A 45,607-nucleotide genomic window follows, 5' to 3' on the forward strand; every position below is an offset into this window, starting at 1 on the left:
AAGGACGACACTTGATGACTTCCGGGAGGAAGACACATGAGCGACCCAATTCTGGATAAACTCCCTCCAGAGCGGTTGCTGGACGCCGACCACCTCCAGCCAATCGTCGCCGGCATCAACTGTATGCACTCAATCGAAACGATCCAGCAATATCTCGCCTACGAGAACCAGCACGAGAGCCGGACGCCAGTCCAGTCTCGGCTTCGACTGCGGGCACGCGAAGTCCGTCGCGATGAATCGGATGCCGAGTGACAAGCCGCCATGTGATTTCTGTACCCCAGTGGGGTGAGGGGCGTCCCACTGAGGGCGCTCCGCCGACCGATTATGAGTAAGAACAAGACAGACGAGACAACTGCACAGCAATGCGACAGCCTCGACATCGACCCCGAGGCCGTGGATATCGGCGATGGACTGAAAACGGCTGAGGGAACGTCTGCAGTCGCTGTCGTCGGTGTTGACGCTGAGAAGGAGCAGGTGAAGGTGTACTCCCCGTCCGGCGAGCAGACGGTCAATCGCTGGGTCAGCATGGACCTGTTCAGCGTCCATTCTCCGAACGAGGACATCCAAACCGACGCCGACCGTGAAGAGTGGTTGAACGAGACGCTCCCGAAGAAGGCCCGGCATGTCGACGGTAATGTGTACCCACTCAGGTACACCATCGACGAAGATGGGAACGTCATCGCGACTTAATCGAAGAGTCGTACCAGCCTCTCTTTCGCTTCCTCTCACGCTCACGGTTCCCGAGCGCAAGCGCTCGGGGAACACGCTCCACCTTGGACCGGCAGGCCGGTCCGGCGGTCCCGCTTATAGAGGCAGGCAAGGTCCGTCGCGATGAACCGGCATCCGAAGAGCGCGCCATCGGGCAATTTCTGTGCCCAGTGGGGTGAGGGGCGTCCCACTGAGGGCGCTCTACATACCGATTATGAGTAAGAACAAGACAGACGAGACAACTGCACAGAAATACGACAGTTACCCCGATCCCGACGCCATCGTCCACTTTGGCGATGCCTCGGAGGCACTGGTCGAGTTGGTCGAGGAAACGTTGGAGACTTCTGAGAACCTGTCAACCTCCCGTGATCCATTGCCCGAAACGACGCTACTCGTCGAGGAGGTCGACAATGAGTGACGACCACCTGTTCATCGTTGTCGAGGGTGTCGGGCCAGCTGATTTCCCGGAGAACGAAGCGAGTGCCACCAAGCAAGACGAGGCTGTTGCCCTCGCGAACGATATCCACGATCTGATTCGTGAAGAGTACGGCAAGGAAGAGATTGAAGGCGTTATTCCGGTGGTCAATCCTGACGCCCACAAGCAGATGCAGGCGACCGAGCTCTGACCGGGCGGTGAGAAGGCAGGTTCTTTAGCCACAGTGCTGGCTGCAACGTTTTCTCAGTAAACAGTGTGCCTCACCGTCATCGTTACATACTCCCTCTTCGGGAGTTTATTTCCGAATACCTCCGCTGTGAGGCGAGGTTGCAGGAGTCTTTGTGTAGAGATACCGGCCAGCGTGCAAATCACAGGACAACCATTGATGACACCACCATCTGATTCACAGGACGACGAATACGTCGCAATCATCGATCAAAAAGAGGTAACGGACGAGGTCCGGGACATTGCTATCAAATATGATCCATTGAACCAATCTGGTCATGAAGGATTCCATATCACTGCTGACGATGAGCTTCATATTGACGATGCACTGGTGATGAAGGAACACGGATTAATCGAAAAAAAGATCCCAAACGATTCGATTCAGATCGTCCCACTTCCATCTGAGACGGGACAGCTAGTCAATCAATATGGCAACAATGGATTTCGACTATACAATCTTCCTGCTCCAGAAGACGGGTCCGTCATTGGATTACTTGGGCGCAATGGAATCGGAAAAAGTACTGCACTCCGTTGCTTATCTGGGCAACTTAAGCCGAACCTAGGACATCCAAATGAGGAGATAGACTGGGATCAAACAATTGAGCGGTTCCGTGGGACAACACTCCAACAACATCTCGAGCGACTTCGAGACGGGTCTGTGACGGCTGCGTACAAAGAACAGCGTGTGGAAACTGTATCTGAATCCGACGATGAAACCGTCCGTGAACGGCTATCCAACCAGCCAAATGATGCTGGTCGGTTTATCGAAGACTTCCAGTTAGAATCGATTCTGGACCGGCCGATCGCCGACCTCTCTGGAGGGGAACGGCAACGCGTTTCGATTGCGTTCACACTGCTGAGTGATGCGGATCTCTATCTTATTGATGAGCCTTCGTCGTTCTTGGATATCAAACAGCGCCTCACGGTAGCTAACACAATCCGTGACCACGTCAGAGAAACGGACTCAGCGGCTGTCGTCGTTGAACACGACTTGGCAATGCTGGATTTGCTTTCTGATGCAATCCATGTTCTCTATGGCAAACCGGGTGGGTTTGGGGTTGTTTCTCAACGGCTCCCTGTCCGGACAGGTGTCAACCAATTTTTGGACGGACGGTTGAAGGATGAGAACGTCCAGATTCGGCGGAATTCAATTGATTTCCCATCTGCAAACGAGCGGCGAAATCAATCTAATGAAGCACTACTTGAATATCCAAATCTTAAGAAACATTTCGACGAATTTTCACTCTCTGTTGAACCAGGCGAGATTCGGTACGGTGAATCAATTGGAATCCTCGGAGAAAACGCTCTTGGAAAAACTACATTCGTGAAACTCCTTTCAGGCAGTCTCAGTCCTGATGAAGGGACGATTCCGGACGCCACGACAGTCTCATATAAGCCACAATATATCACACCGAACACGGCAGAATCTGTTCGAGAACGTTTCATGGAGGTCACAGATATTTATTCACAGTCCTTCCAAACTCGGATACGTGACCCATTCGATTTAGAAGAACTCTATGATAAGTCTCTAAACTCGCTCTCTGGCGGGGAATTACAGCGTGTTGGGATTGCTCTCTGTTTCGCGCGTGATGCAGATGTCTATCTTCTTGATGAACCGTCTGCCTTCTTAGACGTTGACAGACGGGTGGCTATTGCTGATCATATCCGGCAACTCAGTGAGCGCATAGACCAACCAGTACTCGTTGTTGACCACGATCTGTTTGTAATAGACCGAGTAGCTGACCGACTAACTGTCTTTGACGGGATCCCAGGCGAACAGGGTCATGCAATGCCACCTCAGTCGATGCGAAAAGGAATGAATACGTTCTTGTCCTCTGTTGGAATCACGTTCCGGCGGGATAATCGAACTGGTAGACCACGGGTCAATAAACCAGGAAGTCAGCTGGATAGAGAGCAGAAATCCGATGACGACTATTATTACACAGGTTGAGAAACGCAGAATCACTTCTCAGTGACCGCCTCTGTGTCGTAAACGTCAGGGATTTTTGAACCGCATCGCCGCGTTATGAAGTCGTTGTTCCATATTTTGTGGATATCTGAAACATTCGCAATCAATCATTACTAGTGGCGGACTGACGAGCGAATATGAGTACGTCAGTCGACCCATTTAAGAAGTCCGTGACGTGGGTCGCAGATACAGGAGTTTTCATCGCTTGTGATCATCAGCAAAATAATAAATATGCTGCTCTTGAGCGCCCCACCACTCGGAATGACTCCACGTTCATGATTCCTTAGTACGCCTACGAGGGGCAGACTGTCGCGTAATTTTTGCGCCCCCGTGGGTTGAGGGGCGTCCCACAGAGGGCGTTCCGCCTGTCATTCATGGCTACCACAGAATCCAGTAGCGACGCCGCCAGCACCGACGAGAGTGAGATTGCAGAGGCCAGCCCGAACAGCCGTACTGTTCGAGCGCTGACCGAAGTGATGACCGTGATGGACTCGATTGATCGGGCACGAAACGCCGACGACCTCTTCTTGGTCAACTCTGGCTCTGGTTCAGAGTACCTTGTCGACGCTCGAACAGGGAGTTGCGAGTGCCCGTGGAAGCAGTACAATCCCGGAAAGGAGTGCAAGCACGAGAAACGAGTCGCCTTCGCGACCGGCGAGCGACCCATCCCACAGTGGGTGGACGACGACGCTCTCGACGACCAGTTCGGCTTGCACGTCGACGGCGAACCTCGAAAAGCGGTCGCTGACGGTGGAGTCATGCAGGTGCGGTTCAACGACGGCGGCGTCACAGACCCCAAAGAAGACCCATTGGCCGTTACCTCCGACGATGAACCGCGTACGAAGCGAGCGAAACGGGAAGATATGGATGTCTCCTTTCTCGCAAAGCCCGGTCGCTACGAGGTCCACTCAGCATCGGATAGTCGGTACGAGGTTGACGTGCTTGAGGAGACGTGCTCTTGTCCTGATGAGGCAGAGCGATGTAAGCACCGTCGCCGGGTCGAGATCGAGATCGAAGCCAAGCGAGTCCCCCGCCCGGATGGAAAACTGCCCGACGCCTGACCGGGCGCCGCAGCGTGTTTTCTGAGCCTCCAGTCGGGTGAGAGGTATCTTCTCAATGTCTTCACAAACTGTCCAGACAGAGCTGTTTGCAGCTGCACAGGGCTGTCCCAAATGTGGCGGCACGCTCGATAGCAGCGGGCGGGAAACGCACTGTGAGAACTGTGGCCTGGTAACCGAAGCAGACCAGATCGACCATGGGCCGGAGTGGCGAACGTACAATCGAGAGAAACAGAAGCGGACGGGTGCGCCCCGAACAGCCACTCGCCACGACCGGGGCCTGTCGACGAACATTGGGAGCGTCGATAGTGCAGACATCCCTTCGAGACGGCGTCGACGGCTTGCTCGCCAGCGTCGGCTCCATGGGCGGTCGAAGTACACCAGCAAGCGCGACCGGAACCTTGCCCACGGGCTCGGTGAAGTCCGACGCATTGCGAGTGCGTTGTCTGAGAGTCGGTCGGTGAAAGAGCAGGCATCCACATTCTTCCGGGAGGCACAGGATGCAGACCTGCTAATCGGACGGTCGATTGAAGGCGGTGCAGCGGCCGCTGTTTACGCTGCCTGCCGATGCAACGGGCTCGTGACGATGGAGACGGTCGCTGACGTTGCTCGATGTTCTGCGTCGCACGCCTGGAACTGCTACCGGACGTTCCTCGTGGAACTCGAACTTCCGATTCCAGTATCGCTCCCGGTGGACTGGGTGGCACGGATTTGCTCGGATCTCCCGCTTGATGTTGCGCCGGAGGTTCGACAGCGGGCACTCGAACTGGCAGAGCAGGCGACCGAGTCCGCCGAGGTCAACGGACGACCGGATGGGGTTGCAGCCGGTGCTCTGTATCTCGCCGGTCAGGAGTTAGACATCCGGCTCACGCAAGCGACGATAAGCGAGCCGCTGGATGTGCACCCAGAGACGATCCGCCAGTGGTTCCAGCAGATCGAGGAACACATCGTTGACTGAAGCGTCGTGACGGGCTGTTTTGTGTGCCCCGATGGGGTGCAGGGCGGGCAGAAAGCGCGTCCTGAGAGAGAACGTATGTCTGTAACTGATACTCCCGAATCGGCGGCACAGCACGACTCCGAGACTGCTCTTGGGTCGGTCCCAGCGCTGCGGTCGCCAACGAAGGTCGTATCGTTTGTCGAACGAGTTCTCGTCGAGCTTCACCACGAAGCGCTGGCTGCTCGATATGTGACCGACATAGGGCAGGAAGGGGAGAAGACAATCTGGTGTCGGGTCAAGCACACGGAACTGGACGTCGACGCGGAGTATGTTCAGATTCGGGATGATCCACGATTAGGTGTTGCTGTGGAACCGTGTTCGCGAGCGACAGTCCGAAAGCGACTGTGCCAGTGTCTTGACCACGATCGGACTGGGCGCATCGACGTTCGACCACTGGCCGGTGTCTCGATGGGCGACGATTGAGCTGTGCTTCAGGTCTGGTCTCGCATCGGCAGGCAGAGATCGCCGAGGGCAGCGTACTGACGAAGAACACAGAGATGCGGGCAGACGGTCGTCGCCTGGAAGACTTCGCAGCTGCACCAGCCGGCGTGGGTCCCGTTGGGATGCTCGGCCAGAGAGCAATTAACCGGACAGTCGTCGTCGACGGAGACAAGGAACAGGTCCGGACGACCGCCCTCCGTTACATCGACATCGGCATCGAGCGCAGCGTTCCACGTTGCTGACCGGTCGTCACGAATCTGCCGGAAATCAAGATGGCGGGTCCCGCTGGGCTGGCGGGATATCCATTGGTCTGGGGGCGAACACTCGCTAGTCGTGGTGGGGGACTCGGCTGTTTTCATGATGAGTCCTCGTACTAACCATTAGATTCTCAAACAGCAAAAAAGTTGTCTTAGAGACAATAGGAAGCGAATTTTGTGTTTCTCTAGTGGCTGAGAGAATCCAATAATGAGCAGTAAATACCGACGTGGTAATCGCGGTCAGAAAAAGCTAAAATGGCGCTGGAAAGACGAGTCTGACAACCGGTCGTTGCCCCAATCGTGGGCCGACAAGGGTCGCACAGAACCTCCCGAAGAAGACGAGGTGCAACTGTACGCGATCCAGTGCCGGGCAGGGCTCCGGCTTGAGTGGTTGGTCAATACACGAACGGGGAAGTTACTCAGAGGACCACTGAGCGAGAAGCCGGGGCTTCGTGTGCTGTACGTCACCGCTGACGGTGAACACGCGCTGATGAAAGAGCTGGATGCCCGGGAAACAGACGACAGTTGGAAGCCGCCCAAGCAGTTCGCCAGTGTCATCGCGAAGGACAGAGAAGAGGTCGATCCGGTTCCAGACTCCAGTCAAGACTGCTACCGACGCTTGGCCGAAAACCTGTATAGCGTGGATTGAAAACGGCGATTTCATACCAATATGCTCATGTATATAATATTGTAACCGCGAATATGCATGACCTGACAGGATTCCAACGAGACTTATTGTTCGTAGTCGCTGGGAAATCCAAACCGGCTGGTGTCGCGATCAAAGACGAAATGGAAGAGTACTACGAGAAGACGGTTCATTACGGCCGACTTTATCCAAATCTGGATACGCTCATCGACAAAGGTCTCGTCGAGAAAGGGAAGAAGGATCAGCGGACGAATGCCTACCGTATCACCAATCGTGGGCGTCGAGAGATTCAAGCCCGGCGTGACTGGAAGAATAAGTACTACAACTGACCAGATTCACGACTGTCGGCAGGCCAGATTTTGTGACTCTCTCTGGGCTGAGAGAGCATGGCTTCGCCACAGATCGACGTCGACGAGATTGTTGAAACGCTTGAGCAGATCCGTCAACGAGGGCACAGCGCCCACACGGTCTTCCAAGACTGGGTCAACCTCATGCTGTTTGCGCTGCAGCGCCGGGACGACCCATATCTGGAGATCGTCGACGACTACCGCGAGCGCGGCGATATGGACCATCCCGAGGGGCAACGGTCAGTCGACCTCTTCTCGAAAGCCTTCGGTCAGTTGCAAGAACGAATGGCATCCACCGATGCGGACGTTCTGGGTGCTGTTTACGAGGAATACGGGATGTCGAGCGATGCCTTCGGCCAGCACTTCACGCCGCATACGGTCTGCGAGATGATGGCTGAAATCGCCGGCATTGCAGACGAGAGTGATACCGACGACCGGCAGACGGTTCTTGACCCGGCCTGTGGGAGCGGTCGGATGCTACTGGTTGCCGGTCGAAAGCAGCCAGACGCGCTACTTTTCGGGCAGGATAAGGACCCGCTGTGTGCCCGAATGACAGCTCTGAACTGCTGTTTCCTGAATCTCGATGCTTACGTTATCCAGGGCGACTCACTGACTGTCGAGTTTCAGCAAGCGTGGCAAACCTCGTACTCTGCGTTGGGCGGCAGCATTCGCGAGCTAGACGACGAGGAAATCTCTGAACTTCGTGAGTGGGTGACCGACGCCTTCGAGAACACGGTCGAGGACAGCAACGACCCCAGTCCAGAGCAACAGACAGACACGGGCTCGGAAGGTCGAACACCTCCAGTTACGGCGTCTGTTCCGAGCGAGCAGGCCGGTCTGGATGCGTTCAAGAGCAGCGATTAGCGGCTGTTTTGTGTCCCCCAGTCGGGTGAGGGGCGTTCCAGTGAGAGCGTCCTGAAAAGAACCATGTCAAACGAAACAGACGAAGATCAAGACACGGCTCCAGACTCAGTTGAGAAGGTAGAACGAACAGACATCGGCTGTAGTATGGAGGCTCGGCTGAAACGAGGAACCGGAACACGAGACGAAGACGCTGTGACGATCAAGGCGAAGGGTGAAACTGCCGAGGAGACGATTGCAGAGTTCTACACGCTCTTAGAAGAGCACGAGCAGGAGATCGGTGGCCGGCTTCGGGATGTTCAACCCGAAGAAGACAACTAGGAAGCCGACGAGTAGGATTCTCTGTTTTCATTCACTGCCGATGATATCGTTCGCTTCGTCACGGGTGCGTTTCGCCGCTTCTTGAGCGTAGCCCTCGTGTGTTGTCTCGATAGACTTGTGCCGCAGTACGTCCTGTGCCAGCTGTGGGTTTTCGCGATAGATTTCTCGCCCGAGGCCACGACGAGCGCCGTGTGGCTTTAGTGGCTCTTCGAACTCATAGTCGGACCACTCGCAGAGCTTGGCGAGGATATCGCGGGCTGACTGCGTTGTGATTGACGGTGTCGGGTCTAGAGCCTTCGCAGCGTTGTCCAGCCGCGGAAACACGGCTTCATTCTCGTCGGGCTCTCGAAGCTGTTTCCAGCGCCGGAGTGGGCGAAGCGCGTCGTCGAGGATCGGCGCAGACTCGCGGGTTCGATTCTTTCCGAATACCTGCATCGTGCCAGCATCGAGGTTGACGTGCCGCCACCGCAGGCCGTTACGCTCTTCATCATCGGAGACGGCGACGAGTTCCGCGCTGCGGGCTCCGGAGTAGGCGAGCAGGAAGACGAGCGCTTGGTCACGATAGGCCGCCGTCCGGTCGACGTCGTCGCTCTCGCCGGCATTGTCGACACGGGCAGTGGCAGTCGCGCAAATGGCTTCGCGGTCGCGTGTCGTCCAGTACTGTTGGTCAGTTTCAGTCTCGTCGGTCGGAAGCGGCCCCTCGGCGTGGTTAGTCTTGGCTGGGTTCGTCGGTATCAGCCCCTCGTAGACGGCCCAAGTGAGAAACGAGCGGACATACGCGAAGTACCGCCGTGCTGTTTCCGGCGAGATATCGTCACGATCGTCGGCTCGGGCTAGATCACGAGCGTACTGCCGGCAGAGATCATCGTCAATGTCCTCGGGGCTGGTGATACCATGCTGGTCCCGACTCCATGCCGCAAATTTCCGCAGCACGCTGGCGACGTTTGTTCGGTACCGTCCGGAGTCGATATCGACCAGCCGTTTCTCGATGGCTGTTTCGAGGGCGTCATCCCCGGGAGTAGCGTCGTACTCAGGCGGAAGCCGATCCATGCTTCCCATACAGCGGCGGTCCGGGTAAAATTGGTGGTGCTTATTATACTAATACAAACCTAAACTCAAAACCAGAATATCACCGTTTCAGGCACTCTGTATCTGAATATTCGGGCTTTCTGTGTCTGATAAATTCTATGTAGCTATATCATTCTCGCTCAAGTGGAAGTTGAGACTACAGCGGGTTTAGCGGGGCTGTAATGCGTGTATTTGGACGAATCGTCGAGCGGAAGCCGCTCCAGATTGGCTCTCAATCACTTGTTCATGTTGTACGGCTGACTATATTGCCAGATTCCGAAGATTTTCTATAGTGTAGCCACTCAGAAACCGCGTTATCCCCTGATTGAGCCCCTCTCTATCCGATTCCAGTTTCCTTCTTCAACAACGTTAGCGTGTTATCTGCCGTCACCATCGGTGAATGTTCGTACTCTCCGGTCAACTCCACCTGCACAAGATCCACTGCTCGCCAGATCGAGTACAGGAGACAGGCAAACGCGAAATAAAAGAACCGCAACCCGAAATCTTTCGACGTCGTCGCGGCCATGAACCGCTTAACAGTTGTTGCAAATACGATTTCTTTATTCAGTCTGCGACGTGATTTTTCGTGCCGATTCTCCCGTCACACATGAGTTATCTCACCCGGTGACCTTCGTCTTTTTCTCTGAGTTCTGACACTGATTCGAGCGGGATTCGACGGGCTTCACTCGTAGCTCTCCGAAGCCGTACTTCGAGTAACTGCCGACCCGGAGGATGCCGCTCTTCGCGGTCTCCACCGGGCGGTCGCCCTCGTAGGCGACCAACTGCCCGTGGTCCACCGTCTGGAGCTTGTACACCTCACGTTGCTCCAGCACCTTCTCCTCGCGTTCACGGAGATCACGGCGGCCCTCCTTCCACCATCACGGCCCCAGAAAAACGCCACTCCCTAATATATTTGCCACAGAGTCGTCATTACTTGCATCTTGGTCAGGCATGTTCTTCACCCCGTTATACTATGTCTGGGGATGAAAGGTTCCCCCATTGCTGAACATAATCTTCATGCGGGCTAAAGAGACGGCTGAGCCATCGTACAGAATATGAGACTAATTCCTCAGCAGCGACCTTCCCCTCCGTTTCCTTTACCACCCACACCAACTGAGGGAAAATACACTGATTGGTTTTCGTATCAAGGAAGCTTTCCTGCCAAGCACTAAGAACCGTTTGAAGCGCCTCATCGCCCTGCAACTCTAAGAGTACACGTCCTAGCTCTTCGAGTCGCCCGCGGCCGTAGGAATGCCACGACAGCAATCGTTTCTCTGCAATTGTCTCCTTCAGTAATGAGATCGCTATTTCTTGTTCTCCTCGATCTACAAGCGTTTCTGCGATAGGTACTGCCGCTGTGGGTCGATAGCCCAAGTTATTAACAATAGCTCGGCCAGCATTAATTATATCATCTGTTGGCTGATCTTCGAATTCGTGCTTTGTAACTGGGTCATCATATGAATGTTTCAGAAGAATTTGATGTATCTCCTTGCTGAGTGAAGCCGGCTTTTCATCTGGGCTACTGTCGTACCCTTCTGAGCCATCATCATCAGCGACGATATCTTCCGGAATCTCAACCCCGTATTCATCAGCCAGACGCTGGATTTCGGTTGCTTGACTCTCATCAACACCGTCCCTCACAAAATCACCTTTGTTCATACTCCATAGGGCATATTTTGCTTCGTCATGCCAATTCCGCTGAACAGCTATCTGTGCAGCGTTAGCGAAATATTGCACGTACTGATTAGAATATCCAGATGATTCTATCCATTTCTCTTGGATATAAATTAGCTCGTGCAACTCAGATTTGGTTATGCCGTTTGGGTTTCTAAGCCGCCACCGCCAAATCCTCCGTGCTGTTCCTCTATCTGTGACAGTAGACGCAACATCACTGTAATCAATAACGTCCTCTTCCAGAAGTGTAGATAAAAATTCGTACTCAAGATGGCCTGTTTCATCACCATCTGTGAGCGAATGTAGCAGAACAGCCCAATTGCTTAGCTGAATGCTAGTTCCCAGATGAGATTCCCAATCTTCTACAATAACTTCAAGCCCATCCCAAACATCGCCTAAGAACCGATCTTTGTGATATCCATACCGAAAGCTACGCTCCACTGCCTTTCGATAGTATTTTTCAGCAAGTTTCGTATGATCTGATTCAGCAGCACGGAGGGCTAGATCCATCAACTCCCGTGTCGGAGGTTCCCCTTCAGGAGGTGCTGTCATTATATTCCTGAACTCTTCTTCCCAAACATCAGGCAATTCTTCATTGTCAAATACCTCATCTCTTGCGCGAAGAATATCTCTAGCAAAATTATTCAATAAGAAACTATCGTAGGCTTCTGAGTCGGCTAAAGAAAATACTCTATTGAGCAGATCCTCCGATCCGTATTCAACTACCTCATTGAATTCATAGATGGTATCTTGCAGTATGGACTGATACTCGCTTCTCTCAAGGTTCTGGGGTTCAGGATCTGCTAACTCATGGTTGTCAAGAATTTCTGTGAGTATCTCTAGAGCAGCATCCGCCCATCTCCTTGTCATTTCGATGGACCTTCGTGTAGTAGCTGCCCCGATGACCGCCACCAACTCCCTAATCCGAGGTTGCTCATCAGCAAGTTCAGTAATAGCGTCTCGGACGGCTTCGGGTGTTCTACCCATATCCGCTAGAATCGCGCCAACATAGTAGGCGTCAGTAAATCGCGGATACGATTCATTCTGATTTCGAGGCTCACCGAAAGATATATTCTCCAAACCAGCTTCGACTCTGTGTTCGGGTGCCCCACACACCAAGATTGTATGAAGCGCTACAGGGGAGAGATCATCATAAGATTTGACTTCGTCTATGAACCGAGTTTGCCATTGGTTGGGGAGATGATGTCCAATAGTTTCAGCTGCTTCTAATGTCTTTTCTGGATTATCAAATAGCCACTCTGGTGGCGACGGTCGGTTTTTCAGATGGTGTAGATTTTCTCTAATACCCCGGAATACTTGATATGTGAAGTGTTCTTCTGCTCCTTCAGTAACAATCTCTCTAGCGTGAATCCAGAAATCATCCGAGTCAAGCAATCTTGCTGCGGTTTCAAAATAGGCCTCAGGATTCCAGTCGAAGGAGTGTTCCTCCCCCTCCTGCTCTTCAATCCATTCCATTAGCCATTCGGGCTCTAGTTTGTCCTCCCAGACCTGAGATACTGATTGCATTGCTTCAAGGACTGACCCGCTCCCTGGGGCGTTCTTACGTATCCGATTAAGATATTTGATCGCCCTTTCTTCATCTCTGATTGCTAAGAAATATTCCAATCGCTCATCAGCGTATATAGATAGCATTTCATTAGCCGTTGTTCCCAACATTATGCTATCAAGTAAAGAAAAATAGTCGGCTTCCTCTACTGCTCCATCAAAGGCAAGCTCTAGTGCGTCTATGATCTCATCAATATGTACTCCTTGACGCCACCACTCCAGAACGTTATCTTGAGTGGCAAGACCCTGAAGAACTTGGAGTCCTGGGCCTCTTTGTGCGTGATATCTCAACCTCGTTGGATAATCAGGCGCTTTTTCAAATTGATCTAGATAGTAATCGCAAAAACTCTGATGGATACTTTTGCGCTCATCATCTGACAACGCCCCCTCAACAAATTCACGGAAACTGGCGTGGAATATCCGATAGCGGTCTGGTTTCGTTTCTTCAAGTGTGTGTGCAAGCACGCCGCTGTCTAATCTCGTTTGATTCTGAAGCCAAGGTAAATCAAGTATCCGGTGGACATGTTCAGATTCTAATGCCGTTTGACTGACCGCAATGAGAGATAGAACGTCCCGAGAACGGGGTGTTGTTGGATCCCACAACTCCTCGTAGTACTCTTCTAACTTACCGTGAACCTCAGGAGCATCAGCGACGGCATTGCGAAGCCCTTCTTTTCGATCTCCCTCTTCTTCCGCTGTTCTAAGGAGGTGAGACAGTATCACTGGAAGACCTTCTGAGACATCGTACACGGAAGAAAGAAGTTCGGATTCTATGTCAATGCCGTTCTGCTCATAGTATGTTCCAACTTCATTTTTTGTCCAATATGGAACCACCTGACGATCATCAATTTTTAGCACGTCACGGCCGTCAGATGACAGTTCTCGCCCGACCATCAGAAGACCAAGTGGATCGGGGAAGGTTAGATTTCCAATCTCTTCAATAACAGTCCCTTTTATGTCATCAAAGGAGTTCATCCCCTCTGAATGGGGTAACGCATGATCAAGTCCGTCGATTATTATTAAGCCCTGTTGATGGTGTTCATCAGCCCATTTAGCAACTGTATCTATATGCTCCTGTAACTTCTCTGTGCCAGTCCAGATTGGATATTCGTCCGGTGAGAAGGCTTCCGGAAATTTTCTCTGAAGTTCTGCTGCTAACTGATTACGAAACCAATTCGGATCAATTCTATCTCTTTTCTGTTCTGGTGTGTCTGTAGGATCATGGAGATAATACCGAATAGTCTGAACATTTTCTTGTTCAGTAACACCATCAGAGAGTAACTCAATCCCAGTTGATTTCCCGCTTCCCGGGTCACCCTCTATGAGTCTGCGGTCACCGGGACTGACGAGAGTACCTTGTAAATTATGAACCCAGCTAGGGATGATGCAATCCTCATCGACTGGGAAGTTTTGGGGTATCTCTTCCGCAGACGGGGATACCTCAAGGCGATCTGCAATAGCCGGACGAGTGAGCTCGTCACCTGGGTCTTCCCGTACTCTCTGCGCAAGACTAATTGCTCGCTTTACAAGGGTTTCGGCGCTTCCGATTCGCGGATTTTCTTTTTCACCGAAAATTGGCTGAACACTCTGAAGAATCTCCTGAAAAACTTTTGTCTTCGACAGCTTGTATTCTGTATCGACTCCAATCCCTTGGCCTAAGTAGGGGACATCGAATATGAACTCAATCTCTGAGTTTTCAGAAACAGTACCTGCGCTACCTTGGATAGTTCGAGTATTGAACTCAAAATCGCCGAATAGCGATAAGGTCTCTGTTTTGTCCGATAGTTGTATCTCAGATGGACGTGGTTCATTATACGATGTTAATACAATGAACCGAGAACCTGCATCTCCTTCTTGCCTGGCTTGAGCTGATTTGACCATCTTCTCAACATTGAGTCGTCCTGATCGATCATTTAAATCAATCTGTAACAGTCTATAGTCTGGGCTGTGTTTTACTTGAATACAGATGGTCTCACTACCGGTTTCTAAGACGACGTCATCAAATCGATCATCATCGTCGTAAGCCGCTTCGATTTTTACACTCTCTGAATCACCAAATAGAACGGTTAGAATACAAATACCCCCAATGATATCCTGAAACAGATCCCCGCGTGAAGCTCCCGCCTTTTGTCGTGATTTTGCTGCCACCTCTGATTCACTCATTAGTTAGAAATTGGGAACCACCAGTATAGAACTAGTGAACTATAATCATCATCTGAGCCAATGTTTACACCATAGAGGAAGTGAGTCGTCCCCCATATCAGGTTTCTGAACATAAATTGGCAACACTATTATTCCATTCTAAGAATGGAATTTAATCTACTATATTTCACCCCATATATTGGATAAAGGAATCGTATTTGCAACAACTGTTAATCGACCCGTAGCCACTTCAATTTCCCAGCGATACCCATACTCGGTGAGAAAGGCACTGCTAGTATTCGTCAATACACTAACGTCCTTTGCGTGGCAGTGCAACCCCGCTATTCGACTCAATCTTTTAGCGCGAATTTCAGATGTTCGATGTCCTGTGGGAGAATAGCAGCCGGCGCGGGGAGTTCCTCGTGGTCAATGTATGCGAGGGCTGGATGGTCTGGTTCGTCACCGGCCGGGGCCATTTAGTAATTGACCCGTGGAAGCACCTGTACTCAATACTCCGCCTACCACTGATATCGCGGGCTCTGACTTCAAACGGCCCCCGGGTGTTTCCGCATAACAGGTCAGTCGGTATATTCCTGAATCGACCGATTCGCCGTGACAAGCTCGATAGCATCACCGATTCGAGAGTCTTCGGAGAGGATATCGAGCGTCATTCCAAGGTCGGAGGCCAGATCAAAGACGTAGTGGGGGCCGCCACGATTACCAGTCTGTTTTTTTGTCGCGGTGATGACGCCCATCAAATCGAGTTCAAGAAGGTGGTCGCGAACGCTCCGTTGGGTTCGAATGTCTGCGTCGATCTCTGTAGCAATATCCTTATATCGAGCGTACAGTTCGGTTGTCTTCGCTGGCGTCTGTCCCTCTACTTCTAGTGCGACGACAGCTGTCAGTGTGAGTTGGTCCTGTACCGTCATCTCACGAATCCCCTTTTCGATGTTCTTCCTGTCGATGCGGTCTTGAGCCGTCCGCACATGCTGCTCAGTGACCATATTACTCCCAGTGTTCGACGCCAGTTCACCGGCTTTATACAGGTAGCGAAGGGCCTGTCTCGCTGACCCCTTGTCCTGGGCTGCGTGCGCGGCACAGAGTGGAATTACCTCATCCTCTAAGACGCTTTCTTTGAATGCCTGATCGGCACGCCGCTCCAAGATAGACCTCAGTTGATTCGCGTCATACGGAGCGAAGTGTATCTCTTCGTCGAACAGGGTGTCTTTGACTTTCGGGGACAGGTTGTCGCGGAATTTAAAATTATTCGAGATTCCGATGACGCTCAGGTGCATATCGTCGGGGATATTGCCGTTGGACTTGGCACGAGGAATCGAGTACAAGATTTCGTCCGACGTCCCGATATTGTCAATCTCGTCCAGCACAATGATAACTGTTCCACCGATGTCCGTCACAGCATCAAAGAACTCGTCAGTAATCTTACTTATCGGGTGCCCGTTTAGATTGTCGCCAGTGAGGCGCTCAACGAGGTTGATCAGCACATGGTAAGAGGACGAGTCACCAGCGCAATTGTACTGAACCGTCGTAATATTTAATCCCGCCTCGTCGGCAGCTGCGACGAGATCGTCAAGTTTGAATTCGACACCTGCTGTCTTCCCTTGTCCGGTTTTCCCGAAGAGAAACATATTGTGTGGACCGACACCGGTGTTGCGAATTGCAGGTGCGAGCGCATTGTGGATCTGGCCTAATTCTTCATCACGTTCAGGCAGTTCTTCTGGGTCCCAATCATCAGTGAGTGGACGCTCATCCTCAAATATCGGAGAACCGCGTTCAAATGTCCGTGACATACGGTGGTTCTTTCACCCCGAACACATAAGACTAGGTGTTCGGTTGTATCGATTGGTTCGTTTACTACGCCCGTTACGGGTACTTCTGCAAACCCCCGGGTGTTTCCGCGTTCCTCAGCTCAAGGGTGTGAATCAAGAATAGGATACAAGAAGTGGAAAACAACCCACCCGCCCCCGGGTGTTTCCGCATAATCTGATAGATGGTATGTGCTGTGTGGAGGGGTCGTGAACTTCAGGAAGAGGGGGTTATGGACGATATTGTCATTGAAAGTGTTCTCTACCACGGAATTTCTTATTGTGGTGAACTGACGATATTTCCATTCTGAAGTTGTTTTATATTCTTTTCTTTCTAGCTAGTTATTGCCTAGAGTAGTATAGAGGGCAACCGGTCAAACCTCCGCTTATTGCGGTTCTATATCCTTTTTCTCTTCTTTGGAGTCTTCCCCCCTTCCAGTCTTCTCTCGTATTTATATGCAATCTCTCGATATATTCATCTGGCCTGCCTTGCTTATGCAGAGTTTACCCGGAAACACCCGGGGGAGGGGGCCCCGAATCTTAACATCCCTCGTAACTGCTCTTACCGACGCCTGTTTCCGCCGGTGCTTTCGGCTCCGGCATGGGAGGGTCAAAGACATCTGCGGGGTGACGCATCTCAGGCGTTCATTGTTGTGACTCCCTTGTGTGATTCTTATGCGTTTCTCAGGTTGTGACTTGGATTGTTTGTCGCCGCTGTGACCGTCACCTCTTTCGAGGACCGCCCTGACCGGATGTGGAACACACGTTCGGCCCCGGAAGTCGGCCGATAGCGCTCGCCCTGATACTCGTTGATCTGTGCGAGCAGCGTGTTCAAGACTCGGCGTTTGGTCTTATCCATCCTGGCTACTCATCAGCGAGGCCCAGTTCTTTTTCAATTGTCGTATCCCGTAGCGATGACTCAATAACGGCTGGGTAGAACTCGTCGTTTTTCGGAAGGTCCTCGCCGTTTTCACGACGCCACTGGACGTTCAACTCGGAATAGCGCAATTGCAAATCGTCAACAAGCCCGTCAGGCAGGTACATGTTAACGTTCCGTCGCTCGCGAACGCCGCCACCCTCTACCGTCTCATCGCTCTTTTCACTCTCTTCTGTCTCTGCTGTCTTTGACGTCTTTGATGTCTTTGTTATCTTTGAGGAATTTGACTGGGTGTCATTGTCGTCACCGTCCTCGTCATACCGTTGGTCGAAAGGGTCACGGTCGCGTTTGTCAGCCATCAATCTGTTCCTCCAAGTGATACGCGATATCGAGATAGACGCTTTCCATGTCACAGTCCTCCTCGTGTTCAAAAATCGAGACGCCGTTATTCCACGCTCGCTGTAATGCAACTCGCTTTCTTATTTCAAAGACTTCACAGTCCTCTTTGTCGTCAAAGACGTCTTTGAACCAATCCATCATCTCATCAGCCTCACCGTCGACGCCGACCTCGTTGGCTACGAGGCCAACTTCGTGAATGTCACCGAACGCCTGCTCCATGCTTCGCAGCTGCTGGAACAGGAGCTCTATGGCACGGATGGACGTCGACTTCGCTTGCGCCGGGATCAAGACATGACCTGTCGCCACAATCGCGTTGTCGGTCAGAACGCCGAGGTTCGGTGGACAGTCGACGATGATGAAGTCATATTCGTCGTCGGCACTATCAAGAAGCATATTGAGGCGCTCCTCCCGGCGCATCACGTTCGACAGTTCGTCTTCAGCGTTGATCATCCGCACGTGGGATGGGACACAGTCCATCTCTTGGTGTTCGACAATCAGATCCTCAAGATCGTCCATCCGGTCGAGGTCGGGGAGCACCTCAAAAAGCGAGTCTTGCTCTGGATCATCGTACAGGTCCTCGAAGCCTAAGCCCTCCGTCGCATGCCCCTGTGGGTCAAAGTCGATTAGCAGTACCTCACTGCCCAGCTCGTTCAATGCACCGGCCACATTGAGCGCTGTCGTCGTCTTTCCTGCGCCGCCTTTCTGATTACTGACGCTAAGTCTCATAGCCATCTTTGCTCTCTTTGAGGGCAAAACTGTCGGAAACCTCAAAAAGGTGCGTCAGACATAATCTTGAACAATACTTTTGCGAGAAGGTTGTGTATACGTATTCATGCGACAAGAGGGGGTAGTTGAATGGGCTCAGACGCTGCTGACTATCGGATTTATCCGGTATTTGCGACGTGGGGACTATATCGAGAAGAGTGATATATCACTCGGGGATCGGAACGTAGAGGTCTACAAGTTCTGCCAAGGTAACGGGCCACCCGCACAAAAGACGCTGTGGGACACAATAATATGGGATAAGTCTTCACTTGAAAGTATAACAGTGGAAGAGCAGGAACTTGTCTTAGAGCATGAGCTAAGCCATCGTGATCGGAACCCAGTGTACAAGGGGATCTTTATCGGTGCTCTGTTGATGCTCGCACCTGGGCTTTTCATTTTATTGTACAGTCCGCTACACCTACTCAATGGAGCCCCACTAACGGAATTGGTTGACTCAGTCGTTGCAGGGTTCTCAATAGTGGCCGGTTTTGTGCTCATCTGGCGGATAGAAGAGATGTGGGCCGATTACGATGCCATTTGTGCGCTCGGAGAGGACAAGTTCATGACCGCATATCGGCGCTTCAAAACAGGCAGTGATGCTTCAATGGCTCATAAGATTCTAGAGAAAGTTGTCTATACCAAGCCAGAGAACACGCGTCGTTTATATCGAAGACTTCACCAGAGCGATTAAAACCAACTTTAGCCGAGCCAATTGAAGTACGGTACCTGAGCCGTTTTTTGCACCTTACATATGAGACAGTAGAGTTAGAAACACATCCATAGCGGGAGTGCTGATCTAACCAACACAGACTGATTCGGCCCGCCGCTGTTGGTTAGCGTATGGACAACGATGGATACGCCCAATAAGCTTTAGTGACGTTAAACATGAGCGCCATCAAGGCTGAGGAACAGGCCGTTCGCGGTATCTGCGAGGAGGTGATGACTCGTCAACGCCCCGTCATCAGGGCTCGGATAGACTGACGAGCAGTCAGCGTCGAGGCACCCAAGAAGTGAGTCGGCGGAGAAATCGAGTGGGACAAAAAACCCACGAGGTATACGGAGCAAAAGAGATTCTATCTCGAAGAAAACAGTGGCACGAAGGTAATTGCCAAACAAGATATTATAATCTGCAATACCGCGAATGTGAGGCAATTGAGAGGCAGTCTGTTTCACCGTTCTGTCCAGCATGGGGCGTTTCTCCGGAAATTCCCTGTCTATCTCCTTCAAAAATTCACTATGGGGATAGCTCACTAATCGGTGCCAAGTACTCGTCTTCCCACTCTCGATGGGCCTGAAGCTCTCGCACGCCACGCTTCGTCAACTGATATTCGTTCTCTCGTCCGTTCTTAGCCTTCTTTTTGATAAGTCCCTTTGCAACCAAATCATCCAACTGCGGATAGACACGTCCTACTGTGATTTCTTCGGAGTAGTATTCCTGCAGTTCCGCAGTCAGTTCTGTCCCCATCGGACTGTCCATGCCTGCGATAACGACCATCATGTCACGCTTAAAGCTGTTCACGTCGTACATCCTGTCAATACAAATACCACTTTCGACAGTCATAATCTTATCTGTTCGTACTTGGCAGAAACCATCTCAATACTCTTCTCAAGCACTGTATTGCCATTTCACCTTATTCGCAAGGTTCGTTTTATGCACACCCTGTCAAGTGGAGGCTCCAAACGATGTCCAATCCAACAGACGAGGAATTGCTGACCGAACTCGCAACCTACCAGAACCGGAAGCTCCTCCTCTGGCAGCTTGCAGCAGACGGGCGCACATTCTGTGGCATCCGGTTCATCGCCCGGGAGTATGACCTGCAGGCCGCGCCCGTTGACGAACAAGTCCAAGCCTTCGTTGCGGATATGCTCTCGGACGGAGAGATCCGCCCAGAATACGATTCGATGGCTGACTGGGACGCTCTAGAAGCGAAGCACGGCGACACTGCCGACGAGTACCTCTCAACCTAACGCTGCCTCAGAGCGATTTTGTGCGGCCTCACTGGCTGGAGGCTTTCCAGTATGTTGCCGACAGCCGAACCACCGTTCGATCCGATCTTCGTCGAGGAACCGCCACTCAGTCCAAACTACGAACAGACGATCATCGACAACGTCGGCTTGCCATTCTATGCCGACGTTGACCGTCCAGACGAAGCGCCTGCTGACGAGCGTGGGCGAACCATCGACCTCGCGGAACGAATCCTGCGCGCCGGCGGCGTCCGAACCGGTTTCGGCCATCACGAGGAAGTCAGGACCTCGATGGAATCGTGGGCTCCCGATGCCGGTGAAGAGTGCGACGCTGACCCCGGCTACTGGCGGTCATCAGTTCTCTTGATGTCTCCCAAGGAGATGAACTTCGGGCAGCTAAACGGCGAACCCGAGGAGAGGTACAAGAAGGCTAAGACAGTGCTTGCGTGGGCCAGAGAGTGTATCGACAGCGACGTGCTTCAGGAGATCGAGCAGTCTCAAGCCGAGGATATCAAACAAGCGTGGCGGGATGCAGCAGAGGCCGAATTGACCCAGCGTGAGATCGAGCAGTTCGCTGAGGACCCGCCGGACGAACTCGATGGCTGGACGAAACTTGACGCTGACCACGACGCTGTCAAGGTGGCCTACGTCGCTGACAATCACGGAACACCATCGGTTTCGACCGTCTTCGAGAGTGCTGACGGCGAGTTGAAGACGCTTGAGTTCACGCTGGAAGACTGGAAGGAGAACGACGGCAACCCTCGCGAGGCGAGGCCAAATCGGTACTGTGTGACGACCGACGGCGACGGGGCCTACGCCCGTCTTCGGTCCCATCTGCTGACTTTCGAGGTTGAGCAACTGGAACAAGACGCAATCGTCCAGTAGCCCACACTGGATTTTTTGGCCCCGATCAGGTGAGGGGCGTTCCAGTGAGAGCGTTCTTGACCACACCATGGCATCGAAGACCACCAAAGGCGATCAGGACGGAGAACAGCACCCAGAAACCGAATCCACCGAAGCGCAGTTTCCAGAACTCACAGTCCAAGCCGAAGGGACTGCGAACCGACTTCGGTGCGTCGACGAAAGTTCGCAAACCGATTGTCTCGAAACGACCCAAGTCGAGCTAGTTGTCGAGCACGAGATCGGCTCCCTCGACGAGTGGAAAGACCTAATCAATACAAACCATCGCGAACACACACGAACGGTTAACCAGGGGGCTATCATTGACGGGTTACTCAACAGAGTTGAGGGACACTACCGCCGGCAGTCGTCGTCAACGGTTAAAGCCCCTGACTGGGACCTCACAGTGACTGGTTCGTCAACCGCCTGGAGACGCCTCTTCATGGAGTTTTACCAGCTCCGTGGTGAAGGCTACGACCGTGCCGCGAAAACTGTGATTCGTCTCCGACAGTTGGTCAACGCGGACCTTGCAGGCACAAACGCGGCCTTGGCCGCGCTGGAACTGGTCAACCAGTACGACATCGACGGGGCGACAGACTCGCTTGTATCGGAAGTAGCCGAAAGCACGAGCGCTGAATAGCAGGCTCTCTCCTCGTCTCGGTCTCGACTAGTTTTGTGCTCCCCTCGGGGCTGGAGTTTAAATACGATGACGAACGCAACCATGCGTGTGACTGACCCAAATCCTGAATACGACCCTGCTGATATCCTCGGTGCAGCGAGTTCCGACCCTGAAACGAGAGGGAACGGGCGGGAACGTATGCTTAAATCCACCAGGTATCCCGACCGTACAGAGGATGATACCCGTATCTGTCGGACCTGTGGGAAGGATATCCCCCAGAATAAACGCCAGTGCCCATTCTGCACTCAAACCGGTATCTCAGAGACTTCGTCCGACGATCAAGATAACAGCCCACTCGGAGAGTGGACATTCGGCCGAGTCGTGCTCGCGCTCGTCGAGGCGAACACTACCTTCCACGCACGAGCCCTCGGCGCTGCGGCCTTCTCCGTGTCCGATAGTCTCGCAAGCGGCGAGGACACCTCTCACGGAACGGTGAAGTGCCGTGCAGCGTTCGGGACCGAGCCAGCCACCAATCTCACGAAGGGATGGCCCGAGCTTCCGACCGAAACCACAGTCGACGAGGAACGCGGACAGACGCTCTTGGAGACGGCCGACGAGCAGACCGATTGGGATGAGTCAGACGTCCAGCCACGAATCTATCTTGAGGACGGGTCGCCGGTCACCGACCGCTCGGAGTTCCAGCGCCTCAAAGACGAGTTCCAGCAAGACGACAGCACGTACTGGCTTGTTCCCGGCATCGTGCAGCGTCATCAGGCGAGATCCGAGCTGGGGACACTCGGCGTTGAGTTCCACTGTCGGCAGTGTGGCGCCATAACGGGTCACGAGTCACATGGGCTCGACGGGTTCGAGTGCCACTCACATCTTGACCGCATGATCTGGACCTGCAGAGAGTGCGGGCAGCACCGCCACGAGCCCGAGCAGGAGGACGACACAGAGGAGGACACAGAAGAAGCCACGAGCTATGAACATCTTCCCGACGGTGTCTCACCGGAAGACATCCACGGCGACGAGCCTGACTTCCAGGAGCAGGAGTTTCAGGACCAGATCGAAGCCTATCGCAAGCAGCACGGTTCCTTCCCGTGGGAGCGGTAATCCCCACTGTTGAGTGCGTGGTCAGTCTGATAATAAGTGGGCCAAAACGACACTTGTCCCATCCTCAGTCCGGGGTACTGTATTTTCCAGTAGATGCTCATCGCTTTCGTCGACATCAAGGACACCGGTTTCGACGATACGGGGACCGTCTTCCCGCTCACCGGTGAGGGTCAGGCACAGCTGGCCGTCAACTTTGCCGCCAGCGACCGAGATCGAGTCGACTGCGTCGGGAAACGAAACGGTTGTCCAGCCATCGGGTTTCCGGACCCGGAACTCGGTCATTACCGCTTCTTCTGTCGGCGAAAGACATCAGCGCTCTGGCTGCCTGCAAGCGATTTTGTGTCTCCTTGTAGCCGGAGGAGATCATGAGTACGACAGAGCCTTCCTTCGAGAAGTATGAGTTCGGCCGCGGTGACCGTGTCCGAGTTGACTGGACAGACGGCAACAGCCCACTCGATGAGGTCATTGGAACCGTATCTGGTATCTCGCGCTCCGGCGGCAACGTGATCGTTGCTGTCGAGGTTGACGATGACCAGTATCCCGAGAACTCGATCTACGGTGGCACCCTCGACGCTGCTCCCGAATGGGTCGAGCCGCTAGAGCAATCTTAGTCTGACGGGGAGACTCGCCCCTCGTTTTGTGTGCCCCTGTGGGGTGAGGGGTTTTCCGAACATGAGACCCGAACACCAGTCCGTCGGCGAACAGTCAGCCAGTGATACCGAGACCAATGAGCAACCAGACATTCATGCCCAACATCGGCAGGCACAGGCCAGTGGCGAGGTTTTCCAAGGCCAGCTTCACAGTGGCAAATAGATGTCCCGTTTCGACTGACAGCAGCACACTCAGTGGCCGCATATATCCAGACGATTTCACAGTGATCGGCCTAGAAAAATACCCACCTCCGACAGTTGAGAAATGGTTAATCAAGTGGATAAGAAAGTCGAGCGTGTGACGGTTGACGAGGAGGTCCGCCAGTTGTACGAGCGATACCAAGCGGCCGAAAGCGACACCGAACGCCACGAGATTGCGCTTGAGATGGCGATACTTGACGGACGCCGCCACGCAAACATCTACGCAGCGCTCAAAAACGAGTGAGAAGTACCATGTTCTACGCTTGCTTGTACAGCGTTGTTCAGGACTAGGGGCTGCTTGGTCGCCTCTTGTGAACGCCTTTGTCCTCCTTCAGCCTGGCTGCGGGGACTCTTACCCTGTCTTGTGTGCCTCTGGTGGTGTGGTAGGTGTTCTGGCGGTTCGCCCGTTCAGCGAATGCTGATTAATACAAAATACACGCGTGGCTAGTCGATTTCTTCCGAAATTGCCCCCGGTGATGGCACACCGAGGCGCGTGGTTCCACCAGAACCGATAGTAACTACGCAATCCAATCCACAAGAACGTACCGCACGCGAACTACTCACCCAAGGCCGACCACTGTTTCTCGTCGTCAACGGTGAGGGAGCTGCCCGCTACTGGGACAGCCATGAATTCGCCGTGGTCGTTGTGGAGGCTAACGATGATGCTGGGAGGGCTGTGTTAGCCGAGACGCCCTTCAGAACGTGTCCGTGCGCACATTGAGGTCGCCCGCGGTTGAAGGCGAAAGGGACACGACTGCACTGAAGATGGCAGTCGGTCCCTCTCAGCGTGGGGCAGACGGCCAGGCGAAGCAGAAGTATGCCTGATGGATAACAACGTGGGGCTGGCAGGCCGGCTGAGAACGCGAGAGACGAGCGTGTGTCGGCGTGGGACTGACGGCCGGGCAGGAACGGAAGGCTGGCTGGTATGCTCTCTGGCCGCCGGGCAGCCGCCGCTGGGCGGCACTCTCGCTCTTTCCCGTGCCGGGACGGGAACAGAGGCTGGACGAGACGGGTGCAGAGTGGAAGGGTCGCGTGTCTGGCAGGAGATGGGTTCTGGCATTGCTATGCCTGGAGTCGAGTAGTGTGGCACTCGTGACGGTCTGGAGGGAGGCAACAGTACAGACAGTAGTAATCACGGCACTGCTAGCGCCGGAACTCGTGGCACTACCTTCGGAGGCACTACTGACTATCGCAGAAATGCTGGGACTTGCTGTACTGGAACCACTGCAAACAGTGTCGCGACGACGAGTTCGGTGTCGGACCAGCACACCTCGAAAGCCCCACGCCGCTGGCGGTCGCTCAGCGACATATCCTCACTCCGTTCGGATAGGGGTCGCTGAACCGACTCCAGCAAGCGCCAGCGGCGTGCCCCTTTCAGTCCCACCCGACTACTGCGGCACAGCACAACAGTAGTCGACGCACGCGTCAGAGTCGCGCGCGGTCTGGATGAGGAACCCTCGCGGCCGGCGCTCCCTCGCCGGAACGAGGACGGGCACTCCGTGCCCTGTGTTCCGGGCTGCTCACTGCGTTGCGCTGCCGGGCTTTCACCCATCCGGCACTCGCTTGGCCGCGCGGGATGCTGGCTCACCGCAACCGCACACGATGGGACCGCCTGCCGGGGTGTCAAACCCACACCTCCCTTATATACTAATTTTCCCCAAAGACGAAAACACAATACACCGCTTAGACACCATTCAGACACCCGAATATTGCACTTGAAACAATCTATTTTGTCCGTTAGCTTTAAGTGATATGCACCCGTGCCATTAAGTACGGAAAGGCACGACGCACGCGGCGCTCACGAAGCAGTTTCACGCCGCAGAAATCGGGTGTTGTCGCACCCGACAAATGTCTTTCCGTGGTGCCAGAAAGACAATGTACGCTACCAATTCCAGCGGTAAGAAAGCATCGCCCAGCAACCAGACGGTTACCCTTTCGGCCCACGTTGAGGGCGGTCCCGAGCAACTTCTAGAGCAGGTCGCAGCAACCGAGAACGGCGACGAACTCGATTTCCGGATGAACAAAGGGAGCGATAGCCGTGGCAACTACTACGCCCGTCAGGAGGAGGCATACGACTGGACCCGTTCGACCGAGGTGGGGCCGGACCGATACTTTGGCGAAACTCTGGAACAGCAAGAGGAGCGCCACGGACGCGAGGCCGAGCAAGCCCGACATTCCGAGGTCGCACGCGCTCACGTCGACGGTCCCGACCGCGAAGCCTCGGCTCGCCAGCTCACCGACGCCGAGGCGGAACGTGCCGACGGTTTCCGCTCGCCGGCTGACCCACGGCAGTGGATGGACCGCGACACGCTGGCCCGAGTCAACCAGCAGGCCGCGACGCTCGCAGACAAGACCAATATGTCACGGGCGGCGGCGAGCCGCCGGCTCGCGGCCCTTGTGTCCGGGCAGATGGGCGACTGTGATAACCTGTATGACGCCTCGTTTACCCTGTTCAGAGACGCCCGCGAGGAACTACAATCGCCCACGCCTATCGCGGATGTCTCGCCCTACGGCTACGAGTGTACCGTCGAGGGTGAAGTCACCCACATCATTGAGGAGCCAGACGCTCGGAACCAGTACCAAGTGCTGTACCTCGAAGACGACGAGGGTACGAGCGCGAAGGTCACGGTCTGGGGCAAGTCCATGCACGGCGGCGAGATGGTCCGCACGCTCCACGAAGGCGACCGGGTGCGAATCTCCGGGGGCAAGCCCGACGAGTACAACGGTATCAAGACCGTGGCGGTCACGAGTGACACGCTCATGTGCATCATCGAGCGCGGCGACGGTCCCGCGCCCACCGGACACGCTGGCTGTGCTTTTGGCACCTCCGGCGAAAGCCGAACGGTGGCGTCGTGGGAAGCAGAGTCAGACACCCATCAATGGGCCAACGAGCGGGATACTAACCGCGCGGTCACCGTGACGCTCGGGAAGGCCCGCTGTCCCGAGTGTTCGGACCTCTTCGACACTGAGCATGGGGCCGCCACCCATCAGGGTCTCGTCCACTCCGCAGACTGACGCCCGATAGCGGGGGCGTCCCCCATCGAGCGGGGGCTTCCTCGGGCGGTGCGACGGTACTCGCGCACGCGGCCTCGCCGCCGCCTCCGGCGACCCGGGCGGCGGCGAGACAACCGCGCGCACGGACTGGAGCACCAACGGCAACGGCGCGTCGACATGGGTCAGTCTGAGAGAGGCTGTGAGAACACTCGTGTCCTGGTGTGTGCGTGGACGTGGGCCAGCCGGCCCGGGAGACACTGGACTGGGTGGCTGGTGGACGCGACAGCGCGCGACGCCACCGACAGACTCGCGCTGCTCGTCTGTCGAGCCCTCGTTCGCTACCGCTCACGAGGACGACGGGACGCTCCGCTCGGCGCTATCGCGCGCCTCGCGGCGGTCCATCGTGCCTGCAGTAGCGGGCGCGATCCCGGCCTGCCGCCGGGATGCGGACGGGAACCGCTCTTTCGCTAGTCTGTTGCCAGCGTGCGGCCCAACTGGAGTTCAAGTACGTGAAATGGCATCGAGAAAAAGCGTCTCGTAGAACAGTTCTCATGGTCTATCTTCTTCCAATAGAAATTCTTTCGATTAGTGGTTAGTATTATCCACGCAAGATTTACTTAGACTTTGTCGAGTGGTTTGAATTCGCATGGCCAGTGAGAACTATTCTCGTCATCTGCTTTTTTGTTGGTCTTTTCGACGATGCCAGTGGTCAAGATTTTCCTAAGCCATCTGCCGTCGCCTTTCTCCACCTCGTTCGTTGCCGGTCGCCGCGCTAGAATTAGTCTCCAGAACCGACATACTGCGTAGTATCAAACACGACTACGGCGGCACCATCGTGACAGTTCATGCTGAGACCACGGTCCAGTGAGGTGCCAATCTGAGGGTTTAGAATATGGAATCGGCAGAAACTGACATTGTCAGAACGCCATAAAGAATGCTTGGATGTCGGCCCAGAGGTAGCCGACCACACCAGCCCCGACCAATCCGAACAGGAGTCGGAGAATCCATGCCGGCCAGTTCCGGTCCTCGACCATGTTGACCACGTCCCGGACCATCGGCACCGAATCGGTCAGACCGAAGTCCCTGCTGATATCCTCCAGCCGCCATTCCATGTGCATCAGCAGGAACACTGTAATGCCCTGCACGAAGTGTGACGCATCCATGAACGACGCTGATGGTGGGTAGGCAATCACGACATCGACTAAGATGAACCCGATCAACATCGCGGCCCCAACCTCGATGATGTTCTTCCGACGCCGGTTTTCCCGAATCGTCTGGTCTTTCCCCTCAGCTACCTCGTCCTCGTGCTCCTCCAGTTGCTCAGCCGAGAACACACGGATGCTGTTGTCCAATCGGCCGAGCAGTTGGTCAAGCAACGCGAGTTGCTGTACGTCCGGAGTGAACTCATAGTCGATCTCATCCGCCAGATACAGCTCGAACGGCAATTCGTCGTACAGCCGCTGCCACAGGTGTTGGCGTATCTCGTTCACGACCTCCTGTGCGAACTTCTCCTCGCTCAACGCGTCCCGCATCGCGTCCTGTTGTTCTTGGAAGAACCAGGCGAGCGGGATCATCTCGTACTCGTTCAGGTCCTCCTCGTCCACGCGCCGCATCTTCTGCAGCACGTGGCGACACTCTTCGGCGTCGTATTCAGCGACCTCCAGGGCGACAGTCTCGACGAATGCCATCCGGTCGTACTCCGTCCACGTCGCCTCTCGATGGCCTTCCACTTCGTCAGCGAGGAAATCGCGGTACTCGTCCAGCGCATCGTACGCCTTGATGCCGACCAAGGCGCAGTACAGGTAGACGTAGGAATTGAAGAACTGGAACCGCGCCGCGTCCGGCCCGCCGCTCTCCTCGCGTCGAGCGATATCTTCATCGATCTGGGCGAAGAACTGGTCCTGGATATCGTCGTAGATCGGACGGCCACGGTCGTACTGTTGGAAGAACTCAGCCATCAAACCAAGGGCTGCGACCTGGTACTCGTGCGATATCTGGGCGTCATCGAACCAGGTTTCAAGTTCATCGACGATCTCGGCTATATCATCCGTGTGGCCATCGTGGGTCTGTAACGCGAGGCCGACCCAAGCCGTGCTAAGCGGGTCGCCATACCAGCCGGGCCGTTCCTCTTCCCGGCCGAGAAGCTGGTGGGTCGTCCGATGGATGATGAGCTTCAGGTCGGGCTGGGACTGCTCTCCCTGCGACTGCTCGCCGGCCGTGGTTAGAGGAACCATGGGATATCCCTGAGGCGTGGGCTCACCATCCGGCCTATGTTAATTTTTGACATACCGTCATCATTAACCTTCTGGGCATTCTCGATGATATCTGCGATATCCTCGGCGTACTTGATTGTGATCGGCATATTTGATCCGAACTGGTCCTTCCAGTACACCGAGCACAGGTCATAGATGCCCTGCGCGACCTCCTCAATCTCCAGGCTGCCCTCGACTTCCAGCTCGATCGGGACTGGCGATCCCGGGCGGAAGTTGCGGCGGCCGCCCGTCATGACGAATCCCTTGTTCCCGCCGGTTCGGATCCACAGCCCACGTTGCGACAGACCGGTTTTGTGCCGGTCGTCGTAGATCCGGAAATCGTGGCTGTCGTTAAGATGCGCCAGCGTGACGTCGAGGCTATCGAACTCGTCCTCTAACCGTTCCTGTGCGTCACGCTCCGCCGGGCCGATCCGCTTGTAGCTGTGGACCACGATATGCCCCGGTGCGTTCTCTTGCTGGGCATACGTCTCGGCGGCCTCCACAATTCTCTCTGTCAATTGGTCGTTAAACGAGTCGTAAGACCTGGTCGCCTGCGTCGAGTCGAACCAGAGGAAAGCGCCGTTGCTCTGGTAGGCGGCAGCGAACCCGAGTGTCCGTGTCGTCCCGCCGACCCGGCCGGCGCGGTACTCGCTTTTCCCGACGCCGATCACCAAGTCGACCGGTGACTGGGGCCGATGGATGACCCACGGCGTCCCACCGAGCTTCGCGTAGATCTGGCTGACAACATTGACAATCAGGTACTTCAGCGGGACGTGGTGCGGTGAATGCCGCCGAAGCTTGTCAACAAGTACCATCTGGGTAGGAATACCGGCCTGCGTGAGAAGCGCCTTCACCGCCCAGTACGGCGACCGGTATCCGCGGCTGCGCATCTCGTTCGACATGAACACGATCGCCAGATCGTCATCGGCGGCTTGGATATCGTCGACGGCGTCCACGTAGGTATCGAGGTCAGTGTCGTCCAGTTCGATGGTGTTCGCGACGGAGACGCTGTCCATTCGGAAGAACGACCGGAAGCCGTTCGGGTAGTAGCTCGAGTGGCCGTTGATCAGCGCATCCTGGAACCCTTCGGCGTCCGACCGCCAGCTTGCCGGGTACACGATGGTGAACGTGGCGTCGGTGAAATCGCGAGACGTGGAGGAGTCGAACGGACCGTTCCTGCCCAGCCCTTTACCGACGTTACTGTTCGTGATGCTGGGGTTGGTGTAGTCGAATCTGTGGGTCGGTGAATCGAGTTGCTCGGCGTGGAACTGAGTGGGCATGGGTCAGGTGAACACCTCCATGGGCTGGTCGGCGATAGTAAGCGTCTGCCCGGTCAGCAGTTCGACGTCCCGGTCGATCTGGTCCATCAGATCGTTCAGCTGGCCGAGTTCGTACTTCGCCTCCCGCTCCGAGGCCTTCTCCTCGCTCAACCGGTCCGGGATACCAAGACGGCCCCGACCGATGTCTTCGATGATGCCGGAGTGGCGGCTGCCGTACTTGTCCGTCGCCCACTGACGGATGTTCGCGTAGCTGGCTTCCATCGCGACTCGTTGGACCGGCGGGTTGGCGTCGATACCGTCGACAGCCGGTGACAGCGACACGTACCGGCCGGACCCGTCTGCAGCATACTGGCACGCCTCGCCGCTACCAGTGAATCCGTCGAACTCCCCGATCAGCCCGTCATGGCCGTGGAACGTGCAGTCCCCGTGTGTACAGTCAGCAGGGCAGTCCATCTTAAGCCAGAACTCTCGATTGTTGACGCCGTCCAGCACGCCTTCAAGCGGTTCCGTGAAGATGTTCGTGGTCGTGTACGCGAAATTGACGCCGACGAACGGCCCCTGGTCCGGGAAATTCCAGAACCGTGACCGGACCTTCAGTCCTTGACGGATCTCTAGGCCGTCCACCGGTTCGGCCACGGGATCGGTCAGGTAAACCTCGTTCACCCGGTGGGTCTGGGCCTCAGTCTGGTCGACCTGCAATGGGGTGAAGTCGTGGTTCTCGATAAGATGGCGGATTACGCTGTACTGCACCAAGTTCGAGTAGATCCAGAGATAGTCTTGCCACGGAACGCTGTTCTGCTCGTACTCGGTCTCATCCTCGAGCACCTGCCGCCCCTCGTCGTTGGTCGGGACGGCGATCATGGGCGAGGCCTCGGTGTCGGTCGTAACGGAGTCGTACCGCTCGTCGATGATCTGAGGAATATCGCGGTTGTTAGAGGGATATCGCCAGATCCGGAGGTCGTCGCCCGGAAGCTGGCACTCGTACACGTTCAGATGGACCATTCATCCTTGTATACTGATAGACACGGCTTATATCTTGCCGGTTCGACGCCCGGTAGCACACCGCTTGGGCCGGCCGCTATGCGAACTCGTCTTTCAGGTAGAGGACGCGGAGATCGGTGACGTTGCTTATGACCTCGCGGCTGTTGTAGATCCCGACTTTCCCCGATACCGGGGTACCGTCCTCGTACCGCACGACATCCCCGTCCTCGTCGCGAAGTGCATCGCCTTTGTCGCCGGTGACCATCCGCGTTAGCAGGCCTTCGTCGCACATATATGAGGCGTCACATACGACCTCGATGTCCATATCGTCGGACAGAGTACGTTCCAATGTAGAAACGCGCGAGTCCGGGATATCGCCGCGTTCCGGACCGAGGTTCACTCGCTTCCGGAGTTCGTCCTTTCGCTCCCATGCGTAGTCCTGCAGGCCCTCGACCAGCAGTTTCTGGATCTTCCGCACGTTCTCGACAGTCACCTCAAGGTCCAGTTGGTCCAGTTTCTCCTCGAAGTACCTGCGGATATCCGGTTTCGAGGACGGCTTGATATGGTACGACTCAACGAACAGCTCCACGGCAGTCTCCATGTCCAGATCGTCGCAGTTGAAGATCGCGTCCTCGAACAAGAACCGGCTGTCACGGAGTTCCGCCATCTTTGATTTGAAGTTCCCCTTGTCCTCGTTCCAGGAAAGTTCGGAGCGGTCCCACTCGTATTCGATCTCGTCATCGGTCACCGGTCTGTTGCAGTACTCGAAGAAAACAGTGTCCCCGATGTAGAGCTCATTGTCCGAATCGAGCAGGCGGTTAGCGTCGCTGTGCCACCAATCCTGGAAGAAGGTGTATCCGGTCAGGCAGTTCGTGTCCAGATAGTACCGCATCTATTGGCTGGGAGCGAATCCGACAAGTGCCTCGGCAACAGCGTCCTGTGCATCACGTACGACCTCATTCCGTTCGAGCTGCGCTCCGAACTTGGTCTGCTCACGCTCTTTATTTTCAAGTCGAGCCCGCATCTGCTTCTGGTAGCTGTCCACGTCATCCGAGATGGCATCCCTGACCTCTTCGACGGTGAGATCGCTGTGTTCCTGCTGACCGACCTCGATCATGAATACCGCCCAGAACGCGTCACAGAGGCTAAGCATCTCGTTGACGCTGTAGAACTGGTCGGTCTGGTCAAGCTCGGTGCTCATCACTGTGTACCAGAGATGAAGATCGGATTCCAAGTTCGGAAACTCGTCCGTGGGGAAGGTCTTGACTACGTGGGAGAGGGTGCGCCGGATGTCGTCCTTATTATAGCCGTCGTCAAGGAGATCCGGGTGGTTGTCCGCGGCGGTGCGGAGCTGCTTATCAAGCTGCCGAAACTCGCGCTGGACATCATACGGGGCGTCCTCGTACATCAGGTCGGTCAGCGGTTCTAACCCGCCAATCTGATAGTACCGGAGCAGCACTTCCTGCACCACGTCTCGGACCTGGTCGATTTCGTTATCCGATGCGTCGATGGAATCTGGTTCGACAGGGCAGACGACCTGCGAACCGCCGTCTTTGGATTTTTCGACGGTCACAGAAGAGTCGGAGATGGGTGTCACCGTACCGTACCGGTACCAATAGTATGGAATGTCAGCTTTGATACCTTCTTCTTCCAGTTCCTGCTTGGTGAAGTACAGCAGCTTGTGAAACTCCTTCTCCCGAAGTGGGCTGTCGTATTTCCTCTCATCAAGGAGGAGCGCGGTTACGTCGTCCACCCCGAACTCGGGAGTCATATGTGTGACTTCTACTGCCTTCTCACTTAAATGTAGGTAGGACGTTATTCCGAGTGAGGAATCCAAACCACCATTTTGAGGCATATAAGAGGATGTTTACACGCTGAGGGGTCATTCACCACCCTCCGAAAGTTCGGAGTCGATGAACCGGATTCACCAGAGGTGTTCCGGGCTGACGCTCTTCACTTTATTTATATTTATTCTAGTAATATGGCGTGACATTAAGCGTTCTTCCTCCACCTCTTTCGTTTCAAATAATCTGCTGAATACAGCCTCTGAGGGCGCAGTAAAAAGGTTCTTTCCGGGTTGAGATAAGGGAGCCAAGCGCTCTACCGCCGAATATTACGGGGCAGATTTCCATCTGACCCCCTTCTTACCGTGCCCTCATCCTCTATATCTTGTACTGGCTTTCATAACCATCTCTATCTCATCCCTTCACCAGTCAGGATGCGCCAAAGTAAATCGGCTGTGCATGTTTCTATGATACCCTCTCAGAAAGTACGCGACAAGCTTGGACCCGACCGTGTGGTTGTGGTCGGAATCGGCGACGAGCGTGGGCGTGCCGACCTGATCTAACCAACATTGGTCGGTATGGCCCGTGCCTGTTGGTTAGTTGTTTTCTGGGCTCGGAATCCGGACGATACTCACCCCTGATTTTGTGTGGCCGCAGGCAGGTGGCGGCCAACTCAGGGCCACCGGGAGGTGATATCTTAGATGGGAGAAATCCAGTGTCCCCGGTGCGAGAAGGTATTCAATACCTTCCTTGACGAGGTACGAATGCGCTCGGGGTCGTTCTACGATAGCGAGCGTGCAGAATCGTTCAACCAACTGTGCGAGGAGTGCTACCGGGTCGTGATGGACAAATAGGGCTGGTCACCCCTCTCATTTTTTTGTGGAACTGGATCGTTGATCTCGTCAAGCTTCGCTTCTAAGAGGAGTGATTCATCATCGGTTTCCGTGTCTTTCTCCAGCAGGTATCCTTTGACGACCTCGCGGTCGCTGTGGTACTGGATTACTGATCGGTGGCCGTACCGGGTCGTGACCCCAGCTGGGTACCAGTGCTTGGCACGCACTTTGAACGTCCCGTCTTCCCAGGTCCAGATCTTGACCGAGATGGGTTGCTTGAGATGTTCGCGGGCAATGTCGATCACTTCGTCGACGACTGGCCCAATCGTTTCCATACTTGGAATCTGACGCTGGTTAGATGGCTGTTGCTCTGGGGAAAGTTGTGGCTGTGACATGAGAACGGTGCGATCTACACTTGTCTGTCATCGCTCAAAAAGCTCCGGGTGGGTAGGGACCCGGCTGGCACCTGGGCTGGTAGTCCCACAGGGTCACAGATATCTCGGATGCATGGGTCTGCCGGCCGGGGCAAACTGAGGGTGGGTTACCGGTGGAGCGTACCAGCGCGCGACGCCACTGCCAGACTCGCGATGCTCGTCTGTCGTGTCCTCGTTCGCTAGCGCTCACTCGGACGACGGGGCGCTGCGCTCGGCGCTATCGCGCGTCTCGCTTCGGTCCAATCGTGCCTGCGGTGGCGGGCGCGATCCCCGCCGGGAACTGTCTGGGTCCCAGCTGAATGCCACACTAAATTACGCTACTGAGTAGATGGGAAACAAGGTGCATTGTACCTGTTGGTGATCAGATACAAAGCTCCGGACAAAGTGGAGTGGTTCCTCGTCGATGGGCGACAACGTATGCGCCACGAGGGGGCGAAGTGAGCGAGGGTCGAGCGTGGGTCTGCCAGCGCTGGCTCAGTTTGAACGAGGTTGTGATCGGCGTGACCTTGGACGTCGGTGGCCGGCGACGTGCGTGGCACAGTAGACTCACATGATGCTCGGTGGGGCTGGCCCGCCGTGTACAGTCCCGATCGGACTCTGGGGAGTGAGCCGAGAAATATCTGTTCTCCAATAGTTGTAGCCGGGGGCTGAGTGGGCGGGCTTTACTCGATCCGAGGTCTGCTGTTCGTCACCAGTTCCTATGTACTATTGCTTATGTATCGCTGTTTCCAGCGCCCGGCTCACGACTGAATCACTATAGGACAAGATAAAGAGTGTCTTACATCGGCGGTTTTCGGTGAATAATTCGACCGCAGTCTTGCGATTTGGATTTGTTTCAGTCGGGGGTGGTGATTCACTGCCAGTGATTCAAACCAGGAGAAAACCGCCGCCATCTTGCGATTTCAGCGATATAATAGTAGCAATAAAGGTAAATATTGAAATTTGATAGAACGGAGGATGTGCGTACTTGCAATCCACTCTTGCCAACGTAGTAGAAAGAATTACAGTCGCAGAACAGCACAAAAGTATTAGATACTCTATATACAGAAACGAGTTCACAACGGCGGATTACATGAACTCAGATACGTCGCGCTCCTCCTCTTTTGACTCAGTTTCGTCCCGCTCTTCAGTCTCGTTTGAGTCTCCCTCTGCATCTGATTCAGTGGGTGAGTCACCGCCTTCCTGCTCGGCAGATTCCGCCCCACCTAAGCTGGGATCTGGGTCCGGATCAGAGAAGAGTCCCCCGGTGTTGTCGTCGGACTGCTGGTCGTGATCGCCACCGTCGTACTCATTTTCTTCATCTGATAGGTCTGGGCGGTCTGTGTCCGGAGATGTGACGGCAGTGTTTGCTGTTGTCTGGTCGAGTGGGTCACTGGAATCGTCGTCGCCCAACCCGTCTGTCGCGTCGACGGTCGGCTCGACTTCAGGGTCACGATCCGGGCCACTATCTCTGGACTCATCGCCGTCGGTCTCACCAACTGACCCACGGAGTACATCGTCAAGTCGAGCCCGAGTAAACGAGAACCAACTGTCGTTCTCTATGTCGGTGTCATCTTCCGTTGGCTCTGGTTCCGAACTGCTCGGCGACTCCGCGCCCTGCGCCGGGAGGCTATCGCGAACGTCCGCCAGTTCGTAGGACTGCCCATGAACCCACGTCGTCCGAGAGACGGCAACGCACTCACCGGGCTGGAAGTCTCGGAGCAGGCCGGAGGTGATCGGCGTTTTGTCCTTCTCTTTGTACGTGTCCCGAGCCTGCGTTCGTGGGTTCTCGCCGCGCCCCTGATGACTCATCGACACCATCTCGGAGCGATCATACTGACGGCTTTCGCCGAGTTCGTCGAGGATGAAGTCCGTCGACTCGCTGTCACCCGGACCGAAGTAGACTCCTTGCGGGCAGTTGCCGACAATCCCAGAGATCGTGCTGTATGTGTCTTTGAGCTGGCCGATTGTCTGCACGCCGACCAGTGCCCGACCCTTGTGTTTCCGGCCTCGGGCCGTGAGGTTCGTTACCTGCGTGAGCGCCGGCAGCGCGTCAATCTCGTCGAGGATATGGACCGTCGGATTCGAGGCGTTCATCGCGTAGCGGATCGACCAGTCTACGAGCAGTTGGTACATTGGCCCGAGCGTTTCCAGTTCCGTTGGATTCGAGTCGATAATGAGGACTCGGCCTTCCGGGTTCTCGATGTACTCTTGCAGCGAGAACTCCCCGTAGTCTCCGAAGTCGCCGGTGAAGACGGGATCGACATTCTCCTTGATCGTCTGGTAAACGTTCTGTGCGCCTTTCCCTTTATCAGGGTCGATATGACCCGAATCCAGTCGGTCGAACTCGTCAAGAGCTTTCTTGAGGGCAATGTGGCCCTCGTTGAGTAGTGAGACGATATCGGCGTGACAGAGCGCATGGCGGCGATTGTTCTTTTTTGCGCTAAGATGCAGATACATCAGCATCTCCACGAAGGTCTGTTTGGCGGGCCGGTGGAATGGGTCGTGACCGTCGGCTTCGCCGAAGATCGCGCCGGCGACCTCACGGAAGTCTGACTCGTCGTAGGCGTCCTTGAACAAATTCCAGACCACGTCGCTATCCTCGTGGCGGATGCGCTGAACCTCAAAGCCCAAGTCCTCGTAGAATGCTTGGAAGTCCTCGCCGGTATCGTGAGCGACGACCGCCGTGTCACTGTAGTACGGGAACTGGTAAGCCAGCAGCTTCATCATCGACGTCTTCCCGCTTCCAGTCTCGCCCACGACAGCTGTTGAGACATCTTGATCGAGCGTGAACGGCATTTCAGCCTCGTTGTGTTCGTGAGAGACCTCTTCCAGCGGGACGACGGACTCCCCGTCGTCGTGGTCCCACTGGTTCATCGCGAGCATTTCCGGCGAGGTCCGGCGGAGCAGTTCCCCGGAGAACACGATACCGATTGAGATAGCATACAAGATCACCGTATTCGAGTACGAGACCATCGGCAACGACAGTCCGGGCACAGTGAAGTCAGCAAACAGTGTCCCGACCGAGATGGCAGCCAGAACGTGTGCGAACGGGAACAGCAGTGCGACGCTGGGCGTCTGGACAAGCATGTCGTAGAAGAACGCCGCGCTAATGAGTCCGAACCCGAGGTAGATGTAGCGCCATGCCCAGAACCGCTTCGGAAGTATCTTGTCGCTATCGACGATCATCGGCGGGAACAACAGCATAAATCCGGCCCAGACGAACCCAACGACGTTGTCGTACTTGAGGCTATTCGGGACTTCGCCGGAGCGTTGTCCTGGTGGTGCAGAGGAACTCGAACTCACTGCCACCACCCACGCTTACGTTCGGGTTCCTGCTCGCGTTCAAGATCAACTTCGGGTTCGCGTTCAGTTGCCGCCTGTTCTTCGGCCCTCTCCCCAGCACGTTCTGAGAGTGTCTCAGTTTGGCGCTCATCGGTCGCTTTCTCAGCCGTGGGCTGTCCGGCGTCTTTCTGCTGACTCTTCTCAGTCGCCCGTTTGAGCGCTTTTTCCGCTTCGGGGTTCAGCGCTAGTTCTGCCTCGTGGTACTGCTCCCGTGCTTCTTCATCCACGACCCGGCCAATGTCCTCGGGAGAATCACGGGCGGCAGCCGTTGGGTCGCGTGTTCGAGCGGGTTCTTCAAACGCAGTCGCTGCTTGTTCGCGCATCTGTCGGATATCTTCCCGACCCATTTCTAATTCCGCACGCTCGCCAGTCGCCGCGATATGTGCATGGGGAAACTCTGTGTCTCGGTGAACACCATACACGCAGTCGGTTGTCGGTTGTTGAGCCAGCCCGCTATTCACCAGTTCCCGAGTGTTATCACGGACTTCCTCTGGCGAATATTGTCCTGTGGGATCTGGCGAGACGATTACATGCCGCTGGAATCCGAACTCGCGGCTCTTGTCGACAAACCGATTCACCTCTGAGTCAGACAGTTCTCGCCCGGCTGGGTTTCGGAGGTCAACTGTCACGCCGGCGTCCTGTTCGCGATCACGCTGAATGTAATCGACGAGGTTCCCTGCACCACCCTCCTGATAATCTGTTTTCAGCATCATACACTCTCACCTGCCGGCTCGGCGGCAGTCGAGGCATCTGACTCAGGGTTGCCTTCCTCGTCTGGTGTTTGCGATTCTGTGTCTGGATCTCTCCCAACATGCTCGCCGGCAAATTTCAGCGCAAGCCGTCGCTGTTCAGCTGAGTAGTCATCTTGAATCAATTTCCAGATCGCGATAGTGTATGCTGTCCGGACTTTTTGGACGGTTTTTACCTCCTCCATTGTTCCAGACTCAAATTCTTCTAACAGCTCTGTCACCTCGCGCTTTGCCTCCTCCAGCAAGACTTCGATTTTTGTGTTAGTGCTGTACCGCTGATACTGACTTTCTCCAGTCTCCCACTCAATGTATTCCTCGATAACCTCGTGTCCGTATTCGGAGGTGGATGTCCCCGCGGCGTCAGCCAACTGGTCAAACAATTCTTTGTTCTCTTCACTCGTATAAATCTGGAGTAGAGTGTCTCTCTCAGTCATTCCTGACCCTCCTTGTTTCGGATGGTTTCAACCTCATCCTCTAGTTTATCTGTCGCTTCTTCCATCGCAGTAGCGCGCTTGTCTGCCGGGAACTCAGAGGAAATTAAATCCCACAGAGCGACCGAGTAGAACAATTCCTGATCCGTGTCAACGCTTGTTGCTTCGTCAACGTCTTCTACGACGGCATCAGCGATGTACTCCAGTTCCGATCCAAGGTTTAATTCCCCCGCACGCTGTTCCTGTAGTTCGCTCGAAATACGCCGTTCCGCAGCTTTCAGAATGTACTCTGAAACCCCTTCACCCGCTTTGTTAGCCTGCTTCACGATCTGTTTTCGCTGCTCTGCACTCATCCGAATTGTAACTTTTTCACTCATATGAATCACTCCGTAGTGCCGAACTCGAGATCAGTCCCTGCCTCGATACCACCATCAGCGACAACTGCATCCGGCTGTGTCTGGTCAAGTGCTACAGACACCACGTCCACCAACTCCTCTTCGCTGAGTCCGTTGAGGACGTGTTCAGCCTTCTCAGGCGATAATCCGTGATTCGTTAGCTCTTGCTCGACCGCTTTGGAATGGACGAACTCTTCGAAGTCAGCAGCGCGAGAGTCAACCTCGTGAGCAACAACGTCGAGCGCATCTTCCGCGTCAGCGTCGAGGTCAATAATCTGCTTCTCTTCCCACGAGGTCTTGATCGTCAGTGGGTAGTCACCATGTTCGTCGACGCGAACCAGCGCTTGTGAGTAGCCCTGACCGTCGCCTAGTGACTCTTTCCCGGCTTCCGCGTGCTGGATGTAGGACTGCTGTTCGCTCGTCAGTCCAGCGCTTTTCGCTGTCTCATCACCTAGCTCTGGCTCGCGGTGATGGACCTTGATCGGGCACATTCCCGCGATTTCCTCGGCTGCACCCTTGTCCTCAAACTCGGAGAGCGTCTGGGACAGCATCACCAGCCGCAGCCCGGCGTGGCGCTGGTGCCGAGCAATCTGGTTCAGCGACTCCAGATTCGCGTCGTCGTTGAACAGGTAATGGGCCTCATCGATGATGATCTCGACCTTCTGCTGCATATTTTTCGCCTGCTGGTACAGCGTCGACAGCAGCAACTGCATGATGAACGACTGTTTGCCGAGGCCACTGCCCGAGCCTTCGACTTGCTGGAGGTCCAGATAGACGGCCTTGCTGCTGTCGTCGATCAGCCGCAGGTCCGACTCTTTCGAGAGATTGCCGAACGTACTTCCCGGCCGGAACGGATGCAGCGCAATCGAGAGTTCGTTTGCGTACTGCTGGATTTTCTGCTGGGAGGACTCCGTCGTCGCTCCAGGGAACATTCCAGGCTCTTCCTGGAGGCGGTCAACGACTTCTAGGAAGTCACTCAGATCCGGCGAGTTCTCCGGCGTGTGCGTCGACGGGTCCGCTGGGTCGATATCGGACTCCGAGAATATCTTGTCGATCAGGAACGTGATCAGGCCGCTGTGCATCTCCAGATCGACATCCCGCGACTGCAGGAAGTTCTCGATAACCCCGTACACTTCGTCTTTCTTCGCTGAGACGGGCTGCATATCCGGGGACTGTTCAAGGACATGAGGCGGCGTCGGATGCATCTCGCACGGGTTCAGCGGCGTCTCGCCGCTGATCGTGATGGTCTTTGCGTCCAGCATCTTCGCGCTGCCGTGCATATCCCCGACCGGGTCGATGTAGATCTGCTTGACATCCGACCGCTTTTTCAGCATCCGCATCGCCCGAGCCTGCGTGCCGTGTGTCTTTCCGCCGCCGGGCATTCCAGTCACTAGCTCTGAGTGGCCGGTTTCCAGTTCCCACGGGTCGATCAACAACGAGGAGTCGTTGTGTCCGTGCAGCCCGTACTCGATGCCGTCCTCCATCCGCAGGTAGTTCGACGAGAACGGGAACAGCGCTCCAAGGGCTTCCCCAGTCATCGACGAGAGCCGGTTCCGCCCGAGTTCGTTGGCCCCGATCGGCGAGACTGTCACCAGTCCGGCTTCCTGCCGGCGGGTCGTTCGCTTAACCCCACAGTTCGACGGGGAGTCCCGCAGTAGCGTTTCGAGCCGGTTCGTTTGCTTTCGGAGTTCCTCTTCAGTCTTGGCAGTCAACCGGATGAACGCGCCGACACGGAACAGCGACGTGTGGTTCCGCCGGACCATCTGCCGGATGTACTTCGCCTGATTGACCTCCTGCTCGATGTCTTCCGCTTCCAGCTCCCCCTTGTCGTTTTGCAGCATCTTCAGCGAGGAGATCCACTCCTTCATCACCGACACTGCTGTATCAGCGTCGTATGGGTCGATATGGATTGAGACATCGACGGCAAGCTCCGTATCCAGCAGCAGTTGTTCCAGCATCCCACTCGTCGGATGCTCCGGATACGTCTCGATCCAGAAGCACCGTGTGTACGTCTCTTGGTCGATCAGAGCATGGTCGGCTTCCCACTCGATATCTGTTGGGGCGACCAGTGACCGGTGGTTCTCTCCCGGTCTATGCAACTGGGAGACGAAGTCAGTCTCGTCGACCTCGTAGTCGGTCCCACCGACGTCATCGGTCTCCATGCCCTCCGCGGCGTCGTGGGCTGCGGCACCCTCGCCGTGCTTGATGAGTTCCCGCGCGGAGTATGTCACCGGGGAGACGGAGGCCGCCTCTTCGTACTCGCGTTCCGACCGGGTTTCGCAGGCCCAGTAGTCCTCGGTCAAGTGGGCCAGTTCGTGGGGGCTGACCGACCGGCTGCGACACCGGAACATATTGTTGACTGCTCTGTCGACGGTTTCGAGCCGGTCGTGGAGTTTCTTGGCCTTGAACTCCTCTCGCTCGGCGTCAGTGAGCGTGTCACTGTCGAATCGAGTGAACAGCCGACCAATGACCGGTATCCCAGTCAAATAATCCGCGATGGAGTCGCTGTTCATCTGGAGGTCGTGGATATCATCGTCGGTCACCCAGACGATGATGTAGTACTTGCGCTGGAGTTCAGTCTCAGTCTCAACGTTGCCGCTGTCGTCGGTGTAGCGGTTGACGAACTCCATGAGGACTCCCCGGAAGATCGAATGGCTCTCCGCGTCGGGGTCGTCGAGTCGGTCGACGTGTGCCTGGATATGGGACTCGTTATCGACCTCGGCCGTCGTGACGTGGAGTTTCGCACGGCCAGTCAGCGATTCAGACAGGCGTGTGAGTGACTTGACGGCTTTCTCCCATTTCTCGTCGTCCTGCAACGACATATTGGCGGGCTCGACCTCAACCGCGCCGACGTACGCTCCGTCGACGCGCTCAATGCCGTGGGGCATGACCCGCTCTAGTCGCGTGACCTGCCGAGTGTCCTGATTCCCTTGGCCGTGAGTGTACTGTCGCTTTTTGACGAGCCAGAACAGTTTGACTCGCAGCCACTCTGTCAGGCGATAGTGGTCCGGGCGGACTTTATGCAGGATGTACAGGAACACTTCCACGATCGCTGTGAGAGCCAACGTTGGGAAGAACAGCGCCGCTGGCACGAACGGCATTCCCATCGCGACGAGGAAGCCAAACGGCGGGATGAGGAACAGGATGAGTTCCCCCAGCGTGTAGTCTCCCCAGAAGTTGGTCGAATCTCCGAGGGATTCGTGAATGATGTTCGTATTGTATTCGTCTTGTGAGTCAGCCATTAGTCGTCATCCTCCCGGTGGGGCAGGCCGTCGCGGTACACATCCGGTCCTAATACATCGTCATCAGTTGCAAACACGTCCTGCAGCGAGTCATACGACTCGGACTCATCGGAGTCAGTGGTCTCAGTATCGTTCTCGTCGAAGTCGTCGTCGGAGAACGGTGGGTCACCCTCAGACTCGAACACTCTGGTATCGCCGGAGTTGATCTGCGTCTGGCGCTCCATCTTGGTTTGCTGCTCCATCTTCGTCTGGCGTTCACTAGTCGGAGTGTCGTCACTCTCAGAGTCCCCGGACGAACTCCCATTAGTGAACCTGCTGTTGAGGACACTTCCGGCAGATGAGCCACTCAACCCGCCAGAGGGCGGTGAGCCACCAGAGCCACCGGACCCGCTACTGCCACTGCCGCCGCCAGAGGGCGGAGCGGAACCGCCTGAACCGCCTGAGCCACCGCCGCCGGAACCACTGTTGCCGCCACCTCCGGAGCCGGTGGGACTACTGCCGCCACTGGAACCGGTAGGGCCAGTGTTATTGGAACCCCTCTTCATGCCAGCGGGGTTAGCAGCCATCTGGCGGTGGACCATCTGGGCACCCGTGGCAGCACTGCCAATGCGTCCTTTTGCGGCACCTGAAGCCGCTCGAATCGTGCCACCCGTCGCCATCGCTGCGCCGGGTCCACCGACCGCTCCAGCGCCGGCTGTCGCCGCTGCGCCAGTGGCCGCCGCACCCACCTTGAGTGGCTTTTTACCGCCGGCGAGAGCCTGTTCGCTGACTTGAATCGCAACGCGGCTACTACGCTGGATGAGGATCTTCTGTGATTTTGCCGCCAAGTACAGCGTCACGAGGCTGATGAACAGCGATAACTTAGAGGGGAGTCCCCAGTTCGTTGCCTCGAAGCTCATTCGTATCAGGATTGCAGGTGGGATGCCCGCAGCAAGGACTCCGGGATACGCGCCGGCGACCTGTTTTGCCAGCCCCGAGAAGCGGTTCAGTGGCCAGACTTCCACTGCCCAGAACGTCGCGACCAGCGGCATCGAGAGGGTCATCAGGAAGACCAGCAGCCACCGGGTGATGAAGATGAACGCCGCCTTCAGGTAGACGTACAATCCGACGATCATCAGAACGACGAATATCCCCAGACTGAGCTCCGCAATTTGCTCGGCTGAGCTGATTAGTGTAGCGATCTCTTCTTTCGACTGACCGGAACGGTAGATTACATTTCCGATAGCGTCGAAGAACTGAGTCCCCAGTGAGGCCACTGGGAGCCAGAAGAACAGCGAAAGAAATGCGACTCCGAGGCGACGTAGGAGTTTCTTCCGGATAACCGGGTTCATCGAACCATATCTAAGCCCAATCATCGCCAAGACGATGAACTGCAGTCCGAGCGCCAGGCCGACTACCCCCTCAAAATAGATACCCGATATTAGCGAGTCCCATGGGGCATTACTCGCAGACTCAAATGCAATGTCGACAGGGGCTGCTGAATTCGGTCCTTCAGGAGCAGGCGTCCGCACCATCGGATCAATAATGGCTTGGAAAAACCCATCAAGATAGTTGATTATCTGCGTTTTAAGTTGAGCAAAGAAGCCGCTGATACCAGCTGTAATTGCCGATGAGAGTTCTCTAATTGCCCTCTCGACGATTTCCTTAACGATTTCTTCACCAATTTCCGACTGCATTGCTACGTCTCCATCTCCGTCTTTGTCGGGGTTGTGGTGACCTCTTCTGGCTCACCAGCTAGGGTTCGTTTGCACCCGTTACCGGTGCTGTCAAACCTGTCGGTATACTGTATAGTTTGGATGACAGTAACCGGGTCACTCCAGAGGAATCCAACAGTCAATTCCTCCTCTCTTAGAGTTGTTTCTTCAACTTTTACGCAGTGTGGGCCATCAGCGAGGAGAAAAGTAAATTCGACAATCCCGGTTTCACCCGGCTTTATTGGTTCAAATGCCTTGCTGTCTTTGTTTTCTCCATTGAGGATTGTCCGCGTTGCTGCGCCAGTTCGCTGGCCGATATTCCGAACAACAACCCCCAAGCTATCGTCGCGGATCTCTTCATGCTCAGTCCCAGGAACAGCTTCTTCAAATTCAAACGTAGTGCCCAGTTCGAGTGGGAGTTCAGTTTCAACGTCATCCCCACGGAGATAGAGTGTATGCTGACCCCGAGGCAGCGGTTCGTACGAGTCCTCTCCTTCTGTTAACGAGAGGCGTGTCCGGGTCTCGCCAGGACTGAAATAGTCACTGGAGAACTCCCGACCAGACTCTGTGATGATGCTAACCGATGACGGCTCGATTTCATCAGTCACAGTCACTTCCAGAGCCAATTGGCGGCCGTTCTCTACAATCTTAATCGACGTCTCTTCGATGTAGTCGGACTGATCTTCTGGCGGGCCGGCGCTTCCGTCACCTCCGTCACTGTTATCAAACAGCCCGCCACTGCATCCTGCAAGAGCAGCAAGACTCCCGCTGAGGAGTCCAAGCACTGTTCTGCGGTCGATACTGCTGTTTCGTGGTATATCTTGCTTTGTCATGGATTATACCAACCAACAAATTGGCCTCTCGTCCAGACGTCGTAGCCGTACACCGCCAGCACAGCCGGCAACAACGTCAGGAGCGTCACCACAACGAGGTCGATGAACTCCGAAAGGTCCGGAAGATCCACCTCATACGCAACGCGTTCTTGCGTGTCCCGAACCGGGACAGCACGCCCTTGCTCCCACCAGATTTGGGTCGGACGATACGTGACTATCGCCGAGGAGACCTCGCCCTGGTCGACGGTGACCGTAATCTCGTCAGTTCCGGAAAACGGCCGTTCGACCCGGGACTGTCCCGTTGCGACAGTGACGTTCCCTGCCGCAATCGGGAAGCCAGCCTTCGGTTCAAC

46 protein-coding genes and 4 pseudogenes are annotated in these 45,607 nt (G+C 55.2%); 23 read left to right on the forward strand and 27 right to left on the reverse strand.

Annotated features, from left to right (window positions below):
- The first annotated feature begins 36 nt into the window (after positions 1-36).
- The 8 genes from RBH20_RS20810 (at position 37) to RBH20_RS20845 (ending at position 5,816) form a co-directional block, all read left to right on the forward strand.
- On the forward strand, positions 37-252 hold the full coding sequence (locus RBH20_RS20810; RefSeq protein WP_005533859.1) for a hypothetical protein: 216 nt from the start codon (positions 37-39) through the stop codon (positions 250-252).
- A gap of 72 nt (positions 253-324) precedes the next feature.
- On the forward strand, positions 325-690 hold the full coding sequence (locus RBH20_RS20815; RefSeq protein WP_306712293.1) for a hypothetical protein: 366 nt from the start codon (positions 325-327) through the stop codon (positions 688-690).
- Positions 691-922: 232 nt separating this feature from the next.
- Positions 923-1,126, forward strand: coding sequence for a hypothetical protein (locus RBH20_RS20820; protein WP_306712295.1), 204 nt, complete (start codon positions 923-925; stop codon positions 1,124-1,126).
- The gene (locus RBH20_RS20825; RefSeq protein ID WP_306712297.1) at positions 1,119-1,334 is read left to right on the forward strand and encodes a hypothetical protein; all 216 of its coding nucleotides are present in this window, start codon (positions 1,119-1,121) and stop codon (positions 1,332-1,334) included. The genes RBH20_RS20820 and RBH20_RS20825 overlap by 8 nt, the downstream gene beginning before the upstream one ends.
- A gap of 195 nt (positions 1,335-1,529) precedes the next feature.
- Positions 1,530-3,320: a ribosome biogenesis/translation initiation ATPase RLI gene (locus tag RBH20_RS20830; protein WP_306712299.1), complete on the forward strand. Its 1,791-nt coding sequence runs from the start codon at positions 1,530-1,532 to the stop codon at positions 3,318-3,320.
- 392 nt (positions 3,321-3,712) lie between these two features.
- A complete protein-coding gene (locus RBH20_RS20835; protein WP_306712300.1) occupies positions 3,713-4,399 on the forward strand; it encodes an SWIM zinc finger family protein in 687 nt (228 codons plus the stop codon).
- A 55-nt stretch (positions 4,400-4,454) separates the two neighbouring features.
- Positions 4,455-5,354, forward strand: a complete 900-nt coding sequence (locus tag RBH20_RS20840) for a transcription initiation factor IIB family protein (RefSeq protein WP_306712302.1) — start codon at positions 4,455-4,457, stop codon at positions 5,352-5,354.
- Between the two features lie 75 nt (positions 5,355-5,429).
- Positions 5,430-5,816: a hypothetical protein gene (locus RBH20_RS20845; RefSeq protein ID WP_306712304.1), complete on the forward strand. Its 387-nt coding sequence runs from the start codon at positions 5,430-5,432 to the stop codon at positions 5,814-5,816.
- 8 nt (positions 5,817-5,824) lie between these two features.
- On the opposite strand, the gene RBH20_RS20850 is transcribed toward RBH20_RS20845, so the two are convergent.
- Positions 5,825-6,193: a hypothetical protein gene (locus tag RBH20_RS20850; RefSeq protein ID WP_306712306.1), complete on the reverse strand. Its 369-nt coding sequence runs from the start codon at positions 6,191-6,193 to the stop codon at positions 5,825-5,827.
- A 106-nt stretch (positions 6,194-6,299) separates the two neighbouring features.
- Here RBH20_RS20850 and RBH20_RS20855 point away from each other — a divergent pair, with 106 nt between their 5' ends.
- From RBH20_RS20855 to RBH20_RS20870, 4 genes are all read left to right on the forward strand, one after another.
- Positions 6,300-6,740: a hypothetical protein gene (locus RBH20_RS20855; RefSeq protein WP_306712308.1), complete on the forward strand. Its 441-nt coding sequence runs from the start codon at positions 6,300-6,302 to the stop codon at positions 6,738-6,740.
- Positions 6,741-6,793: 53 nt separating this feature from the next.
- Entirely contained in the window at positions 6,794-7,066 is a 273-nt protein-coding gene (locus RBH20_RS20860; protein WP_188853918.1) for a helix-turn-helix transcriptional regulator, read from the forward strand.
- Positions 7,067-7,123: 57 nt separating this feature from the next.
- Complete coding sequence (locus RBH20_RS20865; RefSeq protein ID WP_306712311.1) at positions 7,124-7,948, forward strand: N-6 DNA methylase; 825 nt, start codon at positions 7,124-7,126, stop codon at positions 7,946-7,948.
- Between the two features lie 63 nt (positions 7,949-8,011).
- Complete coding sequence (locus RBH20_RS20870) at positions 8,012-8,266, forward strand: hypothetical protein (protein WP_306712313.1); 255 nt, start codon at positions 8,012-8,014, stop codon at positions 8,264-8,266.
- 27 nt (positions 8,267-8,293) lie between these two features.
- Here RBH20_RS20870 and RBH20_RS20875 read toward each other — a convergent pair whose 3' ends face one another.
- The 9 genes and pseudogenes from RBH20_RS20875 to RBH20_RS20915 all read right to left on the reverse strand — a co-directional run bounded on the left by RBH20_RS20875 (position 8,294) and on the right by RBH20_RS20915 (position 18,541).
- Positions 8,294-9,316 (reverse strand): site-specific integrase, encoded by a 1,023-nt coding sequence (locus tag RBH20_RS20875; protein WP_306712315.1) that lies wholly within the window; start codon positions 9,314-9,316, stop codon positions 8,294-8,296.
- A 355-nt stretch (positions 9,317-9,671) separates the two neighbouring features.
- Positions 9,672-9,875 (reverse strand): annotated as a pseudogene (locus RBH20_RS20880) (transposase); the annotation flags it as partial.
- A 76-nt stretch (positions 9,876-9,951) separates the two neighbouring features.
- A pseudogene (locus RBH20_RS20885) lies at positions 9,952-10,212 on the reverse strand (hypothetical protein); the annotation flags it as partial.
- Positions 10,213-10,300: 88 nt separating this feature from the next.
- Complete coding sequence (locus RBH20_RS20890; RefSeq protein ID WP_306712319.1) at positions 10,301-14,737, reverse strand: hypothetical protein; 4,437 nt, start codon at positions 14,735-14,737, stop codon at positions 10,301-10,303.
- A 329-nt stretch (positions 14,738-15,066) separates the two neighbouring features.
- Positions 15,067-15,192 (reverse strand): hypothetical protein, encoded by a 126-nt coding sequence (locus RBH20_RS20895; RefSeq protein WP_306712321.1) that lies wholly within the window; start codon positions 15,190-15,192, stop codon positions 15,067-15,069.
- A 102-nt stretch (positions 15,193-15,294) separates the two neighbouring features.
- The gene (locus tag RBH20_RS20900; RefSeq protein ID WP_188853866.1) at positions 15,295-16,524 is read right to left on the reverse strand and encodes a Cdc6/Cdc18 family protein; all 1,230 of its coding nucleotides are present in this window, start codon (positions 16,522-16,524) and stop codon (positions 15,295-15,297) included.
- Positions 16,525-17,212: 688 nt separating this feature from the next.
- Complete coding sequence (locus tag RBH20_RS20905) at positions 17,213-17,398, reverse strand: hypothetical protein (RefSeq protein ID WP_306712323.1); 186 nt, start codon at positions 17,396-17,398, stop codon at positions 17,213-17,215.
- A gap of 5 nt (positions 17,399-17,403) precedes the next feature.
- Entirely contained in the window at positions 17,404-17,775 is a 372-nt protein-coding gene (locus RBH20_RS20910) for a hypothetical protein (protein ID WP_306712325.1), read from the reverse strand.
- Positions 17,768-18,541: a ParA family protein gene (locus RBH20_RS20915; protein WP_373567992.1), complete on the reverse strand. Its 774-nt coding sequence runs from the start codon at positions 18,539-18,541 to the stop codon at positions 17,768-17,770. The genes RBH20_RS20910 and RBH20_RS20915 overlap by 8 nt, the downstream gene beginning before the upstream one ends.
- Before the next feature lie 106 nt (positions 18,542-18,647).
- Between RBH20_RS20915 and RBH20_RS20920 the strand changes: the two genes are divergently transcribed.
- Positions 18,648-19,271: a hypothetical protein gene (locus RBH20_RS20920; RefSeq protein WP_306712329.1), complete on the forward strand. Its 624-nt coding sequence runs from the start codon at positions 18,648-18,650 to the stop codon at positions 19,269-19,271.
- A 543-nt stretch (positions 19,272-19,814) separates the two neighbouring features.
- On the opposite strand, the gene RBH20_RS20925 is transcribed toward RBH20_RS20920, so the two are convergent.
- Positions 19,815-20,141 (reverse strand): helix-turn-helix transcriptional regulator, encoded by a 327-nt coding sequence (locus RBH20_RS20925; RefSeq protein WP_306712332.1) that lies wholly within the window; start codon positions 20,139-20,141, stop codon positions 19,815-19,817.
- A 122-nt stretch (positions 20,142-20,263) separates the two neighbouring features.
- Here RBH20_RS20925 and RBH20_RS20930 point away from each other — a divergent pair, with 122 nt between their 5' ends.
- The 4 genes from RBH20_RS20930 to RBH20_RS20945 all read left to right on the forward strand — a co-directional run bounded on the left by RBH20_RS20930 (position 20,264) and on the right by RBH20_RS20945 (position 23,177).
- Complete coding sequence (locus RBH20_RS20930; RefSeq protein WP_306712334.1) at positions 20,264-20,548, forward strand: hypothetical protein; 285 nt, start codon at positions 20,264-20,266, stop codon at positions 20,546-20,548.
- Between the two features lie 51 nt (positions 20,549-20,599).
- Positions 20,600-21,430, forward strand: coding sequence for a hypothetical protein (locus RBH20_RS20935; RefSeq protein WP_306712336.1), 831 nt, complete (start codon positions 20,600-20,602; stop codon positions 21,428-21,430).
- 67 nt (positions 21,431-21,497) lie between these two features.
- The gene (locus RBH20_RS20940; RefSeq protein WP_306712338.1) at positions 21,498-22,085 is read left to right on the forward strand and encodes a hypothetical protein; all 588 of its coding nucleotides are present in this window, start codon (positions 21,498-21,500) and stop codon (positions 22,083-22,085) included.
- Between the two features lie 66 nt (positions 22,086-22,151).
- Positions 22,152-23,177 (forward strand): hypothetical protein, encoded by a 1,026-nt coding sequence (locus RBH20_RS20945; RefSeq protein WP_306712340.1) that lies wholly within the window; start codon positions 22,152-22,154, stop codon positions 23,175-23,177.
- Positions 23,178-23,198: 21 nt separating this feature from the next.
- On the opposite strand, the gene RBH20_RS20950 is transcribed toward RBH20_RS20945, so the two are convergent.
- Positions 23,199-23,459: a hypothetical protein gene (locus RBH20_RS20950; protein ID WP_306712342.1), complete on the reverse strand. Its 261-nt coding sequence runs from the start codon at positions 23,457-23,459 to the stop codon at positions 23,199-23,201.
- A gap of 83 nt (positions 23,460-23,542) precedes the next feature.
- On the opposite strand from RBH20_RS20950, the gene RBH20_RS20955 reads away from it, so the two are divergent.
- The 3 genes and pseudogenes from RBH20_RS20955 to RBH20_RS20965 form a co-directional block, all read left to right on the forward strand.
- A complete protein-coding gene (locus RBH20_RS20955) occupies positions 23,543-23,788 on the forward strand; it encodes a hypothetical protein (RefSeq protein WP_306712344.1) in 246 nt (81 codons plus the stop codon).
- 304 nt (positions 23,789-24,092) lie between these two features.
- Positions 24,093-24,272: a hypothetical protein gene (locus RBH20_RS20960; RefSeq protein WP_306712346.1), complete on the forward strand. Its 180-nt coding sequence runs from the start codon at positions 24,093-24,095 to the stop codon at positions 24,270-24,272.
- A gap of 267 nt (positions 24,273-24,539) precedes the next feature.
- Positions 24,540-24,731 (forward strand): annotated as a pseudogene (locus RBH20_RS20965) (hypothetical protein); the annotation flags it as partial.
- Between the two features lie 483 nt (positions 24,732-25,214).
- On the opposite strand, the gene RBH20_RS20970 reads toward RBH20_RS20965, so the two are convergent.
- Positions 25,215-25,655 (reverse strand): hypothetical protein, encoded by a 441-nt coding sequence (locus tag RBH20_RS20970; protein ID WP_306712348.1) that lies wholly within the window; start codon positions 25,653-25,655, stop codon positions 25,215-25,217.
- A 248-nt stretch (positions 25,656-25,903) separates the two neighbouring features.
- Here RBH20_RS20970 and RBH20_RS20975 point away from each other — a divergent pair, with 248 nt between their 5' ends.
- A complete protein-coding gene (locus tag RBH20_RS20975) occupies positions 25,904-27,043 on the forward strand; it encodes an SOSS complex subunit B family protein (protein ID WP_306712350.1) in 1,140 nt (379 codons plus the stop codon).
- A gap of 252 nt (positions 27,044-27,295) precedes the next feature.
- Entirely contained in the window at positions 27,296-27,493 is a 198-nt protein-coding gene (locus RBH20_RS20980; RefSeq protein WP_306712352.1) for a hypothetical protein, read from the forward strand.
- A 446-nt stretch (positions 27,494-27,939) separates the two neighbouring features.
- On the opposite strand, the gene RBH20_RS20985 is transcribed toward RBH20_RS20980, so the two are convergent.
- The 5 genes from RBH20_RS20985 to RBH20_RS21005 all read right to left on the reverse strand — a co-directional run bounded on the left by RBH20_RS20985 (position 27,940) and on the right by RBH20_RS21005 (position 33,306).
- Positions 27,940-29,256, reverse strand: coding sequence for a hypothetical protein (locus tag RBH20_RS20985; protein WP_306712354.1), 1,317 nt, complete (start codon positions 29,254-29,256; stop codon positions 27,940-27,942).
- Entirely contained in the window at positions 29,244-30,554 is a 1,311-nt protein-coding gene (locus RBH20_RS20990) for a Piwi domain-containing protein (RefSeq protein ID WP_306712356.1), read from the reverse strand. Before RBH20_RS20990 ends, RBH20_RS20985 begins: the two co-directional genes overlap by 13 nt.
- A 3-nt stretch (positions 30,555-30,557) precedes the next feature.
- Positions 30,558-31,556, reverse strand: coding sequence for a hypothetical protein (locus tag RBH20_RS20995; RefSeq protein ID WP_306712358.1), 999 nt, complete (start codon positions 31,554-31,556; stop codon positions 30,558-30,560).
- Between the two features lie 76 nt (positions 31,557-31,632).
- Positions 31,633-32,427: a hypothetical protein gene (locus tag RBH20_RS21000; protein ID WP_306712360.1), complete on the reverse strand. Its 795-nt coding sequence runs from the start codon at positions 32,425-32,427 to the stop codon at positions 31,633-31,635.
- Positions 32,428-33,306 carry a hypothetical protein gene (locus RBH20_RS21005; RefSeq protein ID WP_306712362.1) on the reverse strand — a complete coding sequence of 293 codons (879 nt, stop codon included), beginning with the start codon at positions 33,304-33,306 and terminating at the stop codon, positions 32,428-32,430.
- Between the two features lie 714 nt (positions 33,307-34,020).
- On the opposite strand from RBH20_RS21005, the gene RBH20_RS21010 reads away from it, so the two are divergent.
- Entirely contained in the window at positions 34,021-34,173 is a 153-nt protein-coding gene (locus RBH20_RS21010; RefSeq protein WP_306712364.1) for a hypothetical protein, read from the forward strand.
- On the opposite strand, the gene RBH20_RS21015 is transcribed toward RBH20_RS21010, so the two are convergent.
- From RBH20_RS21015 to RBH20_RS21055, 9 genes and pseudogenes are all read right to left on the reverse strand, one after another.
- Positions 34,149-34,487, reverse strand: coding sequence for a hypothetical protein (locus RBH20_RS21015; RefSeq protein ID WP_306712366.1), 339 nt, complete (start codon positions 34,485-34,487; stop codon positions 34,149-34,151). The two genes, RBH20_RS21010 and RBH20_RS21015, sit on opposite strands and share 25 nt — an antisense overlap.
- Before the next feature lie 1,167 nt (positions 34,488-35,654).
- Positions 35,655-37,871, reverse strand: a complete 2,217-nt coding sequence (locus RBH20_RS21020) for a type IV secretory system conjugative DNA transfer family protein (RefSeq protein WP_306712368.1) — start codon at positions 37,869-37,871, stop codon at positions 35,655-35,657.
- Positions 37,868-38,623, reverse strand: coding sequence for a relaxase (locus RBH20_RS21025; protein ID WP_306712370.1), 756 nt, complete (start codon positions 38,621-38,623; stop codon positions 37,868-37,870). The genes RBH20_RS21020 and RBH20_RS21025 overlap by 4 nt, the downstream gene beginning before the upstream one ends.
- Positions 38,620-39,093 carry a hypothetical protein gene (locus RBH20_RS21030; RefSeq protein WP_306712371.1) on the reverse strand — a complete coding sequence of 158 codons (474 nt, stop codon included), beginning with the start codon at positions 39,091-39,093 and terminating at the stop codon, positions 38,620-38,622. The genes RBH20_RS21025 and RBH20_RS21030 overlap by 4 nt, the downstream gene beginning before the upstream one ends.
- Positions 39,090-39,467 (reverse strand): hypothetical protein, encoded by a 378-nt coding sequence (locus RBH20_RS21035; protein WP_306712373.1) that lies wholly within the window; start codon positions 39,465-39,467, stop codon positions 39,090-39,092. Before RBH20_RS21035 ends, RBH20_RS21030 begins: the two co-directional genes overlap by 4 nt.
- Positions 39,468-39,472: 5 nt before the next feature.
- Positions 39,473-42,727 carry a VirB4 family type IV secretion system protein gene (locus RBH20_RS21040; protein ID WP_306712375.1) on the reverse strand — a complete coding sequence of 1,085 codons (3,255 nt, stop codon included), beginning with the start codon at positions 42,725-42,727 and terminating at the stop codon, positions 39,473-39,475.
- Entirely contained in the window at positions 42,727-44,403 is a 1,677-nt protein-coding gene (locus RBH20_RS21045) for a hypothetical protein (RefSeq protein ID WP_306712377.1), read from the reverse strand. Before RBH20_RS21045 ends, RBH20_RS21040 begins: the two co-directional genes overlap by 1 nt.
- A 2-nt stretch (positions 44,404-44,405) precedes the next feature.
- Positions 44,406-45,254 carry a hypothetical protein gene (locus tag RBH20_RS21050; protein WP_306712379.1) on the reverse strand — a complete coding sequence of 283 codons (849 nt, stop codon included), beginning with the start codon at positions 45,252-45,254 and terminating at the stop codon, positions 44,406-44,408.
- Positions 45,251-45,607, reverse strand: a pseudogene (locus tag RBH20_RS21055) (hypothetical protein); the annotation flags it as partial. The gene RBH20_RS21050 and the pseudogene RBH20_RS21055, both read right to left, overlap by 4 nt.

Source organism: Haloarcula sp. H-GB4 (assembly GCF_030848575.1).
Classification (GTDB): Archaea; Halobacteriota; Halobacteria; order Halobacteriales; family Haloarculaceae; genus Haloarcula.

Bases quoted from the DNA above. Each gene is read 5' to 3' on its own strand.
- RBH20_RS20810 (WP_005533859.1), top strand. From the start codon at position 37: ATGAGCGACCCAATTCTGGATAAACTCCCTCCAGAGCGGTTGCTGGAC.
- RBH20_RS20815 (WP_306712293.1), top strand. From the start codon at position 325: ATGAGTAAGAACAAGACAGACGAGACAACTGCACAGCAATGCGACAGC.
- RBH20_RS20820 (WP_306712295.1), top strand. From the start codon at position 923: ATGAGTAAGAACAAGACAGACGAGACAACTGCACAGAAATACGACAGT.
- RBH20_RS20825 (WP_306712297.1), top strand. From the start codon at position 1,119: ATGAGTGACGACCACCTGTTCATCGTTGTCGAGGGTGTCGGGCCAGCT.
- RBH20_RS20830 (WP_306712299.1), top strand. From the start codon at position 1,530: ATGACACCACCATCTGATTCACAGGACGACGAATACGTCGCAATCATC.
- RBH20_RS20835 (WP_306712300.1), top strand. From the start codon at position 3,713: ATGGCTACCACAGAATCCAGTAGCGACGCCGCCAGCACCGACGAGAGT.
- RBH20_RS20840 (WP_306712302.1), top strand. From the start codon at position 4,455: ATGTCTTCACAAACTGTCCAGACAGAGCTGTTTGCAGCTGCACAGGGC.
- RBH20_RS20845 (WP_306712304.1), top strand. From the start codon at position 5,430: ATGTCTGTAACTGATACTCCCGAATCGGCGGCACAGCACGACTCCGAG.
- RBH20_RS20850 (WP_306712306.1), bottom strand. From the start codon at position 6,193: ATGAAAACAGCCGAGTCCCCCACCACGACTAGCGAGTGTTCGCCCCCA.
- RBH20_RS20855 (WP_306712308.1), top strand. From the start codon at position 6,300: ATGAGCAGTAAATACCGACGTGGTAATCGCGGTCAGAAAAAGCTAAAA.
- RBH20_RS20860 (WP_188853918.1), top strand. From the start codon at position 6,794: ATGCATGACCTGACAGGATTCCAACGAGACTTATTGTTCGTAGTCGCT.
- RBH20_RS20865 (WP_306712311.1), top strand. From the start codon at position 7,124: ATGGCTTCGCCACAGATCGACGTCGACGAGATTGTTGAAACGCTTGAG.
- RBH20_RS20870 (WP_306712313.1), top strand. From the start codon at position 8,012: ATGTCAAACGAAACAGACGAAGATCAAGACACGGCTCCAGACTCAGTT.
- RBH20_RS20875 (WP_306712315.1), bottom strand. From the start codon at position 9,316: ATGGATCGGCTTCCGCCTGAGTACGACGCTACTCCCGGGGATGACGCC.
- RBH20_RS20890 (WP_306712319.1), bottom strand. From the start codon at position 14,737: ATGAGTGAATCAGAGGTGGCAGCAAAATCACGACAAAAGGCGGGAGCT.
- RBH20_RS20895 (WP_306712321.1), bottom strand. From the start codon at position 15,192: ATGGCCCCGGCCGGTGACGAACCAGACCATCCAGCCCTCGCATACATT.
- RBH20_RS20900 (WP_188853866.1), bottom strand. From the start codon at position 16,524: ATGTCACGGACATTTGAACGCGGTTCTCCGATATTTGAGGATGAGCGT.
- RBH20_RS20905 (WP_306712323.1), bottom strand. From the start codon at position 17,398: ATGGATAAGACCAAACGCCGAGTCTTGAACACGCTGCTCGCACAGATC.
- RBH20_RS20910 (WP_306712325.1), bottom strand. From the start codon at position 17,775: ATGGCTGACAAACGCGACCGTGACCCTTTCGACCAACGGTATGACGAG.
- RBH20_RS20915 (WP_373567992.1), bottom strand. From the start codon at position 18,541: ATGAGACTTAGCGTCAGTAATCAGAAAGGCGGCGCAGGAAAGACGACG.
- RBH20_RS20920 (WP_306712329.1), top strand. From the start codon at position 18,648: ATGCGACAAGAGGGGGTAGTTGAATGGGCTCAGACGCTGCTGACTATC.
- RBH20_RS20925 (WP_306712332.1), bottom strand. From the start codon at position 20,141: ATGACTGTCGAAAGTGGTATTTGTATTGACAGGATGTACGACGTGAAC.
- RBH20_RS20930 (WP_306712334.1), top strand. From the start codon at position 20,264: ATGTCCAATCCAACAGACGAGGAATTGCTGACCGAACTCGCAACCTAC.
- RBH20_RS20935 (WP_306712336.1), top strand. From the start codon at position 20,600: ATGTTGCCGACAGCCGAACCACCGTTCGATCCGATCTTCGTCGAGGAA.
- RBH20_RS20940 (WP_306712338.1), top strand. From the start codon at position 21,498: ATGGCATCGAAGACCACCAAAGGCGATCAGGACGGAGAACAGCACCCA.
- RBH20_RS20945 (WP_306712340.1), top strand. From the start codon at position 22,152: ATGACGAACGCAACCATGCGTGTGACTGACCCAAATCCTGAATACGAC.
- RBH20_RS20950 (WP_306712342.1), bottom strand. From the start codon at position 23,459: ATGACCGAGTTCCGGGTCCGGAAACCCGATGGCTGGACAACCGTTTCG.
- RBH20_RS20955 (WP_306712344.1), top strand. From the start codon at position 23,543: ATGAGTACGACAGAGCCTTCCTTCGAGAAGTATGAGTTCGGCCGCGGT.
- RBH20_RS20960 (WP_306712346.1), top strand. From the start codon at position 24,093: ATGGTTAATCAAGTGGATAAGAAAGTCGAGCGTGTGACGGTTGACGAG.
- RBH20_RS20975 (WP_306712350.1), top strand. From the start codon at position 25,904: ATGTACGCTACCAATTCCAGCGGTAAGAAAGCATCGCCCAGCAACCAG.
- RBH20_RS20985 (WP_306712354.1), bottom strand. From the start codon at position 29,256: ATGGTTCCTCTAACCACGGCCGGCGAGCAGTCGCAGGGAGAGCAGTCC.
- RBH20_RS20990 (WP_306712356.1), bottom strand. From the start codon at position 30,554: ATGCCCACTCAGTTCCACGCCGAGCAACTCGATTCACCGACCCACAGA.
- RBH20_RS20995 (WP_306712358.1), bottom strand. From the start codon at position 31,556: ATGGTCCATCTGAACGTGTACGAGTGCCAGCTTCCGGGCGACGACCTC.
- RBH20_RS21000 (WP_306712360.1), bottom strand. From the start codon at position 32,427: ATGCGGTACTATCTGGACACGAACTGCCTGACCGGATACACCTTCTTC.
- RBH20_RS21005 (WP_306712362.1), bottom strand. From the start codon at position 33,306: ATGACTCCCGAGTTCGGGGTGGACGACGTAACCGCGCTCCTCCTTGAT.
- RBH20_RS21010 (WP_306712364.1), top strand. From the start codon at position 34,021: ATGGGAGAAATCCAGTGTCCCCGGTGCGAGAAGGTATTCAATACCTTC.
- RBH20_RS21015 (WP_306712366.1), bottom strand. From the start codon at position 34,487: ATGGAAACGATTGGGCCAGTCGTCGACGAAGTGATCGACATTGCCCGC.
- RBH20_RS21025 (WP_306712370.1), bottom strand. From the start codon at position 38,623: ATGATGCTGAAAACAGATTATCAGGAGGGTGGTGCAGGGAACCTCGTC.
- RBH20_RS21030 (WP_306712371.1), bottom strand. From the start codon at position 39,093: ATGACTGAGAGAGACACTCTACTCCAGATTTATACGAGTGAAGAGAAC.
- RBH20_RS21035 (WP_306712373.1), bottom strand. From the start codon at position 39,467: ATGAGTGAAAAAGTTACAATTCGGATGAGTGCAGAGCAGCGAAAACAG.
- RBH20_RS21040 (WP_306712375.1), bottom strand. From the start codon at position 42,727: ATGGCTGACTCACAAGACGAATACAATACGAACATCATTCACGAATCC.
- RBH20_RS21045 (WP_306712377.1), bottom strand. From the start codon at position 44,403: ATGCAGTCGGAAATTGGTGAAGAAATCGTTAAGGAAATCGTCGAGAGG.
- RBH20_RS21050 (WP_306712379.1), bottom strand. From the start codon at position 45,254: ATGACAAAGCAAGATATACCACGAAACAGCAGTATCGACCGCAGAACA.